The sequence below is a fragment of the Akkermansia sp. UBA7090 genome (assembly GCF_002493465.1).
Taxonomy (GTDB): domain Bacteria; phylum Verrucomicrobiota; class Verrucomicrobiia; order Verrucomicrobiales; family Akkermansiaceae; genus Akkermansia; species Akkermansia muciniphila_A.
On record NZ_DKYW01000019.1, the window covers coordinates 57672 to 112923 of the forward strand.

58 protein-coding genes and 1 tRNA gene (2 of these 59 only partly in view) are annotated in these 55252 nt (G+C 57.2%); 30 read left to right on the forward strand and 29 right to left on the reverse strand.

Going from position 1 to position 55252, the window contains the following annotated elements; genetic code table 11:
• From secD to B3075_RS06970, 3 genes are all read right to left on the reverse strand, one after another.
• On the reverse strand, positions 1–931 hold the 5' end (the start) of the coding sequence (secD, locus tag B3075_RS06960; RefSeq protein ID WP_290489245.1) for a protein translocase subunit SecD. Its footprint begins 1451 nt before the window's first position; the window shows 931 of its 2382 coding nt (coding positions 1–931); the start codon lies at positions 929–931; the stop codon falls past the left edge of the window.
• A 248-nt stretch (positions 932–1179) separates the two neighbouring features.
• Positions 1180–2142, reverse strand: a complete 963-nt coding sequence (locus B3075_RS06965) for a polysaccharide deacetylase family protein (protein ID WP_290489243.1) — start codon at positions 2140–2142, stop codon at positions 1180–1182.
• Between the two features lie 146 nt (positions 2143–2288).
• On the reverse strand, positions 2289–2978 hold the full coding sequence (locus B3075_RS06970) for an outer membrane lipoprotein-sorting protein (RefSeq protein WP_290492060.1): 690 nt from the start codon (positions 2976–2978) through the stop codon (positions 2289–2291).
• 188 nt (positions 2979–3166) lie between these two features.
• Between B3075_RS06970 and B3075_RS06975 the strand changes: the two genes are divergently transcribed.
• Complete coding sequence (locus B3075_RS06975; protein WP_290489241.1) at positions 3167–3856, forward strand: polyphenol oxidase family protein; 690 nt, start codon at positions 3167–3169, stop codon at positions 3854–3856.
• Positions 3857–4081: 225 nt separating this feature from the next.
• On the forward strand, positions 4082–5002 hold the full coding sequence (locus tag B3075_RS06980) for a phage capsid protein (RefSeq protein WP_143245492.1): 921 nt from the start codon (positions 4082–4084) through the stop codon (positions 5000–5002).
• Positions 5003–5211: 209 nt separating this feature from the next.
• On the opposite strand, the gene B3075_RS06985 is transcribed toward B3075_RS06980, so the two are convergent.
• Positions 5212–5424 (reverse strand): hypothetical protein, encoded by a 213-nt coding sequence (locus B3075_RS06985; protein ID WP_290492061.1) that lies wholly within the window; start codon positions 5422–5424, stop codon positions 5212–5214.
• Between the two features lie 74 nt (positions 5425–5498).
• On the opposite strand from B3075_RS06985, the gene B3075_RS06990 reads away from it, so the two are divergent.
• The 4 genes from B3075_RS06990 to B3075_RS07005 are packed head-to-tail and all read left to right on the forward strand — an operon-like array spanning position 5499 to position 8086.
• Positions 5499–6206 (forward strand): type I 3-dehydroquinate dehydratase, encoded by a 708-nt coding sequence (locus tag B3075_RS06990; RefSeq protein ID WP_094135292.1) that lies wholly within the window; start codon positions 5499–5501, stop codon positions 6204–6206.
• 20 nt (positions 6207–6226) lie between these two features.
• Positions 6227–7153 carry a 1,4-dihydroxy-2-naphthoate octaprenyltransferase gene (menA, locus tag B3075_RS06995; protein ID WP_290489237.1) on the forward strand — a complete coding sequence of 309 codons (927 nt, stop codon included), beginning with the start codon at positions 6227–6229 and terminating at the stop codon, positions 7151–7153.
• Between the two features lie 40 nt (positions 7154–7193).
• A complete protein-coding gene (locus B3075_RS07000; protein ID WP_094135294.1) occupies positions 7194–7625 on the forward strand; it encodes a hypothetical protein in 432 nt (143 codons plus the stop codon).
• Positions 7626–7630: 5 nt separating this feature from the next.
• On the forward strand, positions 7631–8086 hold the full coding sequence (locus B3075_RS07005) for a hypothetical protein (RefSeq protein ID WP_290489234.1): 456 nt from the start codon (positions 7631–7633) through the stop codon (positions 8084–8086).
• Between the two features lie 76 nt (positions 8087–8162).
• Here the strand turns inward: B3075_RS07005 and gluQRS are convergent, their stop codons facing one another.
• Positions 8163–9008 carry a tRNA glutamyl-Q(34) synthetase GluQRS gene (gene gluQRS, locus B3075_RS07010; protein ID WP_094135398.1) on the reverse strand — a complete coding sequence of 282 codons (846 nt, stop codon included), beginning with the start codon at positions 9006–9008 and terminating at the stop codon, positions 8163–8165.
• A 131-nt stretch (positions 9009–9139) separates the two neighbouring features.
• Here gluQRS and B3075_RS07015 point away from each other — a divergent pair, with 131 nt between their 5' ends.
• The gene (locus tag B3075_RS07015) at positions 9140–11014 is read left to right on the forward strand and encodes an SLC13 family permease (RefSeq protein WP_290489232.1); all 1875 of its coding nucleotides are present in this window, start codon (positions 9140–9142) and stop codon (positions 11012–11014) included.
• Positions 11015–11358: 344 nt separating this feature from the next.
• Here B3075_RS07015 and gmk read toward each other — a convergent pair whose 3' ends face one another.
• From gmk to B3075_RS07030, 3 genes are read right to left on the reverse strand one after another with little or no spacing between them, the layout of a single operon-like run.
• The gene (gene gmk, locus B3075_RS07020) at positions 11359–11955 is read right to left on the reverse strand and encodes a guanylate kinase (RefSeq protein WP_290489231.1); all 597 of its coding nucleotides are present in this window, start codon (positions 11953–11955) and stop codon (positions 11359–11361) included.
• A 5-nt stretch (positions 11956–11960) separates the two neighbouring features.
• Positions 11961–12836 carry a YicC/YloC family endoribonuclease gene (locus tag B3075_RS07025; RefSeq protein ID WP_290489229.1) on the reverse strand — a complete coding sequence of 292 codons (876 nt, stop codon included), beginning with the start codon at positions 12834–12836 and terminating at the stop codon, positions 11961–11963.
• Between the two features lie 20 nt (positions 12837–12856).
• Complete coding sequence (locus B3075_RS07030; protein WP_094135299.1) at positions 12857–14131, reverse strand: valine--pyruvate transaminase; 1275 nt, start codon at positions 14129–14131, stop codon at positions 12857–12859.
• Positions 14132–14239: 108 nt separating this feature from the next.
• Between B3075_RS07030 and B3075_RS07035 the strand changes: the two genes are divergently transcribed.
• The 5 genes from B3075_RS07035 to B3075_RS07055 all read left to right on the forward strand — a co-directional run bounded on the left by B3075_RS07035 (position 14240) and on the right by B3075_RS07055 (position 18823).
• Positions 14240–14701, forward strand: coding sequence for a hypothetical protein (locus B3075_RS07035; protein WP_143246909.1), 462 nt, complete (start codon positions 14240–14242; stop codon positions 14699–14701).
• Between the two features lie 20 nt (positions 14702–14721).
• Positions 14722–15726 (forward strand): hypothetical protein, encoded by a 1005-nt coding sequence (locus tag B3075_RS07040; RefSeq protein WP_290489225.1) that lies wholly within the window; start codon positions 14722–14724, stop codon positions 15724–15726.
• Positions 15727–15738: 12 nt separating this feature from the next.
• Positions 15739–16758, forward strand: a complete 1020-nt coding sequence (locus B3075_RS07045) for a thioredoxin family protein (RefSeq protein ID WP_290489223.1) — start codon at positions 15739–15741, stop codon at positions 16756–16758.
• A gap of 50 nt (positions 16759–16808) precedes the next feature.
• Positions 16809–17621, forward strand: a complete 813-nt coding sequence (gene zupT / locus B3075_RS07050; protein ID WP_094135303.1) for a zinc transporter ZupT — start codon at positions 16809–16811, stop codon at positions 17619–17621.
• Positions 17622–17716: 95 nt separating this feature from the next.
• Positions 17717–18823 (forward strand): DUF805 domain-containing protein, encoded by a 1107-nt coding sequence (locus B3075_RS07055; protein ID WP_290489221.1) that lies wholly within the window; start codon positions 17717–17719, stop codon positions 18821–18823.
• Between the two features lie 77 nt (positions 18824–18900).
• On the opposite strand, the gene B3075_RS07060 is transcribed toward B3075_RS07055, so the two are convergent.
• Both B3075_RS07060 and B3075_RS07065 read right to left on the reverse strand, forming a co-directional pair.
• Positions 18901–19980 carry a 6-phosphofructokinase gene (locus B3075_RS07060; RefSeq protein ID WP_094135305.1) on the reverse strand — a complete coding sequence of 360 codons (1080 nt, stop codon included), beginning with the start codon at positions 19978–19980 and terminating at the stop codon, positions 18901–18903.
• A 44-nt stretch (positions 19981–20024) separates the two neighbouring features.
• Positions 20025–20996, reverse strand: coding sequence for a D-alanyl-D-alanine carboxypeptidase family protein (locus B3075_RS07065; RefSeq protein WP_094135306.1), 972 nt, complete (start codon positions 20994–20996; stop codon positions 20025–20027).
• Positions 20997–21169: 173 nt separating this feature from the next.
• Here B3075_RS07065 and B3075_RS07070 point away from each other — a divergent pair, with 173 nt between their 5' ends.
• The 4 genes from B3075_RS07070 to rpsF all read left to right on the forward strand — a co-directional run bounded on the left by B3075_RS07070 (position 21170) and on the right by rpsF (position 23590).
• A complete protein-coding gene (locus B3075_RS07070; protein ID WP_290489217.1) occupies positions 21170–21580 on the forward strand; it encodes a thioredoxin family protein in 411 nt (136 codons plus the stop codon).
• Between the two features lie 146 nt (positions 21581–21726).
• Positions 21727–21981: a hypothetical protein gene (locus B3075_RS07075; RefSeq protein WP_290489215.1), complete on the forward strand. Its 255-nt coding sequence runs from the start codon at positions 21727–21729 to the stop codon at positions 21979–21981.
• A gap of 19 nt (positions 21982–22000) precedes the next feature.
• Entirely contained in the window at positions 22001–22870 is an 870-nt protein-coding gene (gene pdxA, locus B3075_RS07080) for a 4-hydroxythreonine-4-phosphate dehydrogenase PdxA (RefSeq protein ID WP_290489213.1), read from the forward strand.
• A gap of 435 nt (positions 22871–23305) precedes the next feature.
• Complete coding sequence (gene rpsF / locus B3075_RS07085; protein WP_012420513.1) at positions 23306–23590, forward strand: 30S ribosomal protein S6; 285 nt, start codon at positions 23306–23308, stop codon at positions 23588–23590.
• Positions 23591–23878: 288 nt separating this feature from the next.
• On the opposite strand, the gene hisH is transcribed toward rpsF, so the two are convergent.
• The 5 genes from hisH to B3075_RS07110 all read right to left on the reverse strand — a co-directional run bounded on the left by hisH (position 23879) and on the right by B3075_RS07110 (position 28405).
• Positions 23879–24487 carry an imidazole glycerol phosphate synthase subunit HisH gene (hisH, locus tag B3075_RS07090; protein ID WP_290489211.1) on the reverse strand — a complete coding sequence of 203 codons (609 nt, stop codon included), beginning with the start codon at positions 24485–24487 and terminating at the stop codon, positions 23879–23881.
• 5 nt (positions 24488–24492) lie between these two features.
• Positions 24493–25083 carry an imidazoleglycerol-phosphate dehydratase HisB gene (hisB, locus tag B3075_RS07095; RefSeq protein ID WP_094135311.1) on the reverse strand — a complete coding sequence of 197 codons (591 nt, stop codon included), beginning with the start codon at positions 25081–25083 and terminating at the stop codon, positions 24493–24495.
• Between the two features lie 286 nt (positions 25084–25369).
• Positions 25370–26596 carry a hypothetical protein gene (locus B3075_RS07100; RefSeq protein WP_290489210.1) on the reverse strand — a complete coding sequence of 409 codons (1227 nt, stop codon included), beginning with the start codon at positions 26594–26596 and terminating at the stop codon, positions 25370–25372.
• Between the two features lie 140 nt (positions 26597–26736).
• Positions 26737–27342, reverse strand: a complete 606-nt coding sequence (locus tag B3075_RS07105) for a 50S ribosomal protein L25 (protein WP_290489208.1) — start codon at positions 27340–27342, stop codon at positions 26737–26739.
• Positions 27343–27475: 133 nt separating this feature from the next.
• Positions 27476–28405, reverse strand: coding sequence for a ribose-phosphate diphosphokinase (locus B3075_RS07110; protein ID WP_012420508.1), 930 nt, complete (start codon positions 28403–28405; stop codon positions 27476–27478).
• Between the two features lie 82 nt (positions 28406–28487).
• Between B3075_RS07110 and B3075_RS07115 the strand changes: the two genes are divergently transcribed.
• A complete protein-coding gene (locus B3075_RS07115; RefSeq protein ID WP_094135315.1) occupies positions 28488–29438 on the forward strand; it encodes an exosortase/archaeosortase family protein in 951 nt (316 codons plus the stop codon).
• 14 nt (positions 29439–29452) lie between these two features.
• Positions 29453–30175, forward strand: coding sequence for an EpsI family protein (locus tag B3075_RS07120; protein ID WP_179218284.1), 723 nt, complete (start codon positions 29453–29455; stop codon positions 30173–30175).
• 15 nt (positions 30176–30190) lie between these two features.
• Here the strand turns inward: B3075_RS07120 and B3075_RS07125 are convergent, their stop codons facing one another.
• The gene (locus B3075_RS07125; RefSeq protein WP_290489203.1) at positions 30191–30844 is read right to left on the reverse strand and encodes a hypothetical protein; all 654 of its coding nucleotides are present in this window, start codon (positions 30842–30844) and stop codon (positions 30191–30193) included.
• 91 nt (positions 30845–30935) lie between these two features.
• On the opposite strand from B3075_RS07125, the gene B3075_RS07130 reads away from it, so the two are divergent.
• The 5 genes from B3075_RS07130 (at position 30936) to B3075_RS07150 (ending at position 37088) form a co-directional block, all read left to right on the forward strand.
• Positions 30936–31520 carry a DOMON-like domain-containing protein gene (locus B3075_RS07130; protein ID WP_094135318.1) on the forward strand — a complete coding sequence of 195 codons (585 nt, stop codon included), beginning with the start codon at positions 30936–30938 and terminating at the stop codon, positions 31518–31520.
• Between the two features lie 3 nt (positions 31521–31523).
• A complete protein-coding gene (locus tag B3075_RS07135) occupies positions 31524–32900 on the forward strand; it encodes an FAD-binding oxidoreductase (RefSeq protein WP_290489200.1) in 1377 nt (458 codons plus the stop codon).
• 16 nt (positions 32901–32916) lie between these two features.
• Positions 32917–34239 (forward strand): signal peptidase I, encoded by a 1323-nt coding sequence (gene lepB / locus B3075_RS07140; protein ID WP_290489198.1) that lies wholly within the window; start codon positions 32917–32919, stop codon positions 34237–34239.
• A gap of 39 nt (positions 34240–34278) precedes the next feature.
• Positions 34279–35199, forward strand: a complete 921-nt coding sequence (locus tag B3075_RS07145) for a phytoene/squalene synthase family protein (RefSeq protein WP_094135321.1) — start codon at positions 34279–34281, stop codon at positions 35197–35199.
• Between the two features lie 98 nt (positions 35200–35297).
• Positions 35298–37088: an alpha-1,3-galactosidase-related protein gene (locus tag B3075_RS07150; RefSeq protein ID WP_290489195.1), complete on the forward strand. Its 1791-nt coding sequence runs from the start codon at positions 35298–35300 to the stop codon at positions 37086–37088.
• Between the two features lie 12 nt (positions 37089–37100).
• On the opposite strand, the gene B3075_RS07155 is transcribed toward B3075_RS07150, so the two are convergent.
• The 6 genes from B3075_RS07155 to hisA form a co-directional block, all read right to left on the reverse strand.
• Positions 37101–38093 carry an HAD hydrolase-like protein gene (locus B3075_RS07155; RefSeq protein WP_290489194.1) on the reverse strand — a complete coding sequence of 331 codons (993 nt, stop codon included), beginning with the start codon at positions 38091–38093 and terminating at the stop codon, positions 37101–37103.
• Between the two features lie 21 nt (positions 38094–38114).
• Positions 38115–38852, reverse strand: coding sequence for a 16S rRNA (uracil(1498)-N(3))-methyltransferase (locus tag B3075_RS07160; RefSeq protein WP_290489193.1), 738 nt, complete (start codon positions 38850–38852; stop codon positions 38115–38117).
• A gap of 22 nt (positions 38853–38874) precedes the next feature.
• Positions 38875–40032 (reverse strand): molecular chaperone DnaJ, encoded by a 1158-nt coding sequence (gene dnaJ / locus B3075_RS07165; protein WP_290489192.1) that lies wholly within the window; start codon positions 40030–40032, stop codon positions 38875–38877.
• Between the two features lie 23 nt (positions 40033–40055).
• Complete coding sequence (locus B3075_RS07170; RefSeq protein ID WP_094135326.1) at positions 40056–40610, reverse strand: nucleotide exchange factor GrpE; 555 nt, start codon at positions 40608–40610, stop codon at positions 40056–40058.
• A gap of 134 nt (positions 40611–40744) precedes the next feature.
• Entirely contained in the window at positions 40745–41035 is a 291-nt protein-coding gene (locus B3075_RS07175; RefSeq protein WP_290489190.1) for a DUF167 domain-containing protein, read from the reverse strand.
• Positions 41032–41817, reverse strand: coding sequence for a phosphoribosylformimino-5-aminoimidazole carboxamide ribotide isomerase (gene hisA / locus B3075_RS07180; RefSeq protein ID WP_290489188.1), 786 nt, complete (start codon positions 41815–41817; stop codon positions 41032–41034). The genes B3075_RS07175 and hisA overlap by 4 nt, the downstream gene beginning before the upstream one ends.
• 202 nt (positions 41818–42019) lie before the next feature.
• On the opposite strand from hisA, the gene B3075_RS07185 reads away from it, so the two are divergent.
• Positions 42020–42400, forward strand: coding sequence for a hypothetical protein (locus B3075_RS07185; RefSeq protein WP_290489186.1), 381 nt, complete (start codon positions 42020–42022; stop codon positions 42398–42400).
• Between the two features lie 49 nt (positions 42401–42449).
• On the opposite strand, the gene B3075_RS07190 is transcribed toward B3075_RS07185, so the two are convergent.
• Positions 42450–43463 carry a hypothetical protein gene (locus B3075_RS07190; protein WP_290489184.1) on the reverse strand — a complete coding sequence of 338 codons (1014 nt, stop codon included), beginning with the start codon at positions 43461–43463 and terminating at the stop codon, positions 42450–42452.
• 210 nt (positions 43464–43673) lie between these two features.
• On the opposite strand from B3075_RS07190, the gene B3075_RS07195 reads away from it, so the two are divergent.
• The 5 genes from B3075_RS07195 (at position 43674) to B3075_RS07215 (ending at position 49943) form a co-directional block, all read left to right on the forward strand.
• The gene (locus B3075_RS07195; RefSeq protein WP_290489182.1) at positions 43674–44261 is read left to right on the forward strand and encodes a bactofilin family protein; all 588 of its coding nucleotides are present in this window, start codon (positions 43674–43676) and stop codon (positions 44259–44261) included.
• A 70-nt stretch (positions 44262–44331) separates the two neighbouring features.
• A complete protein-coding gene (locus B3075_RS07200) occupies positions 44332–44970 on the forward strand; it encodes a polymer-forming cytoskeletal protein (protein WP_094135331.1) in 639 nt (212 codons plus the stop codon).
• A 1-nt stretch (position 44971) separates the two neighbouring features.
• Positions 44972–47473, forward strand: coding sequence for an excinuclease ABC subunit UvrA (locus tag B3075_RS07205; protein ID WP_290489180.1), 2502 nt, complete (start codon positions 44972–44974; stop codon positions 47471–47473).
• A 170-nt stretch (positions 47474–47643) separates the two neighbouring features.
• Entirely contained in the window at positions 47644–48669 is a 1026-nt protein-coding gene (locus B3075_RS07210) for a hypothetical protein (protein ID WP_288926625.1), read from the forward strand.
• A gap of 131 nt (positions 48670–48800) precedes the next feature.
• The gene (locus B3075_RS07215; RefSeq protein ID WP_290489176.1) at positions 48801–49943 is read left to right on the forward strand and encodes a tetratricopeptide repeat protein; all 1143 of its coding nucleotides are present in this window, start codon (positions 48801–48803) and stop codon (positions 49941–49943) included.
• A 129-nt stretch (positions 49944–50072) separates the two neighbouring features.
• Here B3075_RS07215 and B3075_RS07220 read toward each other — a convergent pair whose 3' ends face one another.
• The 4 genes from B3075_RS07220 to argC are packed head-to-tail and all read right to left on the reverse strand — an operon-like array spanning position 50073 to position 52915.
• Complete coding sequence (locus tag B3075_RS07220) at positions 50073–50282, reverse strand: hypothetical protein (RefSeq protein ID WP_290492062.1); 210 nt, start codon at positions 50280–50282, stop codon at positions 50073–50075.
• Between the two features lie 6 nt (positions 50283–50288).
• A complete protein-coding gene (locus tag B3075_RS07225; protein WP_290489173.1) occupies positions 50289–50573 on the reverse strand; it encodes a hypothetical protein in 285 nt (94 codons plus the stop codon).
• An 11-nt stretch (positions 50574–50584) separates the two neighbouring features.
• Complete coding sequence (argJ, locus tag B3075_RS07230) at positions 50585–51862, reverse strand: bifunctional glutamate N-acetyltransferase/amino-acid acetyltransferase ArgJ (protein ID WP_290489171.1); 1278 nt, start codon at positions 51860–51862, stop codon at positions 50585–50587.
• Between the two features lie 9 nt (positions 51863–51871).
• On the reverse strand, positions 51872–52915 hold the full coding sequence (argC, locus tag B3075_RS07235; protein WP_094135336.1) for an N-acetyl-gamma-glutamyl-phosphate reductase: 1044 nt from the start codon (positions 52913–52915) through the stop codon (positions 51872–51874).
• A 102-nt stretch (positions 52916–53017) separates the two neighbouring features.
• Between argC and B3075_RS07240 the strand changes: the two genes are divergently transcribed.
• Positions 53018–53094 (forward strand) — tRNA-Pro (locus B3075_RS07240).
• Between the two features lie 571 nt (positions 53095–53665).
• Here B3075_RS07240 and B3075_RS07245 read toward each other — a convergent pair.
• Entirely contained in the window at positions 53666–54181 is a 516-nt protein-coding gene (locus B3075_RS07245) for an adenylate kinase (protein WP_290489169.1), read from the reverse strand.
• A gap of 131 nt (positions 54182–54312) precedes the next feature.
• Positions 54313–55252: the 3' portion of a tetratricopeptide repeat protein gene (locus tag B3075_RS07250; RefSeq protein ID WP_094135338.1), read on the reverse strand. 443 nt of this gene lie beyond the right edge of the window; only the last 940 of its 1383 coding nucleotides appear in the window; its start codon lies off the right edge, out of view; the stop codon is at positions 54313–54315.

Genomic DNA, 55252 nt, shown 5'->3' on the forward strand with positions numbered 1-55252 from the left:
CCAGAGAGGCGGAAATTTCACTGGCGGACTCAAAATTGAGCTTGTTGGTGAGGGGGTTGGAAAGCACCTTCGTCAGGGCTTCCGCCTCTCCGGGAGCATCCAGACCGCTGATTTCAAAGCTTTTTGAAAGAATGGCCTGAACCGTTGGCGCGCTCTTGACCACATCATCCAGCACAATGGCCATGCGGTCATGGCCCAGCTGCATGCGGGAAGTCAGGTTATACATCTTGTCCGCCCCTTCATTGCTCAGGGTGACGTTGACGTGGCCGGGCCGGGCCAGATCCACCCCGGCGCGCACGATATCCTTGCCTGTCAGCGATTCACGCTTTTCCAGGAATATTTTTTCCGTGATGTCCTCACCCTTGCCGTTTTTGAAGGTATATTCATACATCCTGTATCCGGGAACGCGGATACGCCCCTCCGCCACCAGTTCATTGTTGCGCGGGTGGACAGGGAGAATCTGAAGTTTGGCCACTTTGGTCAGAATAGCCTTGGTTTCCTCACGCTTGGCAGGATCCGCAGCGGGGATTTGGACTTCTATAAGGTTCAGGTTGTCCTTTTTCTTCGGACGGATAATGACGTCATTGGCCCCGGTACTGTTAAGGCGGTCCGTCAGAATCACGCATGCCTGTTCCATGGCCTGGTCCGTCAGGGGAATAGGCTTGCCGTCGTCACCGATATTCGGTTCCACGCTCAACGTGAAGGAGACGCCCCCGGCAATGTCAATGCCGTATTTCAACCCCTGCTGAAAAAGGGAGAACAGGGAAAAAGACGCAATGCCGATAATGAAAATCGTTCCGGCATTGCGCTTGACCTTGTCCTGGTCGGAACCCAGATACCAGAAAAACACGCCCAGCAATACCAGACCGCCAATGAAGATGAAAAGAGGGTTATTGAAGAGATCGTAGATAAAGGCGAGAGGAGCGGACATTCCGCCAGACGCGGGTAGAGTATCGGCAGATGCCAGAAGATTCATAGACATTTCAATCCGGATTGGGGGTGAATAATACGGCAAAGGATTGTGGAGAAATTCACCAGCAGGTCAAGCCTTCTGTGCGTGTGCCCGTTAAGGGAAAAGCATCCTTTCCGGAACGTTGGAAAAAATGCTCCGGCCAGGCAATAAACAGCCCGGTTTCCCTGCGGAAACCGGGCTGAAAGGAAAAGGGAAAACACCGGGGATTACATGCCGGCCACCGTCTCCGCCGGAACGGAAGCAGGCTCCGCGGGAGCCGCAATCGCGGGAACGGCAAGGGGAGAGGAATCCGGTACGGCAGGGGCCGCAGGCATGGAAGGAGCATGGCCGGCGGCGGCGCGGCCTCTCCTGATAAGCTCGGAAACGGTCACCAGTTCATAGCCTCGGTTTTTCAATCCCTTCACAATGGCGTCCACCGCCGCCACCGTGGAAGCGTGAATGTCATGCACCAGAATGATGGAACCGGGTTTGGCGCCGTTCACGGCGCGGGCGGCCACCACGGAGGAACCGGGCTTGCGCCAGTCATTCGTGTCCACATCCCACATGACCGTAGTGAAGCCGAAGCGCTGGCGGGCCCAGGACGCCACGCCGGCATTCGTATAGCCGCCGGGGGGACGCATGACCACGGGGACAACGCCGCAGGCGTTGCGGATGGCTTCATTAGTGCTCTGGAGCTGGGATTCCGCTTTTTCGCGGGACACTTTGCTCAAATAAACGTGATTCCATGTATGGTTGCCTACTTCATGGCCCTCATTGACCATGCGGCGCACTACCTGGGGATGGGCCTTCACATTGCAGCCCTGCATAAAGAAAGTCCCCTTGACGTTATTGTCGCGCAGGATGTCCAGCACCTTGGAGGTCAGGGTTCCATGAGGGCCGTCATCAAAGGTGAGGGCCACCACCTTGTCCGGCACAGCCACGCGGTTGACCGTTACCCCCGGAATGCGCGGGGAAAGCGGGGTATTATTATAGGACGGACTTACGGAAGGCGCCGGAACGGGCTTGGGAGGCAATTTCACAGCTGGCCGGTCCGGCTTTTTCCCCGGAGCAGTCACGGGAGAAATGGTCGTTTTCACCGGAGAAACGGGCTCCGCCGGCCGTTCCTGGTGCTGGGAACAGGCGGACAGGCCGAACGCCAAGACGCATGCAAGGAATAAATGTTTCTTCATAACAGGTTTTTGGAGGATTTACGCCCATCCCGCCTTCTTGTCACGTCCTAAATCATCCATTCGTGCGGCATGAAAAAGGAATCCTCCCCCATGCCCCGGAAAGAATATCCGAAAGCTCCGCAGGGAATGGCGCCGGGACCGGAAACCTATTCCGGGCTGTCCATATCTATATAGCTGACGGAAACCGTTCTGCGAGGATTGGAAGGATCCCGGACCTCCACCTTCATCCGCTTGAAAAACCAGGACCCGTCCTTCAACTTCATCACGGAATCAATCATGAACCTTTTAGCCAGTTCCCCGCGGCGGTCAATGCCATCCACCTGCCACATGGCGCCGTTTTCCTTATCAATCCAGACGCGCACCCAGGCATATTGCCCTACCCTGAGATTAGGGTTCGGAATCTGGACAATCCAGCAATCCCTCCCCTTGACGGTGCTTGCCGCATCATCCCGGACAATTTTGGCCTGGGGCCAGTACAGGTAACGCATGGAAAGATCTTCGTACGTTACGTCCGTCCCCGCAATGGGCACCGCATACTGGGCAACCGGCAAAACGCCGGCTTTCCCGTCCCTCCAGGAAAGAATCTCCTGGCCCCGGTCCTTGAATTTCAGATCGAATCTGTTCCAGACATTATTGAGCTGGTACTGGAAAGCAATCAGATTGCCGCGCAGGCTCATGGAAAAAGGGACTTTGACGCCGCGTTTGCGTATTTGCCCCTTAATGTCCTTGTTTTCCTGAAGAGTTGCCCCCTGGCGCACCCTTTTCAGCAGCTGCCCGGCATCCGGAGAGGTCTCCTGGGCCAAAGAGGCAGTAAGAGAAAAAAATACGGCGGCCATCCCCGCGAAAAAAGTGGAAAGTGAAGAATACCCGTGCAGCATGAATTGCTCATATCACTCCGGAAACGCGGAAAAAAACCTTTTCTCAGTCACCGGGCGGCGTCCGTGACATTTTAACGCCAAATTTTGCTCGACTAGGTAATACAAAACGACAAGATGTCCCCAACGACATCTACTGATCCATCATTATGGAAACGCCAGCATTTTTGAAGCCTATCCAGTCCTATCCCGGAGAAATCGTCCAGTTCATTGAGAGAATTCCGGGAATAGACGTTACCGGAGACCGCGAAACCGTGCTGGAACGGCTGGAACCGTACCATAAGGCGGAAGTGGAAGCTCTGGGCTGGCGGTGGAAAGACCTGCGCCGCGCCGAACAGGTGCACGGCACGAAAGTGGCCCTGGTAGGAGACATCGGCTCCAATTATCCTGTGGAGGGCGTAGACGGCCTGATTTGTTCCGGAGTTTCCGACTGCGTGCTTGCCATTTACGTGGCGGACTGCGCCGCCGTATGGCTGTACGACAAGGAAAACTGCCACCGTTCCCTGATTCATTCAGGCAAAACGGGAACCGCCGGCAATATCGTTTCCCAGACCATCAAGTCCATGAAAAAATACCTTGGGGTGGAACCGTCCAACCTGATTGCCGTCATTTCCCCCTGCATCCGCCCGCCTCATTACGAGGAAGACATCCCTACGGCCATCAAGGCACAGCTCATTGAAGAGGGAGTCCCGGAAGAACAGATTCACGATTCAGGGCTGGACACGGCGGCGGATACCAAGCGCTTTTACTCCTACCGCATGGAAAAAGGGCAAACGGGCCGCATGCTGGCTCTTTTCGGCCCGGATCACGCTACGCGTCCGCATGCGATGATTCTTTAACAGCAGAAAGGCGGCGCCTTTCATTCCTTCTACAGCGCATCACGATTCTGCCGTGGTGCGCTTTTCCTTCTTGTAGTCCATACCCGTCAGCGCTGGATGGGACCGGCCTGCAATCCCGCAGGGGACATGGCCGCCTCCCGCTTGCGGCAGGACCGCTCCGGTTATTCCGGACCCGATAATCCAAATTGCCGTTCCTGCATCCAAACAATCATTATATTTGCAATCATGGCAGTAACTATCAGCGATAATTATCAGGTAAAATACACCAGAAAATGGGGCACCCTGCTCCAGCAGCACGCCTCCCGGCTGGACAAGTATGTCAGCGTCATGCGCGACTTGAGCGGCAAGGTAGTATTTCTGGATCAATTCGGCGTTCTGGACTTCACGGAAAAAACCACACGTGTGGGACAGACCGTTTTGAACGAGGCTCCCACCACACGCCGTTCTATGCGGCCGCGCACGTTCACCAAAGCCATTGGCTACGATGAATTCGACGCCACCCGCCTGGGAGACATGGACCTTCCCGTCAGCAAGACGATTGAAGGCCTCCAAGCCGCGGCGGGCCGCCGCATGGATGACGTGATGATCTCCGGCTTTCTGGACACGAACTACGTGGGAGAAGACGGCATGACCGCCGTTCCGTTCAAGGAAAGCCAGCAAATAGCCGTGAATCACGTGGACAGCGGCACCAAGGCCGCCACCAACCTTACCGTGGCCAAGCTGCGCGCAGCCCTCCAGCTTTTTGAGGAAAACGAAGCCTGGAACCAGGATGCCCCGCAGTTCGGAGACCAGCTCGTCATTGCGGTAACCAGTTCCCAGATCATGAACCTGCTGCGGGAAACGGAGGTCAGCAGTTATGATTTCAATAATGTAAAAGCCCTGGTGGAAGGGAAAATAGATACCTTCATGGGATTCAAATTCATCCGCACCCAAAGGCTTCCAAAAACAGAGGAGGGCGTTCGTTCCTGCCTGGCCTGGGTAAAGAGCAAAGCCCAGTTTGGCATATGGAATGATTTCAAAGTGAAGCTTTCCGTACGAGACGATATGGAGGAAGCCCTGCAAATCCGGGCCAAGTTCGCCTGCGGCGCCACGCGCCTTCAGGAGGAAGGCTTTGTCAAAATCCTGTGCGACGAAGGAGCCAGCTAATCCTCCCCTAATATCATAATACTCCCCCTCCGGAAAAGGGGAGCCGCCCCGGACCGCCTGCGGTCCGGGGTTTTGCTTTTAAGATGAGGGGCTCACGGAACATCTTATTTCAAGTTTTTCCGGGAAAGGAACGCAGGGGAAAGAGCATCTAAATCGCCCTAACGCCCCAGACACCGGGCAAACCATTCTTCCGGAGAACCAATAACACCTCAGCCATGTCCACCCCTGCTGGTCTGATGGAAGAGACGGAAGAATGCGCCCCCCCATAAGGAAAAATCCATCACATACGCAGCAGATGCCGCCATATCCGCCACGCGCAGCAGAACGGATTCTTCCCCTTCCGCTGCCGGCCCCCCGTCAGCAGGGTTGGCACAGGAGGAAAAACACAGTTCCAAAAGGGGAGAAGGGAAGCGAACTGACATACTCTGCCTCAAAATGAAGCGGTACTCATTAATAGAAGATTGACCTTCCTTTCTTTGCTGGGATAGTAGGATGTATGCAGCAGATTGTACGTGAACATCAGGCCTATCCGCCGAAAATCGTTGCGTCCGTCACCTCATGGGAGCTATGGAAAACGCTGAAAGGAAAAGATTTAACAGACCTGTGCGATTTAGTGGAACTGCGTGTGGACGCCCTTCCCCCGGAACTCGCGACGGAGCAGGTCATGGAATTCCGGCCGGAGATGCCCCTGCTGATCACCGTGCGCTGCCATGAGGAAGGAGGACTGCGCCGCATGCCGGAAGAAGAGCGCTTTGCCCTGCTCCGGGCCTATATGCCGTACGCCGCCGCCATGGACATTGAAATCAGCGCCATGCGCCACGCCAGGGAACTGATTATGGAAGCGCGTGAACGGAACGTCACCGTCATTGGCTCCACCCATGATTTCCAAATTACTCCGGGCGTGGACTACCTGCGCGAACAGGAGAAAAAGGCGCGCGCCTACAAGGCGGATATCGTCAAATTCGCATTCACGCCCTGCCTCGCCTCGGACATCCAGACAGGAGTGCAGCTTTTCACCAAGCCCAAGGGACCGATCGCCGTCATGGGAATGGGCCCCATGGGTCCCGTCTCCCGCCTGCTTTACGCTCAACTGGGTTCCTGCCTGGTGTACGGCTACCTGGGAGAAGAGGAAACGGCCCCCGGGCAATGGCACGTCTCTCTCATTAAGGAAACCCTCCGCCGCCTCGGCCCCATCCTCCGCTGATTACGGAGAACTTCCCGCACATGAATATCATTACTTCCGCCTTTCTGGCGGCACGCCCCAAGACGCTGACCGCCTCCCTGATTCCGGTATGGGCAGGGTGCATGGTGGTGCAGAAACTGACCGGCAGCTGGAACGCGCCCCTGGCCTTTTTGACGCTGGCTTCCTGCCTGTGCCTTCAGATTGCCTGCAATTTTTTCAATGACGCCATTGACCATGCCAAGCACGCCGATACGGAACGGCGGACCGGCCCCGTGCGCATGACGGCCAGCGGAGCCCTCTCCCATGGAACAGTCATGCTCATCGGCTTCTTCTTCCTGCTGGGAGCGTGTCTGCTGGCCTTTCCCCTCATCGAACTGCGCGGCTGGCCCATTCTCGCCATCGGCATCCCGTCCCTCTACTTCACCTATGGATACACGGGAGGGCCGTGGCCGCTGGCCTACAAAGGCCTGGGGGAAATCTTCGTCATCCTCTTCTTTGGACTGGTTGCCGTACTGGGAACCATTCTGGTGCAGATAGGCACGGCGCCCGTCGTTCCCGGCACGCTGGTGGAATCGCTTGCGGTATACAATGCCGGCATCGTAACGGGTATTCAATGCGGCCTCCTGTGCGCCGTCATGATATCCGTCAACAATATCCGCGACAGAAAGGAAGACCTCACCACGGGCAAGCACACGCTGGCCGTGCGGCTGGGGGAAGGAAAGGCGCGCGCCATGGCCCAGTCCTTCATCCTGGCCGCCTACATCACGCTGCCTACATCCAGCCGGGCTCTTCACCTGAACCTGTCCCACACATGGTGGATGTGGATACCCTCCATTCTCTTCGGCGGGTATCTGATGCTCCTTATCCGCAAAACGCCTGCGGACAGCCGCATGAACAAGGTGCTGGCCCTCTCCTCCCTCCATCTGCTCCTGTATCTGGCTACCTACACAATTCTTCCCACACGCTGAAAAACTCTTTCCCCCGCCAGCGTAGTAACATACGTTCACCATGAATCCGCTTTCATTCATTCCCGCTTTCCTTATTCTCCCCGTCCTCTTCTCCTGCACCCAAAAAAGCAATCTGGAAATCGCCACCGGAAAAGTGACGACCATCAAGCTGGGCAACGTGGTCCGCATCAAGGAAATCAACGTCCTTACCTCCACGGATGACGGCACCTTTGCCAACATGGCCGGAACGGCGGCGGAAGCCATGACTCCCGGCATCATCGGCATGGGGACCTCAAAACTGGCGTCCGCCACAGGCTCCATCGTGGACGGCAGGGTGGAAGCCGTCAAAATGATCCGCGTTCGCGTCAAGCTCAAGGATACGAACGAACTCGTGGAAGTGCAACAGGAAGTAACGCCCAACTTTACCCTGAAAATAGGCCAGGAAGTCGTCATTACCCAGGGAAGCACGCCCGGCAATGTCTGGCCCGATTAACGGATATGAACCACGACGCGGCACCAGCCCCGCCGCACCGGGGCCTCCTGATTAAAAGCGCGGGCCTCCTGGTGGCCGTCTCCCCCCTCTGCGCATGGCCCCTTCGGGATATCCTCCCTTCCGCCGCGTTGCTGGCCCCCCTGTTTCTCGCCTCCGTATTCGCGGGAACGGCATGGGCCATGAAAAAAAACATCCATGAAACATTCCTGCCGGTACTTCCGGCGGTACGGGTTACCCTGGCCGCAGGGATGGCCTTCACAGCCGTCATCCTGTTTTCCCAGGCGGCTTTTATCTGGCTTCCCCTGATACTGGCAGGAACGGCAGCCATACCGCACGCATGGCTCATTCCTCTGGGGCATCTGAATCTTCTGGTCATCCTGTGCTCCCTTCTCCTGCTGACCCTGGCGGCGTCTTATGCATGCCTGCTCTGCATCGGCAAGAAAAGCCCGACCGGCTGCTGAAAAAACGTAGGCGCCGGCTTGAATCCAGCCTTTCCCGGCGGAAACAACGCAACCCACCCTATACGGTGAAAATCCCTCAGCTCTCCCGCATCAGCCGGAACACGTCTTCCGGCCGCATCCCGGCGGCACGCATCTCCTGAAGGCTCAGGCTCCTGTCCCTCTTGGCAAGCCTCTTGCCGGAAGCGTCCTTCACCAGCCGGTGATGATACCACTGCGGAACAGGAAGCCCCAGCAGGGCCTGAAGCGTCCGGTGGATGCCCGTCACAGGGAATAAGTCCTCACCACGGCTTACATGGGTGACACCCTGGGCAGCGTCGTCCACAACCACGGCAAGATGATAGCTGGCGGCGCAGTCCTTGCGGCCCAGAATCACATCCCCCAACTCTTCCGGGCGGCAGACCTGATCTCCGAACCGCATGTCCCGCCACGGCAGGGGACCGGTAATCCGCGCCGCCGCACGGCAATCCAGCCGCCAGGAAAAAGGTTTGCCGGATTTGAGAAGCTCCTTCCTGCGCCCCTTGTCAAGCATCCGGCAAGTTCCCGGATATACGTCCACGCAGCCCCCCTGCGGCGCCCCGCCCATGGCGGCCACCTCCTCCGCAATCTCCCGGCGCGTGCAGAAACAGGGATACAGCACGCCCCAATCCTTCAACGTCTGAAGGGCGTGTTCATAAGCGCTGAAGCGTGAAGACTGAACCATCATGGGACCGTCAAAGCGGATGCCCAGCCAGTCCAGATCGTTCAATATGCCCTGAACGAACTCCGGACGGCATCGCGTCTGGTCAATATCTTCCATCCTCAGCACGCACTTCCCGGAAAAACGGTCCGCCAGGGAACGGGCCTCCCATGCAGCCAGAGCATGCCCCAGATGGAGATTGCCTGTAGGGCTGGGAGCAAACCTTGTTATGATGGGGGAATCCATGCGGCGCACCAACAATAAAAAAGCGCAGAAACCTTTTCAAACCCTTTCCGGGAAATTATTGCGGCTTGACAGACAGAGGCCGGGAAAGTAGGAGAGTTGGACCCTTTCCCCACACCTTCAACTTTCAAGCCATGCTTTCTCTTCTCAACATCAACTCCGCCTCCGTCATAGGCTGGCTGGAATCAGCGGTCGCCCAGCAATGGATTGTCGGCATTCTGCTGGTCCTGTTATTTATCTGCTTCATCAAGGAATGGATGCCCGTGGAAATTACGGCCCTGACAGGCACCGCCGTCCTCATGCTTACGGGGATTCTGAACACGCGGGATGTGCTGTCCAGCTTTGCCAACAGCGGGCCGCTGACCGTAGTGTGCATGTTCATTCTGAGCGCTTCCCTGGAAAGAACAGGATTGATAGGAGACCTTTCCAAACTGTTCAACAAGGTAGCCAAGGGAAGGGAACTGACTGCCCTGCTGGTCATCACGCTGGGAGCGTTCATGGTTTCCCCCTTCGTCAACAACACTCCGGTGGTCGTCATCCTGATGCCCATCGTGCTGGCCTTCTGCAGAGACCATAACATCGCGGCCTCCAAACTGCTCATCCCCCTCTCCTACGCCACCATTCTGGGGGGAACCTGCTCCGTGGTCGGGACATCCACCAACGTGGTCGTTCTCGGCCAGGTGCAGAAACTGGGTTATGACGGCATCCAGATGTTCACGGTAACGCCCATGGGCCTGATTTATGCGGCGGCGGGTCTGCTCTACCTCTGGACAATCGGCCGCAAATGGCTTCCATCCCGCCCCACCTTGTCCACCATGCTTCCGGGCGGCATCCAGCGCGATTTCCTGCTCCAGGTCAGGATTCCCGCGGATTCCCCCCACATCGGCACCACCCCCATCAACCTGATGCAATCCGAACTGCTGGGCACCAAAATCGTGGAAGTGCGCCGCAGGGGATTTTCCATGCAAGAGGAACTGCAGCACATCAACCTGGAAGAAGGAGACCGCATTCTTTTCCTGTGCAACGCCAGAAAAGTCAACCAGGTGCGGGAAGCCAAAGGCGTGGACCTGGGCTGGGACGACAGCCGCGGGCTGGAAACGCTGGAACAGCGCGACGTGCAAATCGTGGAAGGCATGATCGCCAATAATTCCGAATTCTCCGGACTCTCCCTGTCCGAACTCAAGCTGCGCCAGCGATTCAACATCTTCGTGCTCGCTATCCACAGGCAGGGCAAAAACATCACGGACATGGGGCCGAATACCAAGCTGGCGGCAGGGGACACGCTTCTTCTGGAAGGACCGCAGGAAGGGATGAACCGCATCCTGACCAAGCAGCGCATCATCCCCCTGAGCCAGCGCCCCGCGGAAGCGCACAACCGCAGTAAACAGGGCTGGGCCATCCTGGCTATGGGGCTGTTCATTTTTATCGGCCTGCTGGGGTCCTTTGAGCAATACGGGGAATTCTTCAAATTCTTCGCTCGTTTCAACCCTTTCTATCTCGCATTCATCGGAGCTCTCATCGTCATCATCTCCGGCTGCATCAAGCCGAAGGAAGCCTACCAGGCGGTGGACTGGGGCATTATTTTCCTGATCCTGGGCATGCTGTGCGTGGGGGAAGCCATGAGCAAAACCGGGCTTGCCAAAGCCATCGCGTTCGGCGTAGTGGATAACATAGGCCCGTTGGGGTGCCTGGTCGCCATCTCCGGTCTGTATCTGCTCTGCTCCATTCTGACGGAGATGATCTCCAACAATGCCGTAGCCGCCGTCATGGGGCCGCTGGCTTATGAAATGGCCCTGCAATTCGACGCCAACCCCGTTCCCTTCATTCTGGCCGTCATGTTTGGCGCCAGCGCCAGTTTCTCCACCCCTATCGGCTACCAGACCAACACTTACGTGTACAATGCGGGCGGCTACAAATTTAAGGACTTCGTCAAAGTGGGGCTTCCCCTCAATCTGCTCCTCTGGGTTATTTTCACCTGCGCTATCGGCTGGCTGTATCCGTTCAAGTAAAAAACACTCCCTGGCCAACGGAAAAGGAACCAAAGCTTCCGGCTGAATTTGCGCAACGGATACAAGGAAGCGGGACAGCATCTGACCTACCGGGGCGCCTCATTCGAGGCGCTTCGCCTGGAGGATCATTTCAGCATTGAATTATTCAAAAAGCTGATGAATACCCTGCCCGTCAAGAATTCCGGCCCACCTTTCTTCACGCAAGCTTAAGCGGAGGAAAGGAAATCGCATATCATCCGGATATGGGAAGAGAGCCAATTCCAAATGTTTCGGAACCGGAGAGCCATTCCGGATGCCATGAGACTGGGAGAAAAACGCAGTTCCCCCAGTAAAAACGCAAAACCTTAGTCCCGCATCAGCCCCACCCGCATGGACTGGCATTTGAGCAGGGCGCAAAAGGAAGCATAATCCGCCTCGCGGTCAGCAGAAACCAGGCAGTACTGGTACTGCGGCAGGCAGGCGTCTTCCTGTTCCGCATTGCGAAGGCGCAGGGCGATGGTTTCCGCTCCATCCGTCTGCCGGCCGCAAAGGCGGTTTTTAAGCTCTTCCTGCGGCACGTAAATGTAAACGTCCGCGTAACAAAGGGGAAGAATTCCCTCATGGCAGGAACGGACTTGCCCGGCCCCCTGCACGTCGATATCCATCACCACGTTTTTCCCCTGTTCCAGAAGATTCAAAATATCCGCTTTCAGCGTGCCGTAGCGATTGCCGTGCACCTCCGCGTATTCCAGAAAATCCCCCCGCTCCACCCTGGCGTCAAATTCGGATGAAGTCAGGAAATGGTAATCCACCCCATTGACTTCCCCCGGCCTGGGCTGGCGCGTCGTGCAGGAAATACTGTACACGCACAGACCGTTTTCCGTCGCGCGGCGGCACAATGTCGTCTTCCCGGAACCGGAAGGTCCGGATACCACCAGCAACGTTCCCAATGGCTGTTTCATGGCTGTCATTCGATGTTCTGAACTTGTTCCCTGATTTTTTCCAGCTCCGTCTTGGCGGCCACAACCAGATGAGCCAGCGTGGAATCGTTCGCCTTGGAGCCGATGGTGTTGAATTCCCGGAAGATTTCCTGGCAGAGGAAATCCAGAGGCCTGCCCGCGGGAGCGGAGGAACCGCACAAAGTACGGAACTGGTCAAAATGGGAGGAGAGACGGGTAATCTCCTCGGAAATATCGCACTTGTCCGCAAACAGGGCTACTTCCCGGATGATGCGCTCATCATCCGCGGAAACGGACAGGTCGGCATCCGCCAGGCGCTTAAGCATGGCCTCCCGGAGCCTGACAGGAACGGAAGGTGCATGTTCCGCAATACGGAGGCGGAATTGTTCCAGGACATCCAGCTTGCCAAGAACGTCCGCTTTCAGGTTGGCGCCTTCCGCCGCGCGCATGGAGATAAAATCCTCCAGGGCGGCTTTAAGAGCCTTTTCCACCACTGGCCACGCTTCTTCAGGAGAAAGGGGCGCTTCCGCCGCGGTAGTAACGATATCCAGCCTCAGCAGGTCGGACGCCTGGAGGGGCAGCGGTTGACCTGTCAGGCCAGACGCACGGTTCAACAGCTCCGCCAGGGAAGCCAGTTTTTTCTCATCAAGCTGGAGGGAGCCGTCCGCTTCCTCCAGACGCTCCACGGAAATGGAGACGCCTACGCGGCCGCGGGAAACGGCCCCCTGCACGATGGGGCGCACGGAGGCGTCCCATTCCGCACAGCCGCGCGGCACGTTGACGGCGATTTCCGTTTGTTTGCGGTTAACGCCTGATATTTCAACAAGAATATTGTAACGGTCTGTCTGGGCAGCGGCTCTGCCGAAGCCGGTCATGCTGTTCATGGATACGGGTCAGGTTTGGATTAAGAACGGGAGTAGGCCTTGCGCACTTCATCCGCCACGATGGAAAGCCCCTTGCGCAGGAGTTCTTCCGTCTGGGTAAAGCTGATGCGGATGCATTCATGACGGTGCGGCCAAGGTTCCCCCTCCTCCGGAAGGGCGAAGAAAAAGTGATGGCCGGGATTTACAAAACAGCCCCGGGACTTGCACCGTTCGTAGAGCTCCTGGCACGTGATGGGCAACCCCTCAAACCACAGCCACAGGAACATGGCGCCCTCACTCTTATGAACGCGCCAGGGGATGGAGTCTCCGAAGAGTTCCGGCAGCAGGGACAGGGCGAATTCCGCCCGGCCGCGGTAAAACGGCGTAAGGGTCTCACGGCAGACTCTATCCAGAGTGCCGTCTTCCAGGTAAGGCGTCACCAGAGCCTGGCCCAGATTGTTCGGACACAGGGAGGATGTGGTCACCATGCTCACTACGGCACGAATGATATCCGGGCGAGCAATGACAATGCCAGTGCGCGTGCCGGGCAACCCGATCTTGGACAGGCTCATGGTCAGAATCATGTTTTCATCCCAGGCCGGGGTTACGGGCACAAAACAAATATTGGGCAGCGGAGGTCCGTAAGCATTGTCGATCATCAGGGGAACCCCGGCGCGGGAAGTCATTTCCCGCAGAAGCCCCAATTCTTCATCCGTCACCACGTTCCCGGTGGGATTCGTAGGCCGGGACATGCAGACGGCGGCCGTTTCCGGACGTATGTCCAGACGGTCAAAATCAATCACATACTTGAACGTGTGCTCGTCCAGCATGCGTATGCCGGGCCGGATGCCCCGGAACATGACGCCGCCGCACAGGGATTGGGACTGGTATCCCACATAATCCGGGCACAGGGGAAAAAGGATTTCACGCATAGCGCCGTCCGGGCACGGACCCGCCAACATGTTAAACAGGGTAAAGCAGGCCATCTGGCCGCCCTGAGTGATTGCCACATTTTCCGGCGTCAGGTTCCATCCGCAACGTTCATTGAGGAAATGCACCAGCGCACGGATGAAAGCGGGATCCCCGCCAGGATGGGCATAATGGCCCACCAGCACGTCAAATTTTCCATTCCGCACCAGTTCCTCCATGCTGCGGCGCCAAAGTTCCGTCACCTCAGGAATAACGGCGGGGCTCCCGCCGTTCAACTGGCACAGGCCTGCGTCTCCCGAATGAAGGGCCTTAAACAAATCCTCCATCAAATCATCAATACCCGTTCTGGCCGTCAGATGGCCTCCGATCTCCGATAATTGCATCATGCCGCAGGCATTGTAGCCGCATACGCGTTTTATGCGAGAAAAATCATTGTCCCGCAGGGCGCATGAACGGTTTGACTTTCCCCTCCGTTAATGTTCATAATCCCAGGCATGTTCAACATCGTGCGATTCACCAGGCGTACCTGTCCGGCTCTGGCCCTCACGCTGGCCCTTACTTCGTGCGACAGCAGTACGAATGAAGCTCTGACCTCCTTCCTGACGGGAAATTCATCCCAGGAACACCAGCAGCTCCAGGCCCAGCTCCAGCAGATGAAAAACGCTCTGGCCCAGACGGAACAGGAAATAAGCCAGGCGGAATCCCACGACGCCCGCGTAAATTACAATCTTCAGAAAAGACTTTCCAACCCGGGAAAAATCACGACGCCCTTCACGGTGAAGGATATAGACATCCTGCCTTCCAAACGCCGCGACTTCGAGCACCTGTGCTTTGACATTGAAGACATGCGCAAAACGCTGGCGCAGCGCAAGCAGGAATTCCACGCCCTGCAATACCAATATAACGCGTATGCGGCCAAACTGGCCGAATTCAAACAGACCCACCCGGTAGATTAACATCCATTCCTGCGCATTCCATGACCGACGCCCCCGCCCCCAGCCAGCCGTCCGGCGAAACCCTTCCCCCCGCTGAAGACGAAACCCGCTTTGCTCCCAAGGAAAACGGAGGGGAACACAAGGAAGAAAACCCTGCCCCCGCCATCAAAAAACGTTTGAAAACACCTCTGGACGTCATCTCGGAACACGCTGTGGAAGAAGAATCCGCCCGGCAGGAGGATTCCGAACGGAAAGCCAGGGGAGACGCTCTTTTCTGGAACCTCTGCCTGGGTCTGTTCGCCCTTATCGTCATCAGCGCCGGCTACATTGTTTATGAGAAATTTTCCCAGCTTCCGGATCCGGTCAAAGACTCGCGGGAAGCTTTGGAAGCCAATCATGCCCAGCTTCTGAAAAAGCAGGAACAGCTCAGGGAAATACGGAACAGGACCGCGCCCAAGGAACAGCTTCTCAGCCTTCTGGATATCTTTGAACACACGGCGTCCGACCTGGAAGAGACTCAAAAGTCCATTGAAAAAGAGAAAATGCGTGTGGCCGGCATCCGGGGGGAAATCCGCTCCTACTTCGAACGCTACCGCCAACACGCCAGAGCCAAGGCGCGCGGCCGCAAGTTTGACATTCTGAAGACATCCCATTCCGGCAAAACTTACTTGAATGTGGAAATCACCCGCGTGGAAAATGAATTCGTGCGCATTATGCACGAACAGGGAAGCACCTCCATTCCTGCCGGAGATCTTCCTGACGACATCCGGGAAATGCTGGCCTACGGCGATCCGCTGAATATTACGGCCATGAACCAGACGGACGCCTCCCTCAAGGCTCCCGTCATCCGCAAGGCGTCCTCGCCAGTCCCGGCGGCAGCCCCCGCGCCCCAGCCCACTAAAAAGAAAGTGGTGGTGGAAGATCTGGAGCCGCCTGCCGGAAAACCGAAAATTGAAACGCCCACCCACACGGGGGATTCCGGCAACCCCTCTTCCGGAAACATGTGGGTTCCCCCCGCCCACTCTCCGCTTCCTCCCATGCAATAATGAACTCCCGCCATGAAAAAAATCATATATCCCCTTGCGGCCATATTCCTAGCCTGGGGTGCCGGCGCCTCCGAAACATGGTGCGCGAACCCCGCGGAAGCCATGCAGAAAGCTGCCGCGCAGAATAAGGGAGTGATGCTGGAATTCACCGGTTCCGACTGGTGCGGAGCCTGCATCATGCAGAAAAAACAGGCTCTTGCCCTTCCCGAGATTCAGACAGCCATCTCCCGTTCCTTTATTCCCGTGGAGCTGGACTACCCGCGTAAAAAACAGCAGGACGCACAAACAAAGTCTTCTCTGGAAAACTATAAAAAATCCTACGGCATCACCGGATTCCCCACGCTGGTGTTTGCGGACGCCCATGGGCGCCCCGTCCACACCGTCACAGGTTACGCCAATCCTGACCAGGTTATGCAGGATACGAAAAAAGCGGAGGAAGCGCTCAACACGCAGCAGGCCCTGACGGACAAGCTGGAGAAAAAACTCACTGACCGGCAGCGGCGGGACACGCTGGTCCAGTTGCTGAAAACGGTTCCCCAATCCAGCATCCGCACTTTCTACAAGCCGGCTCTGGCAGAACTGGAAAAACTGGACCCGCAGGACGCTTCAGGAATTCTTTCCGAACTGAACAGGAACAATCTGCTCCATGCCCAGATATTGGAATGGGCCGATACGTTCCGCCGGAAAAACGTTCACATTCTGGCGGAACAAAATCCTGATGAAGCGCTTTCCATCATGGACAGTTACTTGAAAAAGAACGGGCTTCTTCCGGAAGTCAAACAAGCCGTTCTTATGCAAAAAGTGAACCTGCTCATGCAGCAAAACAGGGTCAATGAATTGGAACGGCTTCTCCAAGAAGGCGCTGCGCTCCTTCCGGAAAGTTTTGAAGGAAAAGCGTTCAGCAGGCTTCTGGACAAGCTGCCTGAAATCAAAAAGGAACGGGGCCACCTGAAGCCGGGGGAAGAACCACCCCTGCCCCCCGGCGCTATCAGGGCCGTGAAAATGATTGTTCCCCCGGCATCCGCGAAATAAAACAACCCTCTCTTTACTGTCAGGGGCATCCCTGCCCGGCAGATGCACGCATGGACCTTTCCGCCAATCACATTCTCGTTGTCTTCCTGCTCACCACACTGGCAGGTCTCGCCACCGGCATAGGAGGCTTCATCGCCTTCTTCATGAAAAGGACGGACACGAAGGCACTTACTTTCGTTCTGGGATTATCCGGCGGAGTCATGGTATATATCTCCCTGGTGGAGCTGCTGGGAGAAGCCCAGCACAGGTTGATGGAGTTCGAAGGCCATACGGCAGGCTCCTGGATTGCCATTGCTTCCTTCTTCGGAGGAATTGCCGTGGCGGCTCTCATTGACTATCTGGTTCCGGAAGACGAAAACCCGCACGAAGCGCGCGGCCCGGAAGATATCCATGGACAAGCCAGCGGTGAATTTTCCTCCTCCCGAATTAAAAGGTCCGGAATTCTGTTCGCCCTGGCTATCGGCATCCACAATTTTCCGGAAGGAATCGCCACTTTTGCCGCCGGATTGGACTCCCTGACCTTGGGCACCTCCATCGCCCTGGCCGTAGCCGTCCATAACATTCCGGAAGGAATCGCCGTGGCGGTACCTCTTTACTACGGTACGGGCAGCCGTAAAAAGGCCCTCTGTTATTCCTTCCTCTCCGGCCTGGCGGAACCGATGGGAGCAGCCATCGCCATGTTCTTCCTGTTCCACTTCCTCACACCTACCGTACTCGCGGTTCTCTTCGCCTCCGTTGCAGGCATCATGGTCTTCATCTCCTTTGACGAACTGCTGCCCATGGCGGAACGCTGGGGACACCATCACATTTCCATCATGGGCATCATCGCCGGAATGCTGCTGATGGCCATTGTCCTGATCTAAACCTGTTTCAGGAGAAAAATTTCCGTGTCCTGGGCGCAGGCGCATTGAGCATTCCCCGGCATCAGGGAGTCTAAACGGAACCCCCCTTTTTATCCATGCCGGAATCTCCTGCTTCTCCTGCTTCTCCTGCCGTTTCTCCAGTTTCCACGCAGGCATCTTCCTTTTCTTCCCCCCTCTCCTGCTGGAAAAAAGGTTTTCTTCATTATGCGAATTTTCGGGGCTGCGCTTCCCGGGCGGAATTCTGGTGGTTCATGGCTCTTCCCCTTCTGGCGCTGATTCCAGCCCTGGCGGGGTATATCCTGACGGACTGGCTGCACATTCCGGATACAAGATTGAGCATCTACGGAGACGCTTTAACCATCCTCCTGTGGGCGGTGTTGCTCATCCCAAGCATCTCAGCCGCGTTCAGGCGCCTGCATGATACAGGCAGGAGCGGGCTCTGGCTTCTTACCCTTTTTATTCCCTTCGGACTGGGACACCTGACCTTTTTTTATCTGACGCTGGGAGAAAGAAAGGCGGACGGCAACAAATACAGCCGCCGTCCGGAGCCCCAACCGGCTGATTCCCCTGCCGGAGAATTGAAAGGACAGCCGCTGACCCCGTTTTACCTTTACTGGCTCATCAGCCTGAGAAAACTGAATACGGTGGCAGGACGCGCGTCCCGGTCGGAATTCTGGTCTTTTTTCCTCCTCTCCATCCTCCTGTTCCTGCCGCTGGGCTACAGCATGGTAGATGTTGACAGCCATCCGACGGGTTTCTACACCTCTCCTGCCCTCCAAATCCTGTTGTATGCCGCCCATCCGCAAGATGCTCTGATCCTGCTGGCTCATTCCTGCTTCAATCCCACCTTTTACTTCTTCTATCAATCCGGAGAGCTGAGCATGCTTTCCCTGGAGCTTCTGGCGGCTGTGGCGGGGCTCAATATTCTCTTCAATCTGCCGGTCGCCGTGCGCCGCCTGCATGACAGCAATCTGAGCGGAAAATTCATCCTGATTCCCATTCTTATTTTCATCGTCACTTTCCTGCTGATTTTCCTGCTGCGCCTGGTCCCGGAAGATATGGCGCCCTACCTGAACTACCTGGGAATGGTGTCCAGCCTGATGGATTTGCTTTCCATCCTCTTCCTGTCCATGATGCTTCTTAAAAGCTCTCCAGGCCCCAATGAATACGGCGCGCTTCCACAAAAAATAACCGTATCCTGATTCCAGGATACGGTTGAAAGACAAGCAAAGCCCCACCGGGTAACAATCAGTTTTCCTCGTGACGCAACCGGAGAACGTCAGTCCCCAAAGCATACGCCCAAATCGCGAGCCGTGCGCACCAGCTGGCAATCGGGGTCTACCCGTTTCAAGGTTTTCACGGCTTCCTCAATGGGTACGGCAGTCATCTGCGTCCCGCGGAGGGCAACCATGCAGCTGAACTGGCGCTTTTCCACCAGTTCCACAGCATAACTGCCGAACCGGGCTCCCAGAATCCGGTCATAGGAACAGGGAGAACCGCCGCGCTGGATATGGCCCAGCACGCAGGAGCGAGTTTCAATCCCAGTGGCTTCTTCCAGTTTTTTGGAAACCACCTTGCCGATGCCTCCCAGGCGCACTTCCCCCTGGGTCTTTTCATCCAGCAATACCAGTTCGTCCGCCAGACGGGCTCCTTCAGACACCACTACCAGGATTTCCCGCTGTCCGGCAGCCTTGCGCGCCTTGATGCATTCCACCACGTTTTCAAGGGAAAAAGGAATTTCCGGCAGAAGAATAACATCCGCACTTCCTGCGATGCCGCCTTCCAAAGCAATCCAGCCCGCATGCCGCCCCATCACTTCCACCACCATCATGCGCTGGTGCGCGTTCGCGGTGGTTTCCAGACGGTCCAAAGATTCGGAAACAATGGAAACGGCGCTGTAGAAGCCGAAAGTGACATCGGTGGCGCCCAGGTCATTATCAATAGTTTTGGGCACTCCAACTACGGGAAGCCCTATCTCGGAAAGCAACAGGGCCGTGGACTGGGAGCCGTCTCCGCCCACGACGATCAAGGCATCCAGCCCCAGCCGGCGGACAGTGGCCTTTGTTTTTTCCAGCACTGCGGGTTCGATAGACCCCTTTTGGTCCACGCCCACCTTGATGGCAAAGTTGCCTTTGTTCACGGTTCCCAGAATGGTGCCCCCCTTGGCGCGCAATCCGCGGCAGGCGACAGGGGTCAGCCATTCAAACCGTTCATCCCCTTCCTCGGACAAAAGCCCTTCAAAACCGTCGTAAAAGCCCACAACGTTCCAGCCGCGACGGGAAGCCGCGCCCACAACACCTTCAATAACTGCATTCAATCCGGGGGAGTCGCCCCCGCTATTCAAAACACCGATGTTCATATTAGACGGCTCTTATAGCAAAAAATTCCGTTCCCGTCTACTTCCTATCTCCTTTGTGAAGCAGATTTCATAGGAAGCTGGACAAATTCCTTGGGATCCTTCATGTCCATGCCGGAAGCCTGCCAGTTTTCCCAAACGCGCCAGCCGGTATTCATCATTTCCCTGGCGAGGGAATAGCGGTTTGCAGAACCAAGAACCGCAATAATCATGCGTTGCGGATAAATCACTTCCGTCCCCGTTTGAGGGCTGCGGCGGGAAATCGCGTTGCGCGTCACGCTGAGCAACAGGCAGGAGCCGGCGGCGCGGGAGGTGCCCGCCTTGATGCCGTCCACACCGGAAGCGCTCATGAGTTTGTTGTTGTTGGAAATATCATACATCGTCCTGCCCTTGGTCTGGGACTGCACTTCAATGCGTCGGCTCGCCTGGGAAACAATGTAGCAAAAAGCCGGGTTTTGCATGCTGTAAACGCCCAACAGGGCCATATCCAGCGCGCAGGAAGTGGAAACGGAGTTTCCGGCGTCCAGCCCGTGGGGAGCGGTAAAGTGCGTTTTGGACATCCTCAACGAACGGGCCAGATTGTTCATTTCCCCCACGAAAGCGGCAATGGGGGCGCCCCCGCCCCGGCGGGACACCAGGTCCCGACCGACAAAGGAGGCAATAGTCAGGGCGGACACATTGTCCGAGCCCAGCAGGGTGGAATACAAAGCGTCCCGGAGCGTCAGGCGGTCTCCCGGCTGAAGATCCATGGGATTGCCCGCACGGAGACCAAAAGCTTCCTGGGGCACGGCAATGAAAGTGTCCAGCGGCAACCGCGTACGGGCCACCCAGTCCAAAGTCACCATGGCTGTGGCTACCTGGGAAAGACTGGCCACGGGTCTTTTTGCTTCTGCGTTGGAGCTGAAAAGAAGCTTGCCGGAATTGGCCTCAATGGCAATGTAACTGGGCCGTTCCTGCGCCTGGGCGGAAAACTGGAATACACAGGCCAGGGTCAAAAAGAATAGAGATAGCTTTTTCATGGCGGGACCGGCGGGATAGTGCCCATTCCCTCCTCATTTGAAAAGTCTAAAATATTTTCCGTACAACACTTATATGTCATGACACGGAAAAACGCATTGACCTTTGGGGCTCCGTCCTATTTGTTGTGGGAAGAGTCTTCCCGAACGGAAGCGTTCCTGACATACCCAGCGCCATGACCAGCATTCAGCTTTTTTACAGCCGGGACTGCCCGGGAGACATCCTGCGCGCCAATACCCTCCAGGCGTTGGACCATCTGGGCATTAATGCGGAGATGCGAACCGCGGAAACCGTTCCGGAGCAGATTGGGGCGCCTCTGCCCGCACTCGCCATTGACGGGAAAATCGTCGTTTCCGGCGTGGAGCCTTCCGTGCGCGAGCTGGAACTCCTACTCAAAGACCACCTGCAGGAACGGGAAGAGGATTCCCCCTGCGGAGCGTGCGGCATGGGATGCAGCGGCATAAACGGCCCGGAAAACTGCCCCATGTGCGTACAGGACGGAAAGAACGGCAGCATGGCGGGCAGAATCATCGGTTTTGCCATCCTGCTCATGATCCTGTTCCTCGCGATGAAAATCCTGTCCTGAATATTCTCATGCCGGGGCGCCTCTTTTTGCGCGTCCATCCTCTTTCAGGAAATGAAGGTGTACGGCTGTTAACGGCGTTTGCCAGCCCACGCAGGCGGTCTTGATAATTTCTTGAATTCCCCTTTCCTCCGGCACACAGTAGAGGCATGCGCTCCTTCTTCGGTTCCATTCTCCTGATTCTGGTGCTGGCGGCCCTCGGCGTCACCATTTATTATCACTGGTCCACCAACTCCCACCTGGAATTCGAACTCCGCAACCCTGACGAGCCGGAAAAAACGATACAGGTCATCAACATGGAGAAACGGGCGGCAGCCCTGCAGGCTGTTCCGGAGGAAAAAACTCCTGTTTCCCCCGCGGAAGAAATTCCCGCTACCGGAATGCCGGAAGCCACGGAATTGTAATCACGCCCCTTTCCGAATCATGAAACCGGTCATTGGATACACGCTGGGCGACCAGTCGGGCATAGGCCCGGAAGTCATTTCCGCCGCGCTTGCTTCCGGAGAACTCCCGGAAGGCGCGGAATACCGCCTCATCGGCAAGAGAGAGAATCTTCCCCTGGGCAGGCCTAACGCGGAATCCGCCAAACACGCCTTCGACCATCTGGAACAGGCGGCCCATGCCCTGCGGGAAGGAACGGTGGACGCTGTCGTCACCGCCCCCGTCTGCAAGGAAACCCTGCATGAGGCAGGCTTCCGCTGGCCGGGGCAGACGGAATTCTTTGCAGAACGCCTGGAAACGAACAATTACGCCATGTGCCTGACCGGAAAACGGTTGACGGTGGGGCTGGCAACCATCCACACCTCCCTCCAAAGCGTGCCGTCCCTGCTGAAAACAGAGGAACTGGTCCGCATCGGAACCCTGCTGAAAGACTTCTGCATCCGCAAGGGAATCATGCGCCCGCGTATCGCCCTGGCAGCCCTGAACCCCCACGCCGGGGAACACGGCGCTTTCGGCGATGAAGACGAAGCCATCATTGCCCCGGCCGTGGAACGACTGAGGAGGATCAATACGGATGCCGCATTTGACGGGCCTTCCGTCCCGGACTGCGTGTACCGGGATGCCGTGGAAGGGAACTATGACGCCGTGCTGGCCCCTTACCATGACCAGGGATTGATTCCTCTGAAGCTGGTGGACTTCCATACTGCCGTCAACGTCACCCTGGGCCTGCCCCGCCCCCGGCTGAGCCCGGACCACGGAACCGCCTTCAACCTGGCGGGCGCCGGAAAGGCCAATCCGTCCAGCACCATCCACGCTTTCCAGCTGGCCGTACAGATGGCGCAGACGCGTTAACGTTTTTCTTCTTTCCGGAGCTCTTCCCGCCACACCCTGCGCAAGGCAAAGCTGTTCCGGAGGGGAACAAAGCCCTTCAGCCCGTGGCAGCAACCGCTCCAGCGGATCTGCCTCCCGCCAGTTCCTCCCTTTTTTTGCAGGAAAAGGAATCCTTTACCGGGGAAAAGATCATATCCTAAGTTGCGGCGTCCACTCTTTTCCGTACGGCACCCGCCAAGCGAACGCTGGAATCGTCTCTCCTACAGCAAAGGCCGCCGGCAGGAAACGCCATGCAGAACAATTCTTCTGTGACTCAGAGAGGGTAAAACGCAGGAAACGGCATGTTCCCGGAAACAAGGTAAAAAATAGGCTTGCTTTCTGAAGGCAATCATTGCACCTTACTTGCCCGCAAGGTGCGCACCGTTCGCACGACACATTTTTAATTATCACAAGACCATGAGAAATTACGAAGCTCTTATCGTATTCAACATGAAGGGTACGGAAACTCCCGTTGAAGAGTTGATCAGCACCGTAGCCGCCGCGATGAAGGAAGAAGGCGCCGACATCACCGCCACGGAAAACGCCGGCCGCCGCGAATTCGCCTACGAATCCAACCACCTTTCCGCCGGGCAGTATGTGACCTACACGTTCTCTGCGGAACCTTCCGCCATCAGGCCCATCCGCGAACGCCTTCGCCTGAATCCCCAGATTCACCTTCAGTATTACAAGGTGCTCGGCTAAATCAGGCCCATGCGGACGAAGTTTCCGCTCCTTGCTTTTTTACCAAAAGGACCGCTCCCGTGAAGGGGCGGTTCTTTTTTTCTTATGAACTGCCCTCCCTTCCCCTCTGAAGGCAAAGCACCCTGCTCAACAAATATTCCCCGCCTCTAAAGCAATATTGATCAGGAACCGGCAATAAGAGACTAATCGGCCGCTCTTCGAGAATCACGCTTCATTTGATTCATCGTCCCTCCTGCCCCCTTCTGTCAGAAAAAAGAGCCGGCAACCTGTGAGCCGGCAATTTCCGCCTTACAGGGAAATAAAGTTTTCCAGCAGTTTCACGCCCAGTTTCTGGCTCTTTTCCGGATGAAACTGGGTGGCGACCAGATTGCCGCATCTGACAGCGGCCGCAAAACGCACGCCGTAGGTGCAGAAAGCGGCAATCAGGGATTCATCCTCCGGCTGAGGATAATAGGAATGCACGAAATAAAAGTACGGTTCCTGCCCCATGCCTTTCCAGATGGGATCGGCGGGATCGGCTAGAGCCACGCTGTTCCAACCCATGTGAGGCACCTTGAGTTCCGATTCCGAAAACCGGACCACGCGCCCCTTGAGGATTCCCAGTCCGGGGACCTGTTCGTCTTCCTCCCCGCTTTCAAAAAGGACCTGATAGCCCACGCAAATGCCCAGAAAAGGCCTGTCCCGCTCTATCCACTCCCGAACCAGGGGCACCAGATTCTGGCGGCGCAGCTTTTCCGCACAGTCGCCGAAGGCGCCCACGCCTGGAAGAACCAAATGGGTTACGCCCGCCGCATCTTCCGGCGTACGCACCAGGTGACCGGTCACACCGGCGGCCTCAAAGGTGTTCAGCACACTGCGGAGATTGCCCGCACCGTAATCAATCACTCCAAGTTTCATGTATTTTACAGCATTCCCTTGGTTGAAGGCAGCGTCCCTGCGGCCCGGGGATCAATCGCCGCAGCCTGCCGCAACGCATGCGCGATGCCCTTGAAGACAGATTCCGCAATGTGGTGGCCATCCCTGCCGTAAAGCACTTCCACATGCAGGTTGCAACGCAGGTTATTGGCCAGCGCGCGGCAGAATTCCTCGCAAAGGGTCAGCGGAAAGTTGGGAGCATCCGGCAAACCGCCTTCCGGAATACGGAAAGCAACATACGGGCGGTTGCTCAAATCCATCACCACGCGCGTAAGAGTTTCATCCATGGGCAGGTAGGAACAGCCGTAGCGGACAATGCCCTTTTTGTCCCCCAGCGCATTTTTAAGGCATTCCCCCAAAACGATTCCCACATCCTCCACCGTGTGGTGGGCGTCCACTTCCAGGTCTCCGCGGGCCTGAAGGGTCAGGTCCATCAGGGAATGGCGGGCCAGTAAGTCCAGCATGTGGTCAAAAAACGCATGCCCCGTTGCGACGGCGGCGCATCCCGTGCCGTCCAGGTTCAGTTCCATGCTGATGTCCGTTTCACCTGTGACCCGTTTGCAAGAAGCGTTCCTCATGCAGCACTTCTATACTGAAGACGCGGCGGAAGAAAGCAGGAAATATCGCATGGGAAAAGATTTGCCCTCTTCTTCCCGCAAAAAACCACGCAGACCGTCAAAGGAACACGCCTCCGACCCCGCTCCGACAGAAAAATTTCAGGAATCTTTAACAACGAATTGCGCAAAACCGACGGACGGCAAGCCTGACGGACAGGATGGAATCAACCCATACTTGATCCATCCCATCCGCAAACGCTATTTCCGACATGTTTCCCTGGAGCGTTTTCTCCGGAAAACGGCAGAATTATTTCTTTTGGGCCTTGGCCGCCTCGTCTCTTTCCTTCTGGCGCTTCTTATCCCGGTCTTCACGGGCTTTGCGCGCCGCTTCCGCACGTTCGGCACGTTCACGGGCACGCTGTTCCCGCAATCCCACGCGCACCGTTTCCGTCAGTTCCTCATAGTATTCCCTGGGAACCCGGGCGGTCCGGAGCTCCGTCAGAACCTCCATAGCCTCGTCAAATTTTTTCTCGTCACACAGATTCCAGGCCTTTTCCAGCGCAGCGGAACCGGCTCCGTTTTCCGGGTCCTGTTTTTTTAAGCGTTCCGCATCCGTAGCGGCTACCAGTTTAAGGTCTCTCATGGCTTCCAAAGAACCTGCCGTAGGTTCAAACCACCGGTCCCCGCGTTCCTTGACCTTCTTGCGCAAAGCACGGTACACTTCCGTGAGCTGGTTTTCACGTTCCCGGATGGCAGTCTGCCTTTTCTGGAAAGCATCCATCAGCTCCTGACGCTGTTCCTTTGTCAATTTGGGATTTCCGCGGCGCTTCTCTTCCTCTTTTCTCAGGGCTTCTCGTTCCTTCTCCAGGGACTTTTCCTTGGCGGCGATCATGACCTCCAGCTTACGGTTGAGCTGTCCGGCAATTCTGGCGGCATCCGGATAGGCATCCGCCAGAGCGGCGGAACCGGGATAACCGTCGCGCAAGCGGTCATACACGGCCATGGCCCGGTATGGATTGCGCACGGCAAGCGCCTTGAAACGCTTCAGCAATTTGTTGGCTTCATGATCGTATTTGGTGCGCACGGTCACTTCCGCCTCCTCCCTGGCATCCTGAGCAGCCTGTGCTTCCTCCGTCAATTTCTTCTCTTCCAGCAAAACCACTACTCTGGCCCTTGCCTTGACGGCGGCGTCATGGGCGAGCCCCTGGGGATTCTTTTTAATAGTCTTGTCCAGGTCCGCCAAGGCTTTTTCCAAATCCCCGGCATTCATGGTTTCCGGTTTGGCATATGTTTTGCCGATTCGGGCAGCTTCCAGTTCATCCGGAGTCGCCTTCCTGATGGATTCAATCAAATCCCTCTTCACGATCACGGACTCCTTGATCCCACCGGACACGGGAACCAGGAGGCTGACGCTTTCCGGCGTTTCCACTTCTACCGTGCAATTTTTGTAAACGGTTCCATCCTTGAGTTTTACTTCATCTGCAGCTGCAAGCGGAACGAATGCGGCCAACACCAATATGAGGGACTTGTTCATAAATCTAAGGCTTTTCCAGATTGATCAGACAAATACGTATCCTGCACTTTATCAAAAGACGCCCTGTTGGCGACAAAAAAAAGCCCGGAGCCGCAAAAACGGCTCCGGACCCGGAAAAGAAGAAACAGTATGTATCAAACTTATTTCTCGGCAGCAGCTTCTTCAGCAGCCGGAGCCGCTTCCTCACCGGAAACACGGGGAGCTTCCACAATAGCGACGATCACATCGCCGGCCAGTTCCGTAGTTACGCCGGAGGGGAGCTTGAGATCGGCAATGCGCAGGCTTTCACCCAGCTTCAAACCGGAGACGTCAGCGTTAATGGCTTCCGGCAGATCCTTCACCTGGCAGATAATTGCCAGTTCATGAATGGTCTGGTCCAGAACGCCGCCCAAAGCCACGCCGGCAGAATCGCCTTCCAGAATGACGGGAACAATGGAATGGATGACCGTGGTGTCGGTCACAGCCTGGAAGTCCACATGCAGACAGGCGTTGGTGATGGGGTTGTGCTGCACTTCCTTAAGGAGAACCTTCACGATTTTGCCGTTGATATCCAGGGCCACGAGGATGTGTTCGGAAACGGCGGAAGCCAGCATGCGGGCAAATTCACGGGCGTCAACCTGGATATTGACGTTGTCAAAACCGGGACCGTAAACCACGCCGGGAACCAGGCCCTGGCTGCGGAGTTGCTTCAGATTACCGGAGCCGCAGGCTCTCGTTTCGGCCTTGAGGGAATGGGATGTAGCCATGTTTTATAGAGGCAATATTGAGTGTTGATTGATGATGTTTCCTAATCGGGTTCAGGCAGAGGCCCCGCCGGGATTTCCGAACCCGCGTAAACCGGTACTCAGGTCAGGGCGCAGGACTCTGCACTAAAATTGTCTAAATGTCAAATAATGATGATACGGATTCTCCGTCATGTATGCGCTGCACGGCATGACCCAGCAGATCTCCCACGCTGACACAGTCCACCTTGGGGCCATAAGCCATGGGAACAGTGTCGGAGGTAAGAACGCGTTCAATGCAGGAACCGGAAATCCGTTCGCGGGCCATGTCCCCCAGCACGCCGTGGGAAACGCAGGCGAACACGCGCTGGGCTCCCCGTTCCTTCAGGATATTGGCGGCAGCGCACAGAGTGCCGGCGGTTTCCGTCATGTCGTCAATCAGGACGGCATCGCGACCTTCCACGTCACCAATGACATTCATGGCTTCCACATGGGTGGCGTTGACGCGGTGCTTGGCAACAATGGCCAATTCCGCACCCAGCGCGTCAGAGTACGCGCGAGCCATTTTCACGCCGCCCACATCCGGGGAGACGACGACCAGTTTCTTGAGGTCTTTAACATAATGTTCGCGCAGGTGACGGATTAAAACGGGGGCGGCGTACAGGTGATCCACCGGAATATCAAAGAATCCCTGGATCTGGGCGGCATGGAGATCCATGGTCAGCACGCGGTCCACTCCGGCGGCCGTCAGCAGATTGGCCACCAGCTTGGCGGTAATGGGAACGCGGGGCTGGTCCTTACGGTCCTGGCGGGCATACCCGAAGAAGGGAACAACAGCCGTGATGCGTCCGGCACTGGCGCGGCGGGCGGCATCTACCATCACGCACAATTCCATGATATTATGGTTCGTGGGCGGGCAGGTGGGCTGAATGAGGAAAACATCCTTGCCCCGGATGTTTTCATTTATCTTTACAAAACTTTCCCCATCAGGGAAAGTATTCACCGTAACGTTCGTCAACTGAATGCCTACGCTTTGCGCAATGCGCTCCGCAAGTTCTCTGTGTGCTGTACCGCTGATAATCTTCATACCGGAAACTGAAAAGCGGACGCATTCTGAACACAGGTCCGCATAATCGCAATACTTAATTCTCACAATTTAATTTTTCTCCATGATGGATTCCCCCGTTCCTGACGGCAAAGAGAGATTTCTGACCGCCCCCATGATCGCCTCCCTGGCCGTGAGCACACTGCTGCTGGCGCTGACTTATCTGGCATTCCCGGAATTCGGTTCATCCGGAAATGAAACCAGCATCCAGTGGCTCATTTCCTCCTGGAACAAGCAAACGGATTATGAACACGGCTGGCTGGTGGTTCCTATCATCGCCTTCATGCTGTACCATGCCAGAAAGAAAATTGCCCAGGCTCCCAGACGCATGGACTGGCGCGGCCTGATTCTTTTCATCCCGGCGATCATGCTTCTGATGCTTTCTTTCCGCGTGGGGCAGCCCCGCGTGGCCGTAGGCGCTCTTCCCCTGATTTTACTGGGCGGGGCCTGGTATCTGGCCGGACCGCAAACCGCCAGGCTGTGCGCTTTCCCTCTGCTCTTTTTCTGGCTGTGCATCCCCCTGCCCTCCTTCCAGCAGGCTACGGTAGGGCTGCAAATCATCGCGACGGAGCTGGGGCATTGGGGAGCAACCGTCTTCGGGGTAGATACCTATCTGCAGGGCACCAATATCCGCTCTACCGGCGGACACTGGGACGCTTTCAATATTGCAGGAGGGTGCAGCGGCATGCGCTCCCTGATGGCGCTGCTCATGCTGTCCGCGGCCTGGGCCTACCTGTCCGACCTGAAATTCTGGAAAAAATGTGTGCTCTTCCTCAGCGCGATTCCCCTGGCTGTCATCGGCAACGGTGTCCGCATCACCAGTATCGTGGTGATGGCGGAATACGGAGATCCCGAGTTTGCGTCAAAAACCTGGCATGACTGGTCCGGCCTGCTGTTTTTCTTCCCCATCAGCCTTTTCGGCCTGGCGGCCGTCCACTCCCTGCTGGCCGGGGAGCTGATATGGAAGCCGTCACAACGAAAGAAACTGGTTGTCAAAATGAACAAGTCCCATTAAGCGTTCCCGCCGCCATGAACATTAAAACGCTCAAAATTCTCATCATCCCTTTCCTGATGGCCGTCATGCTCGGCGGCACTTACCTGATGCCCCGCAAGGGGGAGGTGCAGGACTCCTCCATCAGCATGGATCTCCCCACAGGCATGAATCCGTACGGCTGGCACGGCACGCGCCGTCAGGAATCTGAACAGGAACGGAGCCTCCTGGCCCCGGACACGGAATTTTCCAAAGCGGATTACGTGCAGGAACTTCCCATCAGCCTGGATGAGACGGAAACCGTACCCGTTCTGTGCCGCGTTTCCATCGTTAGATCCGGTCATGATTTAAACAACTCCATCCACCGTCCGGAACGCTGCCTTCCGGCCCAGGGCCACTTTAACCTGACGGGGACCACGGCGGATGTCCCCGTGGAAGGCCATGGAACCATCAGGATGACCAAGCTGAAATCCCAGCAGAACATCGCTCCGGACCATCCGCAACCTGTCATTCTGGACAGCATGCATTATTACGTATTTATCGGCCACCGCCACATGACGGAAGACCACTTGATCCGCACCCTGATGGATATGAAAGACAGGGTTCTGCACGGCATGGATCAACGCTGGTGCTATTTCCAGATTTCCACCACGTACGGGGACAAGATCAGGGTATCGGAAGAGAAAGCCCGGGAACAGACGGAACGCCTCATCAGCCAACTTCTCTCCCAACTGGTGAAGTGGGATGAATTGAAGCGGTAACACGACTCCGGCGGCTCAACCCGGAAGATTTCCTTCCAGCCAGGAGGAAGCGGCTTGAAACAGGCTGCACGCTTCTTCCCCGGGCGGCTCATAAAGCATGGGCGCAGGACGCCGGTGGGAATAAAGGCGGCCCTTCCGGTCACGCCGGAAGCCTGAAAAAGCCAGATTGGCATCAGCCCCGGAGCAATGCCCCCAGCGTCCGCCTATTCTGGGCACCGCGTCCATGAAGCCGCCTCCGTCCCGCAGGTAAGCGTTCCCCCACCATTCCACACAGGCCGGACGCACGCTCTTTTGCCGGCGCGCCACGGCGTCTATGGTCAGGAGGCAAAGCGGAGCAGCCTGAACCGCCTGGCTCCTGGCTACTTCCACCGCGCAGGAGCCTCCGTAACTGTGTCCTATCAACACGACAGGCAGGCAGGGATATCTCCTTCTCAATTCTTCCAGCTCCACCGCTATTTTTCCGCACCTGTCCAGAAACACGCCGCAGCCGCCTCCATCCCAGTGGTAATAAGCCGTTGCGTACGCCACACCCGGCAAAAAACCGGGAAATCCCTTCTCCACACGGCTCAGACAACCTGCCCAAATATCCCCGAAACCGCCGATGAACACAGCCAGATATTCGGGGACATTTTCGCGGGGAAACCGATTCAGCGTCCTTTGAAAATGCATGACGGCCTCATAATGGAGAAATCACGTCAATATCCAAGCCTGTAAGACGTTCTGGCTTGATAAAACCTGAAAACTGTCCAAATGTGGCGGTATGCAAGTAATCATTCACCAATGGGCCTTCAACGGAAGCTTTGACCAGCTTGCCTCCCTGCCCCGCCAGGAACTTGTCAACGACTGGTTCGGCTATGATGTGGAGCCAAGCGCGGAATTCGCCTTCGCCACGGACGGGGAATTTCTCTGGTTTCTGGCTTCCCGCAGCAAGGCAGCCACCATCCACCCGGAAGCCCGGCCCGGCCAGTTCCAGCCGGAATTATGGCGTTACGACCTGGCGGAATGGTTCATGGCCGCCGGAGACGGCACCAATTACTGGGAATTCAACCTTGCGCCCAACGGCGCATGGTGGGCCTGCGCCTTTTCCGACACCCGCCGCGCCAATGAAGACATTCCCGCTCCGCTGGCTGTGGATACCAAGTGCATTTTAACGGATGAAAGCTGGTGCGCCATGGCCCGGATTCCTCTGAACGAACTGCGCGGCGTGGACATCCGCGACTGCAAGCTGGCAGCCACGTTCATCCTGGATACTCCGGACCAGATTTTCCTGACTACGGCGGACGATCTTTCCGGCAATCCGGATTTCCACCGCCCGGACTGCTTCTGCACCCCCATTCTCAAATAATCCATGTCTTTGAAAGAAGACATTTCCCGCATTCTGGGGCCTGGAAAAGTTTCCGGAGCCCCGGATGTGCTGGCGGCGCACGCCGGAGACAAATGGTACGCCTCCGTGCTGCCGGAGGCAGTCGTTTTCCCGGAAAGCACGGAGGACGTCTCCCTGCTGCTGCGCTACGCATCCTCCATGAACATTCCCGTCACGGCCCGCGGCGGCGGGGTGGGATACGTAGGGGGATGCGTTCCCGTGCGCGGAGGCATCAGCCTTTCCCTGGAACGGATGAACCGTATCCTGGAGATATCCCCGGAAGACGGCGTTGCCGTAGTGGAACCCGGCGTTATCACAGCGGATCTCCAGCGGGAAGCCCGTGCTCTGGGATGGTTCTACCCTCCGGACCCGGCCTCCAGGAAGGAATGCAGCATCGGGGGAAACATCGCCACGAACGCGGGCGGCCCCAGGTGCCTGAAATACGGAGTCACCAAAGCTTACGTGCTGGGGCTGACCGTGGTGCTTGCCAGCGGAGAGGTAGTGGAATGCGGCGGCCGCACCCATAAAAACAAGACGGGATTCGATCTCGGGGACCTCTTTATCGGTTCGGAAGGAATGCTGGGCATCATCACGCGGGCAATTTTAAGGCTCATCCCCCACCCGGAAGCATTCGGCGCGCTCAGCGCCGGCTTCCCGCAATTCCCTCTGGCCGCCGCCGCCGTGCAGAGCATCCTGAACAGCGGGCACCTTCCTTCCGCCCTGGAAATAACGGACAGCTTCACTCTCCGCGCCGCCCGAAACTATCTGGGGGACAGCGCCCTGCCTTCCGGCTGCCGCGGCCACCTGATTGTGGAAGTGGACGGTAGACGGCCTGCCGTGCGGGAAGAACTGGATTCCCTATGCACCCTGCTGGAGGAATGCGGCGCAACCGGAATTCTGCGCGCAGACACGGAAGCGGAGGCGGAAGCCATCTGGCAGCTCCGCCGGGAATTTTCCTACAGCCTGAAAGCAACCGGAATGACCAAGCTCAACGAAGACATCGTCATTCCCAGGTCGCGCCTGGTGGCCCTGGTGGAATTCTGCGAGGCCCTGAACCGGGAAACAGGGCTGGACATCGCGTGTTTCGGCCATTCCGGGGATGGCAATATCCATACCAACATCATGGTGGACGATTACGCGAATCCGGAGAAGAAGGCCCTGGCGGACGCCTGTGTGGACAGGTTGTTCCACTGGGTGCTGGCGCACGGAGGCACCATTACCGGGGAACACGGCATCGGCCTGGCGAAGGCCAAATGGTTCCGGGAAGCCGTGGGGGAAGGAGCCTTCCACCTTCACGAACTGGTCAAATCCGCCCTGGACCCAAAAAATCTGCTGAATCCTGGAAAAATGGGGCTTCCGTAACGTAAAATAAACTTCCATGACGCCTCCGGACGGGGCATCATGGATGCCGTACTTCATGAATAGCCCGCACAAGTCCATCCTAGCTGCCCTTTACGATTGCTTCCCGGTTGCAGACGCCGTTCTGGTGTTTATTCTGGATCATCCTCTGGCGTGGTTCACGCCCAAATGGCGCCGGAAAGGGCGTATGGCCCTGAAAACAGTGCGCCGCTATATCAATTACAATCGCGACCTTCTGCCTCCCGAACGCCTGGCGGAGTTTGAAGAAAGCCGCGACCTGCTGAAAACGGCCCTTTACCGGGGTGACAGGCAGCAGGCGGAAACCGTTACCGCCAAACTGGAATCCACGCTGGAATCCATCCCCGGAGCGGTTCCTTCCGCCCTGGCGGAAAACGTGGAAGTTCTGTTCGTGATTCTGGCCATTTTCCTGGGCTTGCGCTGTTACGTAGTCCAGCCCTTCCGCATCCCGACCGGTTCCATGCAGCCCTCCCTGAACGGAATCCGCGCCCTTCCCCAGGAAGGGCGCCCCACCCTGATGCAGAAAATCGGGGACATGATCCTGTACGGCGGCTCCTATGTGCACGAAACGGCCTCCAAGGAAAAGAAAATCGTCCGTTTCGAACCTGCCACCAAGTATCTTCTGCTCACGGTGACCAACGTAATTTTCGATGACGGCTCCAAGCTGGAAATCCCGGCGGCGGAAGCGGAAACGCGCCGCTACTTCCTCAATCAGGAGCCGCGCTTTGAAGCTGAACGGCACACCCCGTTCAGAACCTATCTGCCCGGAGACACAATCGTCAATGCCCGTTTTGACGCCGGAGACCTGATCGTGGTGAATAAAATGGCCTACCACTTCCGCAAGCCGGAACGCGGGGAAGTCTTCGTCTTTGATACACGCGGCATCGAAGGCATCGCCAATAAGGGAAGCAGCACCGGACAGGAAGGAGGAACCCACTACGTCAAACGCCTCTGCGGCATTCCGGGGGATACCCTCTCCATTCAGGACTCCCAGCTAATCGTCAACGGGAAACCCGCCACGGAACGGACTATCCAGAGGGTCGCTTCCGGCAAGCCCCCCTACCAGCCCTGCGGCTACGTGGCCCTTCCCGCCCCCCTGAGCCTGCTGGACGGCAGAGCTTACATCACGGAGGGAGGGACCGTTCATCTGTCCAACGACAGCAAACGCCCCTATCTGCGTGAATACGTGGCGCTGGGGGACAATTCCACCCGCGAAAATTCCTTTGATTCCCGGTACTGGGGCCCCGTCCGCCAATACAACATCGTAGGTCCCGCCAGCTTCTGCCTGTGGCCCTTTACTTCCCACTGGGGCCTGATTCCATGATTTTTATCCCTTTCGCAGGCACGTTTTCTCCGTCAAGACATGACTCAAGCCCAAACCATCACCAGCAAGGCCAAGTCCAATCTGGCCTTTGCCCTCATTGACCTTCCTGAAGAAGAACGCCGCCATATGGCGGAATTTTACGCTTTCTGCCGTACGGTGGACGACATCGTGGACGAACCGGGCATGACCCCCCGCGAACGCCACGACGCATTGAACCGCTGGGTGGAGGTCATCAACGGCGGAGAAGGCCTGGAACTGACGGAGCTGGAAGAGGACATCATAGCCCTTATTCAGGATTTGGAGCTGGACACTACTCCCATGCTGCACCTGATTGAAGGCTGCCGTTCGGACATCAACCAGCAGCAGCCCCGCAGCCGTGATGAACTGCTGGATTACACCTACTGCGTAGCCTGCTGCGTGGGACTTACCTCCGCCCGCATCATGGGGGCGGGAGAAGCTTCCTATCCGTATGCGATTGCCCTGGGGCATGCCCTTCAAATGGTGAACATCATCCGGGATGTGGCGGAAGACTGCAGCAAGTCTAACCGCATTTATTTGCCCAAGGAGGATATGGACCGCTTTGGATACACTCTGGAAGACCTGCGCTGCAGGGTGTATTCCCCCCGGCTTCAGGAGCTGCTGAAGTATGAAGCGGATCTGGCGGAAACTTTCTTTGCGGAAGCGGAGAGGGAATACAACCTCCTCAGCCCGGAAGACAAAGCCGCTCTTGTTCCGGCGCAGGCCATGGCGCTCATTTACCATACCATTCTGGACAAAATGAAGGCGAGCGGCTTCCGTATTTTCAACATCCGCTACCGCGTCAACACCTTCCACAAGCTCTGGCTCCTGTTCCGCATCAAACTGGATATTGACCCCCAATCCTACTACGACAAATCCAAGGCATATTATGACAAGCTGGTAGGCTTTCTTTCCCGCCCCGGCAGAAAGGATGAAAAATAGAGGTCTCCCAGGTGCGCCATGGAAAAGCTGCGGATTTTCTCTCAACTCCGCGGGAATTATGCTTGTCCCGAAAACCGTGTTCCTGTAGGAGTTGCGGCATGCAAAACCCCGTGGCCTTCCTGCTTTTTATTCTCGCAACGCTAACCGGACCATGCCCGGCAGCGGATTATCCGGAACGGGCGGAGCGCACGCAATCCGCAGGAAACCATGTCTGGCATATCAATCCGGACAAGGGAAATGACAGCAATCCGGGAACGTCCCCATCCACGGCGTGGAAAAGCATGGCTCCGGCCAACCGCCTCATCATGGCGCGGGGAGATACGCTCGTCATCCATCCGGGGGAACACGCCGTCTCCCTGGCATTGATGGGGGAAGGTTCCAAACAATCCCCGGTCACCATCCGGTTCATGCCCGGCAGGCATATCTTCAAACACGGTGCCCTGATTACCGGAAAACCGCAGATTTCCAACACCAACGATGCGCCCAACGAGCCCAAGGCCATGGCTGTCCGCCTGACGGAAGCCAAAAACATACGCCTGGAGGGAAAGCCGGGAGCCACCGACATCCTTCTGGAGGGAAAAGCCATCTTTGTCTGCATGGAACATGCGGAAAACGTTTCCCTGAACGGCCTGGGTTTTGACTACCTGCATCCGACCATGGGAGAATTTCTGGTTACGGAAGTTGAAGGGAATACCATGAAAGCAACTATTCCGGACGGAATCCTGTACACAGTGAAAGATGGGAACCTGACCTGGCACGGACCCGGATGGGAATTCCGCATGGGAGGATATTCCAAAGTTTTCGATTCCGCCTCCGGCACTTTCCAGGGCCGCTTCGACCCCGGGAAAACAGTCATCAGAGAATTGTCTCCCGGAAAAATCAGCATCACGTTCAAGGAAGGCTCCCCAACCATGAAACCGGGCCAATCCTACCAGAACCGCAATACCCGCAGGGACTGCTGCGGCTTCTTTCAATACAGAAGCAAAAACATCCTCTGGAATAACTGCCATATTTACTATATGCACGGCATGGGCGTCGTTTCCCAGTTCTGCGAGAACATCATGTTCAGCCGCTTGAACATAGCTCCGCGCCCCCGCTCCCTCCGCACCAACTCCTCCTGGGCGGATAATCTGCACTTTTCCGGATGCAGGGGAAAAATCATCGTCAAGGATTGCGTGCTGGGAGCCTCCCATGACGACGCCATCAATGTTCATGGCACCCACTTGCGCATTGTAGGCCGGCCGGCCCCCAATAAAATCACCGTCCGGTTCATGCATCCCCAGACCTTCGGCTTTGACGCCTTTGCCCCAGGAGACCGGATCGATTATGTTTCCAGCAACACGCTGGTGCCTTATGCATCCAATACCGTTTCCGGCGTCAACCAACTCAATGAAAAGGAAATAGAACTTACGCTGCAACATCCCAATCCCGAAAACATCCAGCCTAATGATGTTGTGGAAAACGTCACATGGACGCCATCCGTCCATATCAGCAACACGGTATGCCGCCACATTCCCACCCGGGGCTTCCTGCTTACCACCAGGAAGCCGGTGCTGGTTGAACGGTGCCGGTTTGAGAAAACGGGCATGCCCGCCATCCTGGTGGAAGATGACGCCTCCGGCTGGTATGAATCCGGCGTGGTCAGGAATATGACCATTTCCCGCAATACCTTTATTCAATGCGGAGAAGCCGTCATCCAGATCGTGCCGCACGCCCCACGGCCGGAAGGGGAGGTTCACCGGAACATCACTATTACCGGAAACACGTTTGACCTCAAGAACGGAACCGCCATCCGCACTCGCCATACCGGCAGCGTCAAGGCGGAGAAAAACACTTTCACCAAAGACGGGAAAAAGATCCCTGAAGAAAAGGCGGTGGATATCCGGTAGAAAACCTCTTTCCTACCGGTGACGGGAAACATGCACCGTTACGGAAACGCTGTCCGTCCGCGGCAGGATGAACTTGCACAGAGTAACAACCACGTGCCGCGCGCCGAACTCCTTCAGGCAAACGTTTCCCATATCCTCCGCCAGCGTTTCCACCAGCTTGCGCGGGCGCGCCATGGCCTCCGCCCGGAGCGCACGGGCCATGGAATCATAACAGACGGTTCTGGAAAAATCATCGTTCAGTCCGGACAAGGCATCCTCCGGATAAAAAGTGATGTCCGCTTTCAGGGTCTGCATGGAAGCGCGCTCCTCGTCCGGAACGCCGATGAAGGTATCCAGTTCAAGACCGTTGATGTTAATGGAATCCTGCGTATCGGAAGGCAGCGCGTAACGGCGCATCAGCGTGCGCAGAACAAGCAGGTCCGGAACAATCATGTCCGGTTTGGCCTTGGAAAGCTGCGCAGCGTCATTATAGCCGGTCAGGACGGCAATGGATGTGATGCCTGCGTGGTGGGCCGTTTCCACATCATGCTGCATGTCCCCGATAAATGCGGTTTCATGGGCATGCAGCCCGTGCTGGGCCAGCAGGGTATGAATGTGGGCATCCTTATGGCGGATACCAGCGTGAATGGCTTCAAAATATTCCATCATGCCCAGTTCCCTGCATTGGATATCAAACTCTTTGGCGTCCACGCTGGTAAGAATAAAGCAGCGCACGCCGCGCGCGCGGCAGAATTCCAGGAATTCCCGGGCATTTGGCAGCACTTCCACCGGAGCATTGGAAACGCGGAAGGCGTACCGGAAATGGTCTTCCAGTTCATCCAGATCCGCGTGGGGCAGCACCCGGGCATAATAGTCCGGATAGGGAAGCTGGAATTCCGCGCGGAATTCGTCCCTGTTCATGCAGGGTTTCCCGTATTGGGAAAAAACGTAGTTGGAGGCGTCCAGCGTCAGGGCCAGGTCATCCACCAAAGTGCCGGACCAGTCGAAAATGATATTCTTGAACATGGGAATGCGTATGGAAAAAACTTAGTCCAGAGCGTACCGCATGGCGGCCAGGCCGAAAAAGGCGGCCGTCTCCACCCGAAGAACGATAGGGCCAAGCGTGACAGGGGCAAACCCCGCTTCCAACGCCATGGCCGTCTCCCGGTCCGTAAAATCGCCCTCCGGCCCCACCAGCAGAGAAGCGTGCCGAATGGAACGGGAACGGGCTGCCTCCAGCACCTCCCTGACCGGCCGCACTCCGGGCACCAGAGAGGCGATAATATTCAGTCCTTCCGAAATTCCGCAGCGCAGCCATTCCGCGAAGGGAACGGGAAGCGCCACTTCAGGCAGCGTGTTCTGGCCGCACTGCTTGCAGGCCTCCAGGGCAATGCGCTGCCATTTCTGCCTTTTGGCCTCAGCCTCCCGGGCATTCAGGCGCACGATCGTGCGATCCGTCACGAGCGGGATAATGGCAGAAACACCCAGTTCCACGGACTTTTGAATAATGAGATCCATGTTGGCGCCCTTGGGAACAGCCTGGCACAGCGTCAAATGGGCCACGGGGGGAGAAGGAGGACACTCCTCCCCCGGAACCAGCAACACGCCGGAACTGCGCGGCGGTTCCGCCACCACAGCGCGGGCGGCACGGCCGCAACCGTCAAAAACGATGCAGGAGTCACCCTGCTTCAGACGCAGAACCTTGGCGGCATGGTGCGCCTCATCCCCCCGCAGCTCCCAGGCGGAAGCAGCCCATTCGGAAGGCGGAAGAAAAAAGCGGGCCATGTCTGAAAAAGGGAAACGGACCTTATTTGCTCTTCAGGTAACGCGCCGCCTTGTCGGCAAACTCCACGCAAGCCGGCTGATTGCGATTTTCATCCAGAGCAGAAGCAAACGCGTTCAGTTTATCCATCTGCTCCTTGGTCAGCCGGGAGGGGATTTCCACTTCCACCTCCACCAGCATATCCCCCACGTCCGAACTGCGAAGGGCCTTTACCCCCTTGCCGCGCAAACGAAAGATCATGCCGTTCTGCGTTCCTTCCGGCAGCTTGATGGTGGCCGCGCCTTCCAGCGTGGGGACCTTCAGCTTGCCGCCGGAAACAGCCAGGGAAAGCGGCACCGGAACCGTGCAGCTCAGGTCATTGCCTTCCCTCTGGAAAATATCGTGCGGTTTGACGTCAATGAACACGTGCAGATCCCCGGTAGGGCCGCCATGCACCCCCGCATCCCCTTCCCCGGCGATGCGGAGCTGGCTGCCCGTGGCAACGCCCGCAGGAATACGGATGGTGATGTGGGAATCCTCCCTGACGCGCCCTTCCCCGCGGCAGACGGGGCATGGATCCGAGATGATTTCCCCGGTGCCGTGGCAGGTGGGGCAGGTGGACTGCTGGACGAAAAAGCCGCTTTGCTGGGTAATGATGCCGCGCCCCTGACAGGTAGGACAGGATTTGAACGCTTCCTTTCCATCCCTGGCCCCGGTGCCGTGGCAGGTCTTGCAGGTCACCAGACGCTCAATTTCAAGTTTCTTGGTACAGCCCTTCGCGGCCTCTTCCAGCGTGATGTCCAGGTCATAGCGCAAATCGGAGCCGGGCCTTTTAGTGGACCTTTTCTGGCCGCCGCGGCCGGCGCCCCCGAACATATCCGCAAAACCGCCCATGCCGGAAAACATCTGGGCGAAAATATCCATCGGGTCCTGGAACCCGCCCCCGGCATAACCGCCGCCCGCGGCGGGGCCGCCCTGTTCAAAGGCGGCATGGCCGAAGCGGTCGTAGGCAGCCCTCTTGTCCGCATCGGAAAGCACCTCATAGGCCTCTCCCAGTTCCTTGAACTTTTCTTCTGCGGACGGGTCGTCCGGATTGCGGTCCGGATGGTACTTTAAAGCCAGCTTGCGATAAGCCTTCTTAATCTCATCGTCAGTAGCGTCCTTGGAAACGCCGAGAATCTCGTAATAATCTTTTTTAGCCATGTGGCGTGAATGTTAAAAAACGGTCAGACTTGCGGTTCGGGTTCCGGAGTATGGGCGACAACCACGTTCGCCGGGCGCAGGAGCCTGTCCTTCAGCATATACCCCTTGCGGATAACGCGCAATACGGTGCCTTCCGGCTGGTCGGAGGGTTCCCGCTGAAGGGCCTCCTCCGTGGCGTGGTCAAACATGCTTCCCACCACAGGATCCACGGCGCTCACGCCATTGCCGGCGAGAAATTCGTCCAGCTGCTTCTTCACCATGCTCATGCCGATGTAAATCATAGAGGAGGCATCTGCGCTGGCGGCGGCCATGCCCATTTCAAAATTATCAATGACGGGAAGAAGTTCTTCCAGCAGGCGCTGGTTGGCGAACTTGGCGCATTCTTCCTTTTCCTTCACCATGCGCTTGCGGTAGTTATCATATTCCGCGGCGGTGCGCATGGCGGCATCCCTCCATTTAAGCAATTCTTCTTCCAGGGAAGGTTCCGCTTCCTTCCCCTCGGCAGGAGCATTCTGAGCCTGTTCCTGCGCTTCCAGCTCTTCCGCTTCCGCGTTTTTCTCTTTCTCTTCGTCGCTCATGCGGGCAATGTAAATTCTTTTACCGGATGCGTCAACGGCGTGCTAAGACATGGATGACGTTTGACGCGTAATGGACGCGCCTGATGCAACCCATCTACGCAGAAAAGAAAATGCCGGCCTTCCGCACGGCTTCCCTAAACGCCGGAAGCATCCGCATCAGAAAGCAGCCGGGCAAGTTTTCCCTCGCATCCGTCCGGCAGTTCCACCACTTTCAGGCGGGAGGACTCCCCGCGCAGCAGACTGACGGAAGACCGGGGAATATCCAGCCATGCGGACAGGAAAAGGATGACGGCCTTGTTCGCTTTTCCTTCCACGGGAGGCGCGGCAATGCGCAGCTTCAGCGCGCGGCCGGCACGGGGATCATCCTCCCACCCCACGGCCTCGCTCTTCCTCGCGTTGGGAACAACTTTCAGGGCCAGTTTCATACCGTTTCCGTACGGGACTTCCCGCGCTGCCTGGCCACCAGGTCCCCATACCTGATCAACCCGCCGCCGAACAAATCCAAAGCGCTCCCCACCGTAGCATCCATGGTTCCGCCGCTCAAAGCGTCTATTTCGTCAATATCCTGAATGCGGCTGATGCCTCCGGCATACGTCATGGGCAGGCGGCGCCAGTTTCCCAGCATGTTCACCAGTTCCCGGTCAATGCCGGTGCAGAGCCCTTCCACATCCGCCGCATGGATAAGAAATTCCGCGCAATGTTCCGCCAGGACATCCAGCGTCTCCGCCGTTACCCGGAGTTCCGTCAGGGTCTGCCACCGGTTCATGGCCACGGCCCAGCCCCCTTGCACCCTGCGGCAGCTCAAATCCAGCACCAGCCGCTCCGCGCCCACGGCGGACACAAGATCCTTCAGCCTGTCCATCCGCAGCGTTCCCTCCGCATCAAACAGGCAGGAGGTAACGATCACATGGCTGGCCCCGGCGGAAATCCATTCCTCCGCGTTCTCCGGCGTCATGCCGCCGCCCACCTGAAGACCTCCCGGCCATGCCGCCAGAGCCTCCCGCGCCGCAAGGTCGTTTCCGGGTCCCAGCTTGATCACATGCCCGCCGCGCAGGCCGTCCCTGCGGTACAAATCCGCATACCATGCCGCGCCGCGGTCGGAGACGAAATTGGTGCGCAATGAGGCGCCGTCCTGCGTCAGGGTGCCCCCCACAATCTGCTTTACTCGCCCGTCGTGTAAATCAATGCATGGTCTGAATTTCGTCACGCGGTCACTTTGCCCGGCGAGCCTCTCCAGGTCAAGACGGTATTCCCCCCACGCCCTCCCGGCACAACGGGACTGGGAAATTTACACAAAACGGGACGGGGACTCCGCTCTATCGGATAACTGCCGTCAACCACCATTCAAAAAACCGATGAAAAACAACCCTTTCAGAAAATACCTTCTTTTCTGTTGCGCCGGAAGCGCCATGTCTGCCCTCCTGGCCTTTTCCGCCCCCGTTGCGGAAGCCGGGATTCACCTGCATGGAGAAATCCGCATGCCTGCGGCAGGGCAAGCCGTTTTCCTGTATGACCCCTCCGGATTCCCCATCTGGGGATATTCCCCATGCGGACGGCCCATTTACGCCTATACCCCCGCAGGCGCCCCCATTTACGTCATCAGGGGCATCTACCGCGGCTGCCATGTTCCTGCATGGAACCCCAGGCCGCATTACCACGGCCCTTTCTGGCCGGCGGGCGTCTGCCGCGGACACCATGCCGCACGCCTTAGGCCGTGTCCACCCCCTTCCCGGCCCCACCGACCCAGGCCTCCTCACGAAGGCCACCCTCCCCGTTTCCACCACCGGTAAAACCGCAACGCTCATCCCCCGCAAAGCAGGAGACCGGCTCAATCCGTTTTTATTCCGGGAAAGAAAGGCCGTACCAGCCCTCTCCCAGCAGCCTGACCAGCGTAAAGGAATATTCCCCCTTGCTGTTGGGCTCCTTGCTACGGGAGAGAAGAACCCGCGCGCGGAGCATGCCGGCCTCGTCATTGGCATTTAACACCCGGTATGGGGAATGTTCCATCTCCTCATTGATTTTAAACAACATGAACAAACGCTTGCCCATTTCCGATTTTTTGGGGACATAAACCATGGGCCGGGCAATGCTGCGGTCTTCGGAACCGTTCATTCCGGGAGCAATCAGCTTAAATGCGTACTCATCCTTATTTTCCGACATGCGCTCCCGAACCATCCATACGCGGAATTCCGCGATGTCCTCTCCTTTTCCACGTACAAAATCCTCCCAGTTCATCGGCTGAAAACGGGCAAACTGCTGCCAGTCCAGCTTCCAGGAACCATCCTGTTCATCCTTGAAAAAACAGAATTCCATATCGGGAGTCTTTTCAAAGCCAACCAGGAGATGGGCGCAGGGAAGCCCCTCCACTTCAAATACGGCAAAGCTTTTAGGCCCCTTGGGCCTGCTGACAATCGCCTCGGGCGGAGACACGGCGTAATGCCTGACCATCAAGGGAAGCGATTGCAGGGACTTCCACACAAAAGAAGACTTTTGAACCACATCCGCGGCGCTCAGGTATTTCTGGGCTTCCGCCAGGCAGTTGCGCAGCAAATCCTGCTTCTCCATCGGAGGAACGTGACAGGGAGGCCAGAAACTATAGTCCACCTTGTCTTTCAGCGCGGCTTTCAACTCTCCGGACAGCATCTCCGGCGTGGCGCAAATCCGCGCGGCCGCCCCGGAATCCAGGGATGCCTGGCGCTTCTGGAGCCAGAAGAAAAGACCGCCGAAAAACATTCCCAGCGCGATCATGAAAAAGATGACGGCAAGAATACGGCCCAGCGCAAAGCCCGCTTTTCCGCCGCTCCTGCGCACGGTCGGGCAAAGGAATGGCTTTTTTTCAAATAAATCACTCATTTTAAAACGGAAATATCCACAGAAAACAATCGCGAAAAGATGGTCAAACACTACCGGAACGCCCAAGGCAACGCAACGATAAAAAACAGACACATTTTTTTATCCCTGCCGGAGAAAATTGTTTCACATCCACATGTGGGTGATGTACATTAAACCGGACGAGTTTCAAGAGCTCCCACCTTACCTTTCATCCCCCCTCTTTTTAACGCCATGTTTGGATCATTCACCACCGTTCCCGCCCCCAAGGGCAATAAAAATCCTGAATCCACCCCCAGCTGGATGGATGTAGCCAAGAGCCAGGATATCCCCGAACCGGTTGCGGAAGCCGCTCCTTCCTACGCCCCCACCACCCGCGTCCAGCAGCTGACCCGCAATGTGCTGAACTCCGATGTGGAGGTAATCGGTTCCCTGCGCTTTTCCGACGACCTGCTGATTGACGGCATCGTGGAAGGCGACATTTCCTCCGAAGGGGTGCTTTCCGTAGGCCAGAACGCCGTCATCCGGGCGGAAATCAACACCAAGTCCGTCATCATCCACGGCAAGGTCATCGGCAATGTAACGGTCACGGACCGCGTGGAACTGAAAAGCACGGCGGAACTCGTAGGGGATATCCAGGCAGCCTCCCTGGCTATTGAAGGCGGCGCCATCTTCATCGGGCATTCTACCGTAGGCGCACCCACGGTAGGCGCCACAGGAATCTCCGCCGCCAAGAAGGCGGCTTCCGTCCAGGCCTTTGCTCCGGAGCCGGAATCCCCCGCTCCGGCCAGCCAGAGCACGCTGGATATTGACGCGGAATAAAAAACTCTCCGTCTGCCATTCTCCGGGGCGGCAAAAGAACAGACCGTTCTTTTGCCGCCCTCTTTGTTCCATGAACTTTTCCTTCCATCCCGTTCCCCGGACCAGCGCCGCGCCCTCCGGAAAAATCAGCCACCCTTCTCCGGCTCCGCCTTGGACACTCCCGCCAACTGCGGAAAGCAGCCCGGCGCCAGCCCGGGAAGTGGAATGCTTCTCCTGCCGCAAAATCACTTCCGTCCCCGCCACGGCAGTTTCCGCCAGGTGCGGCCACTGCTCCGCGTATATCAAACTGGACGACGTCATTTTACACAGCAGAACGCACCGGACCAAGGTGCAGACCTGCGGAAGCGTTACCGTACAGGCCAATGCAGACCTGAAAGGGCTGAACATCGAATGCCGCGATCTGGTCTTATACGGCAGGGCATCCGGTGATTTCCTGTGCCGCGGCGTCTGCAAAATCAAAACGGACCAGCACATCTCCGGTTCCATCTCCGCCCGCAGGATGGTGGTGGAAAAAAAGACGACGGTGCTGGTCACAGGCACCATCCGCGTGGAGAACATCTGGATACAGGGTTCTCTGGAAGGAACGCTGACGGCGGATGAAACCGTCACCATCCACCGGCACGCCAAATTCCTGGGAGATATCACGGCGCGCCGTCTCATCATTGAGGAAGGCGGCTCACACCAGGGAGCCTTTACACGCCTTGCATAACATGAATCTTCCCATCTCCATCCGCGGCGCGCGCCAGCACAACCTCCGGAATCTGGATCTGGACCTTCCGTCCAACAAGCTCATCGCATTTTGCGGCCCTTCCGGCTCCGGAAAATCATCCCTGGCGTTTGATACGCTTTTTTCCGAATCCCGCAGGCGTTTTCTGGACTGCCTGTCGGCACGCTCCAGACAGGGCATGGATCAACCGGAAAAACCGGAAGTGGACAGCATTACCGGGCTGCCCCCGGCCCTGTGCCTGGAGCAATCCGCCAGGCAGCAGAGCTCCCGCACCCTGCTGGGGAGCATTACGGAAATTCTGGACTACCTGCGCATCCTTTACGCAGCCGCCGGCACGCCTCATGACCCGGAGACAGGAAAGGAACTGGAACGCAAAAGCCCGGACCGGATTACGGAGGAACTCGTTTCCCTGCCGGAACACACGCGCCTGGTTCTGGCCGCTCCGGCGGAAAACCTGTTGTCCCAGGACCCCGCAGCAACGCTTGGCGACTTCCAGCGGCAGGGCTTCCTACGGGTTTACTGGAACGGAGAAATGCGGGATATTGAAGAAATAAGCTCCCCCGCCCCCCCGCCTCCGGACGCGGCCCTGGTCATTGACCGCCTCATCGTCAGAGGGGAAAATACGGCCTCGCGCATTGCGGATTCCCTGCAAACGGCTCTCCGTATCAATCCGGACGAGGTGCGGGCCATCATCACCATACCGGGAGAGGAAGCTTCAATCCGGGCCTTCCACACCCGCTACCGCAATCCGGAAACAGGCTTCCTTCTGCCCCAGCTTACTCCCCGCCATTTTTCCTTCAACTCCCCGCTGGGGGCATGCCCCTCCTGCCGGGGGACCGGCCTGAATGAACAGGAAAACGGCCCGTGCCGCGCCTGCGGAGGCAAGCGCCTTTCCCCTCTGGCCCTGGCCGTCACCATGTCTGCGCCGGACCGGGCCTACAATCTGGCGGAACTGACGGCTCTTCCGCTGGAAGATATGGCCGGAGAACTGGAACGCCTGAAAACGCCCCCTTCCCTGGCGGCGGCATTAAACCCGCTCATGGAGGAAATCAACAAACGCGTGCGCTTCCTGAATGAGCTGGGGCTCTCCTACCTGTCTCTGGACCGCCAGGCAAACACCCTTTCCGGAGGCGAACTGCAGAGGGCGCGCCTGGCTTCCCAGCTGGGAGGAGGCCTTTCCGGAGTTCTTTACATCCTGGACGAACCCACGGCCGGACTGCACCCCGCCGATACGGACCGCCTGCTCCGTGCTCTCCGGACGCTCCGGAACCAGGGCAACACGGTCCTGGTCGTAGAACATGATGAGCAAATTCTAACCGCGGCGGATTACCTGGTGGACATGGGCCCCGGAGCCGGAACCAACGGAGGCCGTATTCTGGCGCAGGGCTCCCTTGCGGAAATACTGGAAAATGCCGGGAGCCCCACCGGGGAATGGCTTTCAGGCAAGCGAAGCATGCCCGCCTCCGGACATAAGACGGCTCCTGCGGAGCGTCTGGTCCTGACCGGAGCGGACAAACACAACCTCAACAATGTCACTCTGAATATCCCGGTTGGTACATTGACCTGCATCTCCGGCCCTTCCGGTTCAGGGAAATCCACCCTCGTCCGGGAGTGTCTCATCCCCGCGGTCAGGCAAGCCCTCTCCGGGAAAAAGGATATTCCGCGCCGCGTGCAGGGAACGGAGCACTTCAACCGCCTTGTCGTCATCGACCAGTCGCCCATCGGCAAAACGCCGCGTTCCACGCCGGCCACCGCTACCGGCCTGCTCCAGGTGCTGCGCCCCCTTTACGCACAGCTCCCCCTTTCCAAGCAGAGGGGATATACGGCGGCGCGCTTTTCCCCCAACATTCGCGGAGGCCGTTGTGAACGGTGCCAGGGAACGGGCATGATTGAAGTGGACATGAACTTCCTGGGAAATGTGGCCATGCCCTGCGACGCCTGCCACGGGCAATGCTACAACAGGGAAACGCTGGAAGTCACCTGGAAAGGGAAATCCATTGCCCAGGCGCTGGCCCTGACCGTGGACGAAGCGGCGGACTTCTTTTCCTCCCTGCCAAGAGCCGCCGCCATCCTGAAAAGCATGCAGGACGTAGGGCTGGGATACCTCCATCTCAACCGCAGGGCGGACACCCTTTCCGGAGGAGAATCCCAGCGCATAAAAATAGCTGCGGAACTGGCCAAAGCCCCGGCCTGGAAACTGGCGGAAGACGGGAAAAGGGCCCTGTTCATTCTGGACGAACCCACCAGCGGCCTTCATTTCAATGAAGTGGCCCTTCTCCTGGCAGCCCTTTTCCGCCTGAGGGATGCCGGGCACACCATCCTCTGCGTGGAACACCACAAGGACCTGCTCAATGCCGCGGACTACCTGGTGGACATGGGCCCCGGAGCCGGCAGGCACGGCGGCAATATCGTGGCCGAGGGCTCCCCCGCAGATGTAGCGTCCAATCCGGAAGCGCCCACTTCACCCTGGCTCGTCCCCCGTTAACAACGGCAGAGCAGGAAATCAGCCACCCATCCCAGCCGCCGGCGTTCCGTTCCCGGCGTCTTCAGAAAAATTCCGCTTCTCCGGGGTCTATTCTCCCCCTTTCCCTATTTATTATCTTGACGACCTCCCTGTTTTTTCACCAAAAAAGGAGTTACGTATTCCTTTTTCCTATGACTCTCCGTTTCCTCTCTTCTGCTCTGGCGGCGTTGTTCCTTCCCGGAACGCTTCATGCCGCGCCCGTATTCCTTGAAAATGTCTCCGAATCCGGAGGATGGTATGATTGCAATAAAAAAACCAAATGGACATGGGGGACCAAACCCCACCCCACCAACCCGTTAAATCCTCCGGTTTCCGCACGGCCCACAGAATGGCTGTACCTTCCTTATGACCAGAATATCTGCTGGGCGGCGGCAGCCTCCAACGTGCTCCAATGGTGGCAGGATACCAGAAGCGACCTGAAATCCACCACGCCCAACGGGAAATCCGCCACTTACGATGTCATGCCGCAGGTCGCCCAGCTGGCCATTTATCAAACCATCTCCACGAACTGGACAAACAGCGGAGGCTCCGTGGAACAGGCCTACAACTGGTGGGTCAACGGCGGGATGCTGGATACCACCGCCTATCCGAGCCTTTCTACGACGACAGCTCCCGGAGGATACTGGAAAGAGCTGGGACTGACAGTCCCGCAGTCCTCAAGCGGAGGAGCTGTTGACAACCCCTTATTTTCCGCATACAGCTTCTGGGACGGAGACACCAGAAGCGGCGTTTACCAGAAACTGACAAACAGCATCAACAAAAACTGGGGAACCACGCTGACCGTCGGGGAAGAAGGAAGAGGCCACGCCATCACCATGTGGGGCTACGACACGGACAAAGACGGCAATCTGATTATCTACCTGACGGACTCGGACGACTACGCTGTGGAAATGTTCCGCCAGAAAGTAGTCGTGAACGACTATACGGACGAATATGGCTCCTCCCACTGCGACATTTATCTGACCAGCCTGGATGGAGAAAACGACGTGTATAATTATAACTACGACGAAGCGGGACTGACGGGCATCCGCCTGGGAGAAATACAGAGCTTCACCGCTCCGCTGGGGGACCTGAGAGTCCCGGAACCCGGCGCCGGAATCCTCTTCCTCTGCGGTTCATTCCTTGTCCTGTCCCGTCGCAGGCTTACTGGACGGTAACGCTTTCCGAACTCCGGCCCTCGTAAAAACGGGTCTTGATTCTTATGGGGGAAATGTGCAGAATCGGCAAGCGCACAAGTTCAGGAGAGCGAAAATTGTCCCAGTTGTTCCCCGGTGCGGTTACCTGTGAAATGAATGACGCTTCCCACAACCACGGTGAGCAGGAAAACACCGTCTCCACCTATTCCGTCGACATAGAAACCCTTCAGCAAATAGCTCTGCAAGGAGACGCGCAGGCACTGTTCCAGCTGGCGATCAACTACGAACAGGGGCGCGGAGTGGCGGAAAACCAGCAGGAAGCTTTTTACTGCTATCAGCAGGCGGCGGAACTGGGCCACGTTACCGCCCAGCTCAACCTGGGATGGGCTTATTCCAACGGCATCGGCGCCCCTCAGGACAACGGCAAAGCCTTTTACTGGTACCGTAAAGCAGCCGAACAGGGGCATCCCACCGCGCAATTCGACCTCGGCTTCTGCTACATCAACGGCCTGGGCGTGGAAAAAGACGAACAACAGGCCATCGTCTGGTACAAAAAAGCGGCGGAACAGGGCCACGCAGTAGCCCAGCTCAACCTCGGCTGGATTTACGCCAACAGCCCCAGCCGGAAAAACTGGGAACAAGCCGTATACTGGTACAAGCAGGCTGCGGAACAGGGAGACCCCCGCGCCCAGTATAACCTGGCCTGGTGCTATGGCAACGGAAGCGGAACCCCAAAAGACCCGCAGAAAGCCGCTTACTGGTATGAGGAAGCCGCCATGCAGAACCACGCTACAGCCCAATACAATCTGGGCTGGTGCTATGAAAACGGTTTCGGCGTGGAGCCGGATCTGGACAAAGCGCTGGTATGGTATCACAAATCAGCCCTACAGGGGCAGATTACGGCTCAATACACGCTGGGATGGTGCTACGGCAACGGCCGGGGCATGGAAGTGGACATGGCCAAAGCCGTCCACTGGTACACCAAAGCCGCCGAACAGGGGCATACCACCGCCCAGCTCAACCTGGGGTGGTGCCATCTGAACGGAAAGGGAACGCCCGTCAACCGGGAAGAAGCCCTGAAATGGTATCTTAAGGCGGCGGAACAGGGCAACGCCACAGCCATGTTCAATGTGGGCAACTGTTACGCCCACGGCTACGGCATTGAGCAGGACGACAAACAGGCGGAAGAATGGTATCTGAAAGCCGTCCGGCACGGCAACAAAAAGGCCGCCAGCGCCCTGCGCCATCTGGCTTCCAAACAGGAAAAAGAGGAAAAAACGAACTCAGAGGGCTGAAAAGTCGTTTTCCTGCCTGCCTCCCCGGGAAATCCCATCTCCTTGACCTGGATCCGGTCATCAACACACGCAGGAAAACATGTCCCCGCCCGGAAATAGATACCTGACAGCCGTCAAAACCCCGGACCGTCATCGCCGCCTCTTCCTTCCGTCCGCCGGGCCTTTTCGGGACAACCGTTCCACGGCTTCCGGAAGCCGGGACGCGCCATCGCCGCCCAGCGCGGCGTCAATATCTTCCAGCGCATGAATCAGGTCAATGACCTCCCGGCGGGGCAAGGCGCCCCCGGCCGGCACGCAGAAATGAGTGCGGCACGCTAACGGCCTGCCTTCATAAATCATGCATCTTCACTGCCCGCTTAAAAAAGGGCAGCTCCCGTCCGGAGGCAGCTCCAGCCGGGTGCGTCCGGAAGCGCGCCACGCCTTCCAGGCCACCCATGCCTCACCCAGCGTTACATGCGGCGTCTCCCCGGTCAGGCGGAACCGGCAGCAATCCGCAGCGCCGGTACAGAAACGCTGGGCGCGGGAAGCGCGGAAAGCGCCTTCATCCAGAAGGCGCCGCACCTCCATCAACACCCCGGCGGAGGGAACCATTCCCCCCGCCTTTCCCTGGCGGCATTTGCCACGCGCCATGACTGAACCGGTTAACAGGTCAGGCCGTCCGCCTTCGCCTGGTTCCAGTACGCATACTCGGAGCGGTTGAAATCCACGTATTCCGGAGACAAATCCGTGGTATACACCGTATGGGAAAACTCGCCCCGATTCAAATTGATATCCACCTGGAACGCGGGAACCTGCACGGCCTGCCGCAAATCGTCGGACGGAGTATCCGCCTGCACGCCGCCGCGGCAGGCGGCCAAACCGGCGATGTCGATGTCTATCTTCTCTTCGTCCACCTTTGCTCCGCAGTAGCCCACAGCATGAATAATGCGCCCCCAGTTGGGATCGTTCCCGTTCCAGGAACTCTTCACCAGGGAAGACTTGGCTACGGCTTCCGCCGCTTTTTTCGCTTCATCCTCCGTGCGGCCTCCCGTCACATGCACGGTGACGAACTTGGTCACCCGCTCTCCGTCCTGCACGATGTGCTTGGCCAGTTCCAGCATCACATGGACCAAAGCCTGCTGGAAAGCGTAAATATCTTCCGGAGTTTCCAGCTTCACGCCGGACGCCCCGTTCGCCATCACCAGAACCGTGTCATTCGTGCTCATGTCTCCGTCAATGGTGATGCAGTTAAAAGAACTCTTCACTCCGGACTGCACGCACAGCTCCAGCACATCGCGGGAAACGCCCGCATCCGTCGTGATAAAGCACAACATGGTCGCCATGCAGGGATTGATCATGCCAGCCCCCTTGCAGCAGGCGCCGATGCGCACGGGTTTGCCCTGCACCACAAATTCAATGGCGATGATTTTCTCCTTCGTATCGCTGGTCATCACGGCCTGGGCCACCTCATGCCCCTTGTCGCGGGAAAGACCCTCCGCCAACTCCGGGAACTTCGGATAAATGCGCATCATAGGCATTGGCAGGCCAATCACGCCGGTGGAACATACGGCCACTTCTGCGGGCTCCAGCCCCAGAAGCTCCGCAACGCTGCGGCATTCGCCCCTGGCGTCCTCCACACCCCGGGTACCGGTGCAGGCGTTCGCGTTCCCGCTGTTCGCCACGATGGCGCGGATATTTCCTTTCCGGAGATGCTCCCGGCTCACCTTCACGCAGGCGGCCTGCACGCGGTTGGTCGTAAACGTTCCTGCGGACACGCAGGGTTCCGTGGAATAAATCAGGGCCAGGTCCAGACGCGTGGCCGTAGGCTTCTTGATGCCGCAGCTTACGGCGCTCCCCAAAAATCCCCGGGGCGCGCAAACGCCCCCGTCAACCGGAATATAGGATGAATCATTCATCGTCTTGAAAGTGTCTTTCAACATATCAAAAAGCTACAGAACCCACAAGCCTTCCGTTTCATCAAATCCGCACATGATATTGAAGGACTGAACGGCCTGGCCCCCTGCACCCTTCACCACATTATCCTCCGCGCTCATCAGAATCACGCGGTTCGTGCGGGGATCATAAGCCCAGCCAATGTCCACGCAGTTCGTCCGCGTTACATTCTTGGTATCCGCAGGCTGGTTGCGCCCCAGAAGGCGGACGAACGGGGCCGCGGCATAAGCTTCTTCCAGCAGGCGGCCGACGCATTCGGGGTCCGCCCCCTTTTTCACTTTGGCCGTAATCGTGGAGCAGATGCCCGTATTAACGGGAATCAAATGGGGGGTAAAGGACATCACCACCGTTTCCCCCGCGGCATGGGAAAGCTCCTGTTCAATTTCACTCAAATGGCGGTGTTTCGGCACTCCGTAGGCATGAAAACTCTCATTGCACTCGCAGAACAGCAGCGGAATGGACGCCTTGCGCCCCGCTCCGCTCACGCCGCTGCCGGAACAGACCACCACGTCCTCCGGCTCCAGCATGCCCGCCTTGAACAAGGGAATGAGAGGCAAAAGAATGCTGGTGGGATAGCAGCCGGGAGAAGCCACAATGCGCGCCCGGGCAATCTCCTCCCGGCGCCACTCCGGCAAGCCGTACACGGCCTCCTGCATCAGGGCGGTGTCCGGGTGGGGGTTCCCGTAATACTCTTCGTACACCTCCGGGCTGTCCAGACGGAAATCCGCGCTCAGGTCAATCACGCGCACGCCCCGGTCCACCAGACCGCGGGCATAGGAAGCGGCCACGCCATGAGGCAGGGCCAGAAAAGCGACCTCCGCCCCAGTGGCGGCAATCGCTTCCACATCGGAATCCGTAAACTTCAGGTCGGAACCCGGAACCTGCCGAAAACGGGGGAAAACCTCCCACAACGGCTGCCCGGCATACTGGCGGGAAGTAGCGCATACCAGCTTCACGCCGCGATGGTTCAAAAGGATGCGCAACAACTCCTGCCCGGTGTAGCCACTGGCTCCGACGACTGCAACTTGAACTTGCTTCATGACAAAAAAGGTATGCTATGAAAAAAGACTCTTGCCAACACTAAAGTTTTCCTATATACACCTCGCCGTCACGAGACACGACCCCGGTCGGTCCGAGTTCATCGGGTTGTAGCGCAGTCTGGTAGCGCACCTGCATGGGGTGCAGGGGGTCGCAGGTTCGAATCCTGTCAACCCGACCATTTTTAACCGCTGTAAGCTGAAACGCTTACAGCGGTTTTTGTTTTCCCCTGTTGTTAAAACAGCCACACGTCAAAATGAAAAATGCCGTATTGTGGGCCGCAGAAATGGCAAGGGATGAGTATGCGTCAGTATTTCGAATCCATTGATTACCCTATTTGCATACGGCTGCATGTATGCGTTGCGGGGATGGATGGTCAGACGGTGAACGCCGAAAATGATGCGACCAGGTTTGCGATGGTGACTACGGACAGTCCAAAACCGGATTCCTAACCATCCAGCGAGAGGGCGTTAAAGATGCGATGGATGCTCAATGACAGGATACAGGCGTTCATAACGAGGCTACCAGGGAAAGATACGAGGCAGTGGCCAGAAATGGCCTGCTGGCCGGGCAAAGCCGATGCAGCCCCCCCTGCACGGAGCGGGCGGCTGGACAAGTTATTAAGATACCCGGCATAGTTCTATCAGAGGTCTTGGCGCATTACACGGCCCCTTACCGCCTGTTCCTATGAACAAAGCAATCCGGCATAACATCCTTTTTCCTTCCCCGGAACAATTTGAAACCTCTGTTCTCTACAACACGATCTCCACATTGTAAGGCTCGTCAATCAACAGATAGTCACAGCCGTAGAACCTGCATTTTTCAAGATTGTCCCTGTTTTCACGCAGCAACTCTTCCCGTGTCAAGGCAGCATTCTCCACACGCTTTTCAATCGCATTCTCATAATTCAGGATATCATGATAATGCCCTTGAATATAATTCTCTGAAAAAATCAGGCATACATACCGTATCTGTTCCCGGCAGACTTGCGTAAAATCCTTTTTCCAGTCAAAGGGAATATAGCAACCTTCCACCACTAAATTCTGACCGTTTTCAATCGCGGTCTTTACAATTTCCCTGATCATGCCCCAGAGGAAGGGGGTCAGTTCTTCATCGGGGCTCTCAGGAGAAAGGGGACACATTCCGCTGCGTATCAACCCCATCTTTAAATGATCAATGGACAAATAGGGATAGGAATATTTTTCAAGCACCCGCTGCGCCGCAAGCGTTTTCCCGGTATGCGTGCCGCCGCCAATCAGAAGAATCATAAAAACATTAATCATTCATGTTTCATAAGAAAAAAACAATCTGTCATAACCTTCCAACAACAAAGCCTTTGCCGTTTCCGGCAAAGGCTTTGAGCATGGCGTCCCATTACGGGCACGGAATGAAAACCGCCTTAATTGCCGTAAGAGGATTCCACGCGCCGGGCTACGTCGCGGTAGCCGTACTCGGCATCGTAAATCTGCTGGAATGCAGCCAGGGATTCCCCCTTCTTGCCCTGCTTTTCATAAAGCAGGCCGATCATGTAGAGGATTTCCTTCTTGGTGTCATTCATTTCTATTAATTCCTTATTGGCTTCCTCCAGCTGGCGCAGGGCCATATCATGCATGTTCTTGGCGTCATAACACTTGCCAAGCAACAGCATGGCGCGGATGCGGATATGGGGATTGTTGCGGGCACGCTGGAGTTCCGGAATGGCTTCCGTGTAATTGCCGCAGTCGAAGAGGGCCTGCCCCAGTTCAAAACGGGTCTGCGGATCCGTGGGGTTGTTTTCCACGCGCTGGCGGCACAAGGCCACCTGCTGTTCCGCGGCCTCCTTGCTGAACTGAGCCAGCTGTTCCTGAAGTTCCTTATTATCCGGCTCCGCGGCAGCGCGGCGGCGGATTTCCTCCACCTGGGCCTTGCGGCAGCGCTCATTCATTTCCGAGGCCTTGTTTTCCAGGGAAATATCATTATTGCTGAGGCTGAACGCGTAATTATAGAAGGAATAGGCATTCGCCCAGTCTTCCATTTGTTCATAAACGCCGGCAATGTCGCGCACGACGGCCAGATCCTGCTGGTTCTGGGCGTAACGGGCGGAGAGAAGCCCCAGGCGCTCTTCCAGTTCCGCACGGGTGAGTCCTTTCTTGTCGCTCTTGTCCAGGGTGTTCGTTTCGGATGAGTTCTTCATCACGTCCCGGAAGCTTTTGGCTTCCTCCCACTTTTGCTGCTGCATCGTGGCGCGTGCCATGCAGTCCTTTTCACTCTTCACGGCCACACTGTCCGTAGGATCCAGCTTTACAAGGTCATGGTACACCTCCGCAGCCTGGGCCGGCATATCCCGGGAAACGTAATGG

Coding starts and splice junctions, on each gene's coding strand:
- hisH (WP_290489211.1), bottom strand. CDS start 24,487: ATGAAACTTGGAGTGATTGATTACGGTGCGGGCAATCTCCGCAGTGTG.
- gmk (WP_290489231.1), bottom strand. CDS start 11,955: ATGAAACAGCCATTGGGAACGTTGCTGGTGGTATCCGGACCTTCCGGT.
- B3075_RS07015 (WP_290489232.1), top strand. CDS start 9,140: ATGCTTTCTCTTCTCAACATCAACTCCGCCTCCGTCATAGGCTGGCTG.
- B3075_RS07075 (WP_290489215.1), top strand. CDS start 21,727: ATGCGCTCCTTCTTCGGTTCCATTCTCCTGATTCTGGTGCTGGCGGCC.
- B3075_RS07215 (WP_290489176.1), top strand. CDS start 48,801: ATGAATGACGCTTCCCACAACCACGGTGAGCAGGAAAACACCGTCTCC.
- pdxA (WP_290489213.1), top strand. CDS start 22,001: ATGAAACCGGTCATTGGATACACGCTGGGCGACCAGTCGGGCATAGGC.
- B3075_RS07245 (WP_290489169.1), bottom strand. CDS start 54,181: ATGATTCTTCTGATTGGCGGCGGCACGCATACCGGGAAAACGCTTGCG.
- B3075_RS07130 (WP_094135318.1), top strand. CDS start 30,936: ATGCAAGTAATCATTCACCAATGGGCCTTCAACGGAAGCTTTGACCAG.
- B3075_RS07200 (WP_094135331.1), top strand. CDS start 44,332: ATGAACTTTTCCTTCCATCCCGTTCCCCGGACCAGCGCCGCGCCCTCC.
- B3075_RS06965 (WP_290489243.1), bottom strand. CDS start 2,142: ATGAAGAAACATTTATTCCTTGCATGCGTCTTGGCGTTCGGCCTGTCC.
- B3075_RS07035 (WP_143246909.1), top strand. CDS start 14,240: ATGTTCAACATCGTGCGATTCACCAGGCGTACCTGTCCGGCTCTGGCC.
- B3075_RS07100 (WP_290489210.1), bottom strand. CDS start 26,596: ATGAACAAGTCCCTCATATTGGTGTTGGCCGCATTCGTTCCGCTTGCA.
- B3075_RS07225 (WP_290489173.1), bottom strand. CDS start 50,573: ATGGCGCGTGGCAAATGCCGCCAGGGAAAGGCGGGGGGAATGGTTCCC.
- B3075_RS07205 (WP_290489180.1), top strand. CDS start 44,972: ATGAATCTTCCCATCTCCATCCGCGGCGCGCGCCAGCACAACCTCCGG.
- B3075_RS07195 (WP_290489182.1), top strand. CDS start 43,674: ATGTTTGGATCATTCACCACCGTTCCCGCCCCCAAGGGCAATAAAAAT.
- B3075_RS07055 (WP_290489221.1), top strand. CDS start 17,717: ATGCCGGAATCTCCTGCTTCTCCTGCTTCTCCTGCCGTTTCTCCAGTT.
- B3075_RS07170 (WP_094135326.1), bottom strand. CDS start 40,610: ATGAGCGACGAAGAGAAAGAGAAAAACGCGGAAGCGGAAGAGCTGGAA.
- B3075_RS07110 (WP_012420508.1), bottom strand. CDS start 28,405: ATGAAGATTATCAGCGGTACAGCACACAGAGAACTTGCGGAGCGCATT.
- B3075_RS07135 (WP_290489200.1), top strand. CDS start 31,524: ATGTCTTTGAAAGAAGACATTTCCCGCATTCTGGGGCCTGGAAAAGTT.
- argC (WP_094135336.1), bottom strand. CDS start 52,915: ATGAAGCAAGTTCAAGTTGCAGTCGTCGGAGCCAGTGGCTACACCGGG.
- B3075_RS07000 (WP_094135294.1), top strand. CDS start 7,194: ATGAATCCGCTTTCATTCATTCCCGCTTTCCTTATTCTCCCCGTCCTC.
- B3075_RS07155 (WP_290489194.1), bottom strand. CDS start 38,093: ATGTTCAAGAATATCATTTTCGACTGGTCCGGCACTTTGGTGGATGAC.
- B3075_RS06975 (WP_290489241.1), top strand. CDS start 3,167: ATGGAAACGCCAGCATTTTTGAAGCCTATCCAGTCCTATCCCGGAGAA.
- B3075_RS07005 (WP_290489234.1), top strand. CDS start 7,631: ATGAACCACGACGCGGCACCAGCCCCGCCGCACCGGGGCCTCCTGATT.
- B3075_RS07185 (WP_290489186.1), top strand. CDS start 42,020: ATGTCTGCCCTCCTGGCCTTTTCCGCCCCCGTTGCGGAAGCCGGGATT.
- gluQRS (WP_094135398.1), bottom strand. CDS start 9,008: ATGGATTCCCCCATCATAACAAGGTTTGCTCCCAGCCCTACAGGCAAT.
- B3075_RS06980 (WP_143245492.1), top strand. CDS start 4,082: ATGGCAGTAACTATCAGCGATAATTATCAGGTAAAATACACCAGAAAA.
- B3075_RS07070 (WP_290489217.1), top strand. CDS start 21,170: ATGACCAGCATTCAGCTTTTTTACAGCCGGGACTGCCCGGGAGACATC.
- B3075_RS07065 (WP_094135306.1), bottom strand. CDS start 20,996: ATGAAAAAGCTATCTCTATTCTTTTTGACCCTGGCCTGTGTATTCCAG.
- lepB (WP_290489198.1), top strand. CDS start 32,917: ATGACGCCTCCGGACGGGGCATCATGGATGCCGTACTTCATGAATAGC.
- B3075_RS07120 (WP_179218284.1), top strand. CDS start 29,453: ATGAACATTAAAACGCTCAAAATTCTCATCATCCCTTTCCTGATGGCC.
- B3075_RS07025 (WP_290489229.1), bottom strand. CDS start 12,836: ATGAACAGCATGACCGGCTTCGGCAGAGCCGCTGCCCAGACAGACCGT.
- menA (WP_290489237.1), top strand. CDS start 6,227: ATGAATATCATTACTTCCGCCTTTCTGGCGGCACGCCCCAAGACGCTG.
- B3075_RS07160 (WP_290489193.1), bottom strand. CDS start 38,852: ATGGCCCGCTTTTTTCTTCCGCCTTCCGAATGGGCTGCTTCCGCCTGG.
- B3075_RS07125 (WP_290489203.1), bottom strand. CDS start 30,844: ATGCATTTTCAAAGGACGCTGAATCGGTTTCCCCGCGAAAATGTCCCC.
- B3075_RS07175 (WP_290489190.1), bottom strand. CDS start 41,035: ATGAAACTGGCCCTGAAAGTTGTTCCCAACGCGAGGAAGAGCGAGGCC.
- B3075_RS06985 (WP_290492061.1), bottom strand. CDS start 5,424: ATGTCAGTTCGCTTCCCTTCTCCCCTTTTGGAACTGTGTTTTTCCTCC.
- B3075_RS07060 (WP_094135305.1), bottom strand. CDS start 19,980: ATGAACATCGGTGTTTTGAATAGCGGGGGCGACTCCCCCGGATTGAAT.
- B3075_RS07115 (WP_094135315.1), top strand. CDS start 28,488: ATGATGGATTCCCCCGTTCCTGACGGCAAAGAGAGATTTCTGACCGCC.
- B3075_RS07190 (WP_290489184.1), bottom strand. CDS start 43,463: ATGAGTGATTTATTTGAAAAAAAGCCATTCCTTTGCCCGACCGTGCGC.
- B3075_RS06970 (WP_290492060.1), bottom strand. CDS start 2,978: ATGGCCGCCGTATTTTTTTCTCTTACTGCCTCTTTGGCCCAGGAGACC.
- B3075_RS07045 (WP_290489223.1), top strand. CDS start 15,739: ATGAAAAAAATCATATATCCCCTTGCGGCCATATTCCTAGCCTGGGGT.
- rpsF (WP_012420513.1), top strand. CDS start 23,306: ATGAGAAATTACGAAGCTCTTATCGTATTCAACATGAAGGGTACGGAA.
- B3075_RS07105 (WP_290489208.1), bottom strand. CDS start 27,342: ATGGCTACATCCCATTCCCTCAAGGCCGAAACGAGAGCCTGCGGCTCC.
- dnaJ (WP_290489192.1), bottom strand. CDS start 40,032: ATGGCTAAAAAAGATTATTACGAGATTCTCGGCGTTTCCAAGGACGCT.
- B3075_RS07220 (WP_290492062.1), bottom strand. CDS start 50,282: ATGATTTATGAAGGCAGGCCGTTAGCGTGCCGCACTCATTTCTGCGTG.
- zupT (WP_094135303.1), top strand. CDS start 16,809: ATGGACCTTTCCGCCAATCACATTCTCGTTGTCTTCCTGCTCACCACA.
- B3075_RS07040 (WP_290489225.1), top strand. CDS start 14,722: ATGACCGACGCCCCCGCCCCCAGCCAGCCGTCCGGCGAAACCCTTCCC.
- B3075_RS07030 (WP_094135299.1), bottom strand. CDS start 14,131: ATGATGCAATTATCGGAGATCGGAGGCCATCTGACGGCCAGAACGGGT.
- B3075_RS07210 (WP_288926625.1), top strand. CDS start 47,644: ATGACTCTCCGTTTCCTCTCTTCTGCTCTGGCGGCGTTGTTCCTTCCC.
- hisB (WP_094135311.1), bottom strand. CDS start 25,083: ATGAGGAACGCTTCTTGCAAACGGGTCACAGGTGAAACGGACATCAGC.
- argJ (WP_290489171.1), bottom strand. CDS start 51,862: ATGTTGAAAGACACTTTCAAGACGATGAATGATTCATCCTATATTCCG.
- B3075_RS07150 (WP_290489195.1), top strand. CDS start 35,298: ATGCAAAACCCCGTGGCCTTCCTGCTTTTTATTCTCGCAACGCTAACC.
- B3075_RS07145 (WP_094135321.1), top strand. CDS start 34,279: ATGACTCAAGCCCAAACCATCACCAGCAAGGCCAAGTCCAATCTGGCC.
- B3075_RS06990 (WP_094135292.1), top strand. CDS start 5,499: ATGCAGCAGATTGTACGTGAACATCAGGCCTATCCGCCGAAAATCGTT.